Annotated in this window: 55 protein-coding genes; 29 read left to right on the top strand and 26 right to left on the bottom strand. The window is 56.3% G+C overall.

Annotated elements, in window-relative coordinates:
- Positions 1-158: 158 nt before the first annotated feature.
- From pyrR to Y5S_RS14995, 3 genes are all read left to right on the top strand, one after another.
- Positions 159-725, top strand: a complete 567-nt coding sequence (gene pyrR / locus Y5S_RS15005; protein ID WP_081939792.1) for a bifunctional pyr operon transcriptional regulator/uracil phosphoribosyltransferase PyrR — start codon at positions 159-161, stop codon at positions 723-725.
- A gap of 268 nt (positions 726-993) precedes the next feature.
- Positions 994-1,992: an aspartate carbamoyltransferase catalytic subunit gene (locus Y5S_RS15000; protein ID WP_035234106.1), complete on the top strand. Its 999-nt coding sequence runs from the start codon at positions 994-996 to the stop codon at positions 1,990-1,992.
- The gene (locus Y5S_RS14995) at positions 1,982-3,262 is read left to right on the top strand and encodes a dihydroorotase (protein ID WP_052041639.1); all 1,281 of its coding nucleotides are present in this window, start codon (positions 1,982-1,984) and stop codon (positions 3,260-3,262) included. Before Y5S_RS15000 ends, Y5S_RS14995 begins: the two co-directional genes overlap by 11 nt.
- 224 nt (positions 3,263-3,486) lie before the next feature.
- Here Y5S_RS14995 and dsbG read toward each other — a convergent pair whose 3' ends face one another.
- From dsbG to Y5S_RS14975, 4 genes are read right to left on the bottom strand one after another with little or no spacing between them, the layout of a single operon-like run.
- Positions 3,487-4,044 (bottom strand): thiol:disulfide interchange protein DsbG, encoded by a 558-nt coding sequence (gene dsbG / locus Y5S_RS14990; protein WP_231552709.1) that lies wholly within the window; start codon positions 4,042-4,044, stop codon positions 3,487-3,489.
- Positions 4,041-4,850 (bottom strand): TlpA disulfide reductase family protein, encoded by an 810-nt coding sequence (locus Y5S_RS14985; RefSeq protein WP_231552713.1) that lies wholly within the window; start codon positions 4,848-4,850, stop codon positions 4,041-4,043. The genes dsbG and Y5S_RS14985 overlap by 4 nt, the downstream gene beginning before the upstream one ends.
- Before the next feature lie 30 nt (positions 4,851-4,880).
- On the bottom strand, positions 4,881-5,393 hold the full coding sequence (locus tag Y5S_RS14980; protein ID WP_231552708.1) for a DUF4136 domain-containing protein: 513 nt from the start codon (positions 5,391-5,393) through the stop codon (positions 4,881-4,883).
- A 45-nt stretch (positions 5,394-5,438) separates the two neighbouring features.
- On the bottom strand, positions 5,439-6,341 hold the full coding sequence (locus Y5S_RS14975) for a LysR family transcriptional regulator (protein ID WP_035234101.1): 903 nt from the start codon (positions 6,339-6,341) through the stop codon (positions 5,439-5,441).
- Positions 6,342-6,467: 126 nt separating this feature from the next.
- Here Y5S_RS14975 and Y5S_RS14970 point away from each other — a divergent pair, with 126 nt between their 5' ends.
- From Y5S_RS14970 to Y5S_RS14960, 3 genes are all read left to right on the top strand, one after another.
- Positions 6,468-7,058, top strand: coding sequence for an FMN-dependent NADH-azoreductase (locus Y5S_RS14970; RefSeq protein ID WP_035234099.1), 591 nt, complete (start codon positions 6,468-6,470; stop codon positions 7,056-7,058).
- 237 nt (positions 7,059-7,295) lie between these two features.
- Positions 7,296-8,297, top strand: a complete 1,002-nt coding sequence (locus Y5S_RS14965) for a glutathione S-transferase family protein (RefSeq protein ID WP_035234096.1) — start codon at positions 7,296-7,298, stop codon at positions 8,295-8,297.
- A 92-nt stretch (positions 8,298-8,389) separates the two neighbouring features.
- Entirely contained in the window at positions 8,390-9,250 is an 861-nt protein-coding gene (locus Y5S_RS14960; RefSeq protein WP_035234095.1) for a pirin family protein, read from the top strand.
- Positions 9,251-9,286: 36 nt separating this feature from the next.
- On the opposite strand, the gene Y5S_RS19315 is transcribed toward Y5S_RS14960, so the two are convergent.
- A complete protein-coding gene (locus Y5S_RS19315) occupies positions 9,287-9,445 on the bottom strand; it encodes a YqaE/Pmp3 family membrane protein (RefSeq protein WP_035234093.1) in 159 nt (52 codons plus the stop codon).
- 242 nt (positions 9,446-9,687) lie between these two features.
- Here Y5S_RS19315 and Y5S_RS14950 point away from each other — a divergent pair, with 242 nt between their 5' ends.
- Positions 9,688-10,233: an NADPH-dependent FMN reductase gene (locus Y5S_RS14950; protein ID WP_035234092.1), complete on the top strand. Its 546-nt coding sequence runs from the start codon at positions 9,688-9,690 to the stop codon at positions 10,231-10,233.
- Positions 10,234-10,427: 194 nt separating this feature from the next.
- Here the strand turns inward: Y5S_RS14950 and Y5S_RS14945 are convergent, their stop codons facing one another.
- The 5 genes from Y5S_RS14945 to Y5S_RS14925 all read right to left on the bottom strand — a co-directional run bounded on the left by Y5S_RS14945 (position 10,428) and on the right by Y5S_RS14925 (position 15,069).
- Positions 10,428-11,012: an LOG family protein gene (locus Y5S_RS14945; RefSeq protein WP_035234090.1), complete on the bottom strand. Its 585-nt coding sequence runs from the start codon at positions 11,010-11,012 to the stop codon at positions 10,428-10,430.
- A 173-nt stretch (positions 11,013-11,185) separates the two neighbouring features.
- Positions 11,186-12,496, bottom strand: a complete 1,311-nt coding sequence (gene phoR, locus Y5S_RS14940) for a phosphate regulon sensor histidine kinase PhoR (protein WP_035234087.1) — start codon at positions 12,494-12,496, stop codon at positions 11,186-11,188.
- A 71-nt stretch (positions 12,497-12,567) separates the two neighbouring features.
- Complete coding sequence (gene phoB, locus Y5S_RS14935) at positions 12,568-13,272, bottom strand: phosphate regulon transcriptional regulator PhoB (RefSeq protein WP_035234084.1); 705 nt, start codon at positions 13,270-13,272, stop codon at positions 12,568-12,570.
- Positions 13,273-13,474: 202 nt separating this feature from the next.
- Complete coding sequence (gene ubiA, locus Y5S_RS14930) at positions 13,475-14,347, bottom strand: 4-hydroxybenzoate octaprenyltransferase (RefSeq protein WP_035234082.1); 873 nt, start codon at positions 14,345-14,347, stop codon at positions 13,475-13,477.
- Positions 14,348-14,532: 185 nt separating this feature from the next.
- Complete coding sequence (locus tag Y5S_RS14925) at positions 14,533-15,069, bottom strand: chorismate--pyruvate lyase family protein (protein ID WP_035234081.1); 537 nt, start codon at positions 15,067-15,069, stop codon at positions 14,533-14,535.
- Positions 15,070-15,289: 220 nt separating this feature from the next.
- Here Y5S_RS14925 and rd point away from each other — a divergent pair, with 220 nt between their 5' ends.
- The 5 genes from rd to Y5S_RS14900 all read left to right on the top strand — a co-directional run bounded on the left by rd (position 15,290) and on the right by Y5S_RS14900 (position 19,498).
- Positions 15,290-15,454, top strand: a complete 165-nt coding sequence (gene rd, locus Y5S_RS14920) for a rubredoxin (protein ID WP_035234079.1) — start codon at positions 15,290-15,292, stop codon at positions 15,452-15,454.
- 123 nt (positions 15,455-15,577) lie between these two features.
- Entirely contained in the window at positions 15,578-16,726 is a 1,149-nt protein-coding gene (locus Y5S_RS14915; RefSeq protein WP_035234076.1) for an NAD(P)/FAD-dependent oxidoreductase, read from the top strand.
- Between the two features lie 175 nt (positions 16,727-16,901).
- Positions 16,902-17,279: a hypothetical protein gene (locus Y5S_RS14910; RefSeq protein WP_035234074.1), complete on the top strand. Its 378-nt coding sequence runs from the start codon at positions 16,902-16,904 to the stop codon at positions 17,277-17,279.
- A gap of 234 nt (positions 17,280-17,513) precedes the next feature.
- On the top strand, positions 17,514-18,155 hold the full coding sequence (locus tag Y5S_RS14905) for a hypothetical protein (RefSeq protein WP_035234071.1): 642 nt from the start codon (positions 17,514-17,516) through the stop codon (positions 18,153-18,155).
- Positions 18,156-18,436: 281 nt separating this feature from the next.
- The gene (locus Y5S_RS14900) at positions 18,437-19,498 is read left to right on the top strand and encodes a GGDEF domain-containing protein (protein ID WP_035234070.1); all 1,062 of its coding nucleotides are present in this window, start codon (positions 18,437-18,439) and stop codon (positions 19,496-19,498) included.
- Between the two features lie 221 nt (positions 19,499-19,719).
- Here Y5S_RS14900 and Y5S_RS14895 read toward each other — a convergent pair whose 3' ends face one another.
- The 3 genes from Y5S_RS14895 to znuC all read right to left on the bottom strand — a co-directional run bounded on the left by Y5S_RS14895 (position 19,720) and on the right by znuC (position 22,777).
- Entirely contained in the window at positions 19,720-21,027 is a 1,308-nt protein-coding gene (locus tag Y5S_RS14895) for an MATE family efflux transporter (protein WP_035234069.1), read from the bottom strand.
- Positions 21,028-21,231: 204 nt separating this feature from the next.
- Positions 21,232-22,014 (bottom strand): zinc ABC transporter permease subunit ZnuB, encoded by a 783-nt coding sequence (gene znuB, locus Y5S_RS14890; protein WP_035234067.1) that lies wholly within the window; start codon positions 22,012-22,014, stop codon positions 21,232-21,234.
- Entirely contained in the window at positions 22,007-22,777 is a 771-nt protein-coding gene (znuC, locus tag Y5S_RS14885; protein ID WP_035234064.1) for a zinc ABC transporter ATP-binding protein ZnuC, read from the bottom strand. The genes znuB and znuC overlap by 8 nt, the downstream gene beginning before the upstream one ends.
- A 205-nt stretch (positions 22,778-22,982) precedes the next feature.
- Here znuC and Y5S_RS14880 point away from each other — a divergent pair, with 205 nt between their 5' ends.
- Positions 22,983-23,864 carry a metal ABC transporter substrate-binding protein gene (locus tag Y5S_RS14880; protein WP_035234063.1) on the top strand — a complete coding sequence of 294 codons (882 nt, stop codon included), beginning with the start codon at positions 22,983-22,985 and terminating at the stop codon, positions 23,862-23,864.
- A gap of 322 nt (positions 23,865-24,186) precedes the next feature.
- On the opposite strand, the gene Y5S_RS14875 is transcribed toward Y5S_RS14880, so the two are convergent.
- Complete coding sequence (locus Y5S_RS14875) at positions 24,187-24,549, bottom strand: hypothetical protein (RefSeq protein WP_035234062.1); 363 nt, start codon at positions 24,547-24,549, stop codon at positions 24,187-24,189.
- 119 nt (positions 24,550-24,668) lie between these two features.
- Between Y5S_RS14875 and Y5S_RS14870 the strand changes: the two genes are divergently transcribed.
- Positions 24,669-25,793 (top strand): cellulase-like family protein, encoded by a 1,125-nt coding sequence (locus Y5S_RS14870; protein ID WP_052041638.1) that lies wholly within the window; start codon positions 24,669-24,671, stop codon positions 25,791-25,793.
- 263 nt (positions 25,794-26,056) lie between these two features.
- Here the strand turns inward: Y5S_RS14870 and Y5S_RS14865 are convergent, their stop codons facing one another.
- The gene (locus tag Y5S_RS14865) at positions 26,057-26,971 is read right to left on the bottom strand and encodes a homoserine kinase (RefSeq protein WP_035234061.1); all 915 of its coding nucleotides are present in this window, start codon (positions 26,969-26,971) and stop codon (positions 26,057-26,059) included.
- 100 nt (positions 26,972-27,071) lie between these two features.
- Between Y5S_RS14865 and Y5S_RS14860 the strand changes: the two genes are divergently transcribed.
- Together Y5S_RS14860 and Y5S_RS14855 are read left to right on the top strand one after the other, a co-directional pair.
- Positions 27,072-27,695 (top strand): outer membrane beta-barrel protein, encoded by a 624-nt coding sequence (locus tag Y5S_RS14860; RefSeq protein ID WP_035234057.1) that lies wholly within the window; start codon positions 27,072-27,074, stop codon positions 27,693-27,695.
- A gap of 88 nt (positions 27,696-27,783) precedes the next feature.
- Positions 27,784-28,824: an alpha/beta hydrolase gene (locus Y5S_RS14855; RefSeq protein ID WP_052041637.1), complete on the top strand. Its 1,041-nt coding sequence runs from the start codon at positions 27,784-27,786 to the stop codon at positions 28,822-28,824.
- Positions 28,825-29,033: 209 nt separating this feature from the next.
- Here Y5S_RS14855 and Y5S_RS14850 read toward each other — a convergent pair whose 3' ends face one another.
- The gene (locus Y5S_RS14850) at positions 29,034-29,807 is read right to left on the bottom strand and encodes an ATP-binding protein (RefSeq protein ID WP_035234187.1); all 774 of its coding nucleotides are present in this window, start codon (positions 29,805-29,807) and stop codon (positions 29,034-29,036) included.
- Between the two features lie 148 nt (positions 29,808-29,955).
- Here Y5S_RS14850 and Y5S_RS19225 point away from each other — a divergent pair, with 148 nt between their 5' ends.
- The 4 genes from Y5S_RS19225 to Y5S_RS14830 all read left to right on the top strand — a co-directional run bounded on the left by Y5S_RS19225 (position 29,956) and on the right by Y5S_RS14830 (position 34,028).
- Positions 29,956-30,255, top strand: a complete 300-nt coding sequence (locus tag Y5S_RS19225; RefSeq protein ID WP_052041636.1) for a hypothetical protein — start codon at positions 29,956-29,958, stop codon at positions 30,253-30,255.
- Between the two features lie 12 nt (positions 30,256-30,267).
- A complete protein-coding gene (locus Y5S_RS14840) occupies positions 30,268-31,620 on the top strand; it encodes a DUF2868 domain-containing protein (protein ID WP_035234056.1) in 1,353 nt (450 codons plus the stop codon).
- 63 nt (positions 31,621-31,683) lie between these two features.
- Entirely contained in the window at positions 31,684-33,150 is a 1,467-nt protein-coding gene (locus Y5S_RS14835) for a GTPase/DUF3482 domain-containing protein (RefSeq protein ID WP_052041635.1), read from the top strand.
- Positions 33,151-33,299: 149 nt separating this feature from the next.
- Positions 33,300-34,028: a DUF1963 domain-containing protein gene (locus Y5S_RS14830; RefSeq protein ID WP_035234053.1), complete on the top strand. Its 729-nt coding sequence runs from the start codon at positions 33,300-33,302 to the stop codon at positions 34,026-34,028.
- A 323-nt stretch (positions 34,029-34,351) separates the two neighbouring features.
- On the opposite strand, the gene Y5S_RS14825 is transcribed toward Y5S_RS14830, so the two are convergent.
- Positions 34,352-35,260: an AraC family transcriptional regulator gene (locus Y5S_RS14825; protein WP_035234052.1), complete on the bottom strand. Its 909-nt coding sequence runs from the start codon at positions 35,258-35,260 to the stop codon at positions 34,352-34,354.
- A gap of 113 nt (positions 35,261-35,373) precedes the next feature.
- Here Y5S_RS14825 and Y5S_RS14820 point away from each other — a divergent pair, with 113 nt between their 5' ends.
- From Y5S_RS14820 to mmsB, 3 genes are all read left to right on the top strand, one after another.
- Positions 35,374-36,870: a CoA-acylating methylmalonate-semialdehyde dehydrogenase gene (locus Y5S_RS14820; RefSeq protein WP_035234051.1), complete on the top strand. Its 1,497-nt coding sequence runs from the start codon at positions 35,374-35,376 to the stop codon at positions 36,868-36,870.
- A gap of 180 nt (positions 36,871-37,050) precedes the next feature.
- Positions 37,051-38,202: an acyl-CoA dehydrogenase family protein gene (locus Y5S_RS14815; RefSeq protein ID WP_035234049.1), complete on the top strand. Its 1,152-nt coding sequence runs from the start codon at positions 37,051-37,053 to the stop codon at positions 38,200-38,202.
- Positions 38,203-38,361: 159 nt separating this feature from the next.
- Positions 38,362-39,252, top strand: a complete 891-nt coding sequence (mmsB, locus tag Y5S_RS14810; protein WP_035234047.1) for a 3-hydroxyisobutyrate dehydrogenase — start codon at positions 38,362-38,364, stop codon at positions 39,250-39,252.
- Positions 39,253-39,389: 137 nt separating this feature from the next.
- On the opposite strand, the gene Y5S_RS14805 is transcribed toward mmsB, so the two are convergent.
- The 5 genes from Y5S_RS14805 to Y5S_RS14785 form a co-directional block, all read right to left on the bottom strand.
- Complete coding sequence (locus Y5S_RS14805) at positions 39,390-39,845, bottom strand: SRPBCC family protein (RefSeq protein ID WP_035234046.1); 456 nt, start codon at positions 39,843-39,845, stop codon at positions 39,390-39,392.
- 164 nt (positions 39,846-40,009) lie between these two features.
- Positions 40,010-40,453: a DUF3592 domain-containing protein gene (locus Y5S_RS14800; RefSeq protein ID WP_035234045.1), complete on the bottom strand. Its 444-nt coding sequence runs from the start codon at positions 40,451-40,453 to the stop codon at positions 40,010-40,012.
- An 84-nt stretch (positions 40,454-40,537) separates the two neighbouring features.
- Complete coding sequence (locus Y5S_RS14795; RefSeq protein ID WP_156107797.1) at positions 40,538-41,299, bottom strand: hypothetical protein; 762 nt, start codon at positions 41,297-41,299, stop codon at positions 40,538-40,540.
- Positions 41,300-41,385: 86 nt separating this feature from the next.
- A complete protein-coding gene (locus Y5S_RS14790; RefSeq protein ID WP_035234044.1) occupies positions 41,386-42,843 on the bottom strand; it encodes a hypothetical protein in 1,458 nt (485 codons plus the stop codon).
- Positions 42,844-43,167: 324 nt separating this feature from the next.
- On the bottom strand, positions 43,168-44,241 hold the full coding sequence (locus Y5S_RS14785; protein ID WP_035234041.1) for a fatty acid desaturase: 1,074 nt from the start codon (positions 44,239-44,241) through the stop codon (positions 43,168-43,170).
- Between the two features lie 92 nt (positions 44,242-44,333).
- Here Y5S_RS14785 and Y5S_RS14780 point away from each other — a divergent pair, with 92 nt between their 5' ends.
- Positions 44,334-45,326, top strand: a complete 993-nt coding sequence (locus Y5S_RS14780) for an AraC family transcriptional regulator (protein ID WP_035234039.1) — start codon at positions 44,334-44,336, stop codon at positions 45,324-45,326.
- A 302-nt stretch (positions 45,327-45,628) separates the two neighbouring features.
- On the opposite strand, the gene Y5S_RS14775 is transcribed toward Y5S_RS14780, so the two are convergent.
- Complete coding sequence (locus tag Y5S_RS14775) at positions 45,629-46,459, bottom strand: HAD family hydrolase (RefSeq protein WP_035234036.1); 831 nt, start codon at positions 46,457-46,459, stop codon at positions 45,629-45,631.
- A 258-nt stretch (positions 46,460-46,717) separates the two neighbouring features.
- Here Y5S_RS14775 and Y5S_RS14770 point away from each other — a divergent pair, with 258 nt between their 5' ends.
- The 4 genes from Y5S_RS14770 (at position 46,718) to Y5S_RS14755 (ending at position 52,068) form a co-directional block, all read left to right on the top strand.
- Positions 46,718-47,875 carry a DcaP family trimeric outer membrane transporter gene (locus Y5S_RS14770; protein WP_231552707.1) on the top strand — a complete coding sequence of 386 codons (1,158 nt, stop codon included), beginning with the start codon at positions 46,718-46,720 and terminating at the stop codon, positions 47,873-47,875.
- A 35-nt stretch (positions 47,876-47,910) separates the two neighbouring features.
- Positions 47,911-48,963 carry a glutaminase A gene (gene glsA, locus Y5S_RS14765; protein WP_035234034.1) on the top strand — a complete coding sequence of 351 codons (1,053 nt, stop codon included), beginning with the start codon at positions 47,911-47,913 and terminating at the stop codon, positions 48,961-48,963.
- Positions 48,964-49,031: 68 nt separating this feature from the next.
- Positions 49,032-50,132, top strand: coding sequence for a DUF481 domain-containing protein (locus Y5S_RS14760; protein WP_035234180.1), 1,101 nt, complete (start codon positions 49,032-49,034; stop codon positions 50,130-50,132).
- Between the two features lie 277 nt (positions 50,133-50,409).
- On the top strand, positions 50,410-52,068 hold the full coding sequence (locus Y5S_RS14755) for a hypothetical protein (RefSeq protein ID WP_156107795.1): 1,659 nt from the start codon (positions 50,410-50,412) through the stop codon (positions 52,066-52,068).
- Positions 52,069-52,200: 132 nt separating this feature from the next.
- Here Y5S_RS14755 and Y5S_RS14750 read toward each other — a convergent pair whose 3' ends face one another.
- On the bottom strand, positions 52,201-52,674 hold the full coding sequence (locus Y5S_RS14750) for a peroxiredoxin (RefSeq protein ID WP_035234030.1): 474 nt from the start codon (positions 52,672-52,674) through the stop codon (positions 52,201-52,203).
- Positions 52,675-52,783: 109 nt separating this feature from the next.
- Between Y5S_RS14750 and Y5S_RS14745 the strand changes: the two genes are divergently transcribed.
- Complete coding sequence (locus tag Y5S_RS14745; RefSeq protein WP_035234028.1) at positions 52,784-53,449, top strand: SDR family oxidoreductase; 666 nt, start codon at positions 52,784-52,786, stop codon at positions 53,447-53,449.
- A gap of 11 nt (positions 53,450-53,460) precedes the next feature.
- Here Y5S_RS14745 and tmpT read toward each other — a convergent pair whose 3' ends face one another.
- Together tmpT and Y5S_RS14735 are read right to left on the bottom strand one after the other, a co-directional pair.
- The gene (gene tmpT / locus Y5S_RS14740) at positions 53,461-54,114 is read right to left on the bottom strand and encodes a thiopurine S-methyltransferase (protein ID WP_035234027.1); all 654 of its coding nucleotides are present in this window, start codon (positions 54,112-54,114) and stop codon (positions 53,461-53,463) included.
- Positions 54,115-54,142: 28 nt separating this feature from the next.
- Entirely contained in the window at positions 54,143-56,200 is a 2,058-nt protein-coding gene (locus Y5S_RS14735; protein WP_035234025.1) for a VIT and vWA domain-containing protein, read from the bottom strand.
- Positions 56,201-56,519: the final 319 nt, after the last annotated feature.

Here is a 56,519-nt window from a genome sequence, read left to right as displayed (position 1 = left end):
TTTATTGTTGTTCTGCGAGGGGGCATGCTTGATGGAACCGGGGCAAGTTTCAAGTTGCAACGCGGTATAGGCTCTCATGAGCTGAGCCGCTGTCTCCGCGTTCAGGCAGAAGCGCGGGCACAGCCGTGACGAATGTGGAATGTTTCTCGCGTTGAAACTTGCAACTTGAAACTTGCTCCTCTCTACTCCGACTTTGTATTTACCCGATTCTGGAGAGCCCCTTGAGCTGGGATGAACAACAACTGCAAACCCATCTGGATTCCATGGCGGCAGCTATCGATGAACGCCTGGCAGGTAAGCCTGCGGTGCTGGTGGGTATTGAGTCTGGCGGTGCCTGGATCGCCGAGGCGTTGAATCAGAAGCTGGGGACTGCCCTGCCCCTGGGCACCCTGAACCCCGCGTTCTACCGGGATGATTTTGATACCCGTGGGCTTAAAGCCACAGTGACCCCGTCAAAACTGCCTTTCGATATTGATGGGCAGCATATTGTGCTGGTAGATGATGTGCTGATGACCGGGCGCACCATCCGTGCCGCCATGAATGAACTGTTCGATTTTGGCCGCCCTGCCTCCATCACTTTGGTGGTGCTGTTCGACATCGGCCACCGGGAATTGCCGATTCGTGCCGATATTTGTGGGGAAACTTTGGCATTGCCCCCCCATCAACGGGTAGAATTACGCGGGCCCGCCCCCCTTGTGGCGGAGATACGAGACACAATGGCCTAGGCCTGTTATCAGCTTCCTGGGCCGCCGTGTTGCGCCGTAAATAGCGCCAGGCAAGGCGCGAGGAGTGATGTTTGGTTTATCCAAATGAACGACGAGCAACACGGCATGGCGCTATTTACGGCACAACCCGAAGGGCCGGGTCCCTTTTTCCGCAATACGGTGTTGCCGTTCGCTTATGTAGAATAACTACACGGTGCTCACGGCGCCTTGTCTTGCGAAAAAACTGCCACCGGCACGGTGGCCCAGGAAACTGATAACAGGCCTCCGAATGACGCTTGCGCCATCCTCCCGCGTACAACTTACCGAAGACGGTAAGCTTCGCCATTTCCTCACTACTGAGCACCTCCCCCGTTCCCTTCTGGAAGACATACTCGATACCGCCGCCAGCTTTGTGGACGTGGGTGGCCGGTCGATCAAGAAGGTGCCGCTGCTGCGTGGCAAGACGGTGGTGAACCTGTTCTTCGAGTCCAGTACCCGCACCCGCAGTACCTTCGAGCTGGCGGCCCAGCGACTCAGTGCGGATGTGCTCAATCTGGATATCGCCAAATCGGCCACCAGCAAGGGCGAGACCCTGCTGGATACCCTGCGCAACCTGGAAGCCATGGCGGCGGACATGTTCGTGGTGCGCCATCAGGATTCCGGCGCGCCCTTCTTCATCGCCAATGAAGTGACCCCGAATGTGGCGGTGATCAATGCCGGTGACGGCCGGCACGCCCATCCCACTCAGGCCATGCTCGATATGTACACCATCCGCCACTACAAGGGCGGTTTCGAAGGGCTCAAGGTGGCCATCGTCGGTGACATCCTGCATTCGCGGGTGGCCCGCTCCCAGGTCCATGCCCTCAATACACTGGGTGCCGAGGAAGTGCGCCTGATCGGTCCCAAGACTCTGTTGCCGGTAGATGCCGAGGCGCTGGGCGCCACCGTCTTTACCGACATGGCCCACGGCCTGAAAGATGTGGATGTGGTGATCATGCTGCGCCTGCAGAAAGAGCGCATGGATTCCGCCCTGCTGCCCAGCGAAGGCGAGTTCTTCCGCCTCTACGGGCTCAACAACGAGAAACTGCAATACGCCAAAGAGGACGCCATCGTGATGCACCCGGGCCCCATTAACCGCGGTGTGGAAATCGCCTCGGAAGTGGCCGATGGGCCTCGCTCGGTGATTCTCAACCAGGTGACCTTCGGCATCGCTGTGCGTATGGCGGTCATGTCCATGGCTATCAGTGGCCAGGACAGTGCCCCGGCGGGAGGTGCCCATGGCAGCTAAGGCGCACATTCTGATTCGCAAGGGCCGGGTGATTGATCCGGCGACGGGCCGTGATGAAGTCGCTGACCTGCTCATCGAGAATGGCAGATTGACTCGCATTGGTGCCAGCTTGGATGCTCCCGGCGCGGATATCATTGAGGCCGACGGTCACTGGGTATTGCCGGGTCTGGTGGATGCCTGTGTGCACCTTTCTCTGCCCGGCAGTGGCCGTACCGGTGATATTGCCAGCGAAACCCGCGCGGCGGCGGCCGGCGGTATTACTCACATGGCGGCCCAGCCGGATTGCGGCCCGGTGGATTCCACCGCCGTGGTGCGTCTGATTCGTGAGCAGGCCGGGCAAGCCGGCTTTGCACGCATCCTGCCCATCGCCGCCATGACTCAGGGGCTCAAGGGTGAGCAACTGGCAGAAATGGCGACCTTGGCCAAGGCCGGTTGTATTGCTGTGGGCAATGCTGGAGGCAAGGTGGCCGATGCACTGGTGCTCAAGCGCTGCCTGGAATACGCCGCGACCTTTGACATGCCGGTGATGTTCCGCCCCCAGGATGCGGCGCTCAGTGCCGGAGGCTGTGCCCACGAGGGGCCTGTGGCCACTCGCCTCGGTCTGCCCGGTATCCCGGCGCTGGCGGAAAGTGTGGACCTGTCCCGCGACCTGTTGCTGGTAGAGGCCACCGGTGTGCGTGCCCACTTCCAGCAGATCTCCAGCCGCGAATCTCTGCGCCTGTTGCGCGCGGCCAAGAAGCGCGGCCTGCCGGTGACAGCAGACGTGAGTATCCAGCACCTGCTGCTGGATGAGTCCGCACTGGAAGGCTTTAACAGCCATTGTCATGTGATTCCGCCGCTGCGTAGCAGTGAAGATCGTGAGGCTTTGCTGGAAGCGGTGGCCGACGGCACCATCGACGCCATCTGCTCCCAGCACACCCCCATCGGCTCCTCCAGCAAGGCGGCCCCGTTCCCGGCGACCAAGCCTGGCATGGCCGGGGTGGATACCCTGCTGTCACTGGTGCTGGGGCTGGTGGACGAAGGCAAGCTGGATCTGGCGCGGGCGCTGGACGCCATCACTGCTGCCCCGGCCCGTTGCCTGGGCATCCAGGCGGGCCAGCTTGAAACCGGTCGCCCGGCCAGCCTCTGTGTGCTGGATGCGGCTGCCGAGAAAGATTACGGCGAGAACTGGTTGTCCGCAGGAAGCAACTCCCCCTGGCGACGCAGCGTGCTCAAGGGGAGCGTCAAGCTGACCGTGTGCCAGGGCAAGGTGAGTTGGCTAACGGATTAGCAGTGAACAGTTAACAGTGAATAGTGAACAGTGCGCGATAGCGCATTGTGGTGACTGAGCAGTTTGAGGCCGCGCCCGGATGTGGGAGCGGCCTTTTTGTTCCGACCTTTCAATAAGACTGGCAGGATAGAAGAGCGATGGGCGCGGCCACTAACGTTCGTGAAAGTGAAGCCCGCATGTTAAAGCTGTTCACTATTCACTGTTAACTGTTAACTGTTAACTGTTCACTGAAGTTGAAACACCGCCTCCCGCAACGCCTCCTCCCCAAGCACTCCCGGAGCGACTCGCCATTGTCCTTGTGAATCCTGGAATACCAGGGTCGGGGTAGCGCCGAGGCCCAGGCCTATCATCAGGCCGGTGTTGTTATGGATCTGGCTGCGTACGGCGGTGGGAACCGGTTCCAGTGGGGAGATGCCACCTTGTTTGAACAGGCGTTCATGGCGGGCCAGTGCATCGGCGGGATTGGCCGCGGCGAGCACGGCGGCACCTTGAGTGAAGCTGCGTTTGGGGTGGATCAAGCCGACGATGATGTGCCGTACCTGCAGGGTGTTGGCCGGGTCATTCACCATGGGCTGCATGTTTTCCCAGAGCGTGGCGCAGTAGGGGCAGGCCATGTCGGTGAAAACATAGGCTACCCGCTTGGGGTGTTGCGGACCCTCCGCCACCCAGTGGCTGGCTTCCAGCTTGGCCAGCAGGCTTTCCATGGTGGCTTCGTTGGCCTGGGTAGCCAGCGGTAGCAGCAGCGCCAGGAAAAGGGCTGACATCAGGGGCGCGATTTTCATTGGGGGTCTCCCGGCAGATGTGGCTGGAGGAAGTGATGCAGGCTGGCAGCGGAGAGCGGGCCAAAGTGGCGGGCCAGCTCATTGCCTTGTGCATCTACCAGCAGGGTCAGAGGCAAGCCGCTATTACCAGTATGTCTACTCAGTTCGGTGTTCGGGTCGAGCAATGAAAAGTCGAATTGCAGTTCCTGCTCAGTCAGATAACGGCGGACGGAGGCGCTAGTCTCACCCTGGTTGGCGAGCAGGATGCGCAGCGGCGGATAGCGGGATTGCGCGTCCTGCAGCACCGGCATTTCTCGCCGGCAGGGCGGGCACCAGCTGGCCCACAGGTTGATCAGGGTGAGCTGACCAGCACTGACCTGCTGCAGGGGCACCGGTTCACCTTGCAGGGTATAGAGAGCGACATCAGGTAACGGTGTAGTGGGTTGTCGCAGGGCCAGAAGGGTGACAACGGCCAGCCCCGTACAGGCAGCACTGGCACTCAAAGCGACCAGCAGACCTCCCCGCTGGTTTGGGGTGCGCCACAGCAGCAAAACGGCCACTGGTATCGCCAGCAACCCGCCAGGCCACCACCAACCACCATCCCGAATATCCAGCATGGCGGCGAGGCTGGGGTACTGATCCTGATAGCGCCATAGAAAACTGAGTCGGGCGCCGAGCAGGCCGCTCAGGGCAATCAGCCACAGGGCTCTTTCGCTGCGTGCCAGGTGATGCCGCTTTTGCCACCACTGAAGGCTGAACACAGCGGTCAAGAAGGCAATCAAAGTGATAAAGGCGGCAGCGGGCAGGGCCAGGGGCCCAATGATCACAGCGTCCAAAAGGGTTCCTTGGCAGAGCCGTCAGTCAAACCGCTCGAACATCGCTTTCACGGCCTTGTTGATATGGGCTTGGCGCCGTTCGCTGCTCATCTCGTCGTGGAGGCGGTCGCGACTGGTGGCCTGCCACACCACGTTGTTACTGGCTGGATCCACAAACTGGACCACCAGTTTGTACTCTTCCGTCATCTCACCTTCCACAGGTGTGCTGGCCCCCAGGGCCACGTTGTTGAACCCGTAGCCAAAGCCGAATTGCATCACGTCTCCGTCATAGCGTTGCTCGCGCTTGAAGAAGTGACGGACCTGAATGTCGGCCTGATCTGTCTCAACGGGTTTGAGTCCCTTGCTGGCCAGCTCACTTTCCAGTGCCTTGCGGGCGCGTTGGTCGTCCAGCGCCCGCGGCTTGTCCTCCTCCTGTTCGATGAAGGCGTAGCTCTGGTACTGGCTTGGGGAAATGCTGTCTTGCTGGTCGATCACAACCGGGCTGACACAGGCGCTGAGCAGCAGGGTGGCGAAAAAAAGGGTCAGTAGACGCATGCTCTTCTCCATCATGTGGGTCACTCCAGTGTGCGGCTGTTGTGATCAGGAAACCGTGACGCCCGGACAAGGTTGGGCAACAGCCAGACGGATCTGTTCCCCAAGATAGCGCGCGGCCTGGCCAGCGTACTGGCCATCGGCATAGATCAGGTGCAGATCCACAAACCGCTCGAACCCTTCTGCGAGCGGCAACACTTTCAACTCCCCGGTCTCCAGGCTGGTGCCGATGTCGGATTCGGGCATCCAGGCAAAGCCCAGGCCACGGCGGATCGCGGCATTGCGGGTGGAAGAATGGGACACGGTCCAGCGCTGCTCTGCCCCCAACCAGCCCGCATCAATACGCCGGGTGCCGGAATCGCGAATCACGATCTGGCGGTGCTGGCGGAGATCCTCGTGGGTCAGGCTGTCCATCTGGTTGAGTGGATGATCCGCCGCCGCCACCGCCAGAAAGCGCACCCGCATCAGGGGCTCGCCCACAAAACCGGGGGGAATCCGGGCATTTACCACTACATCGGCTTCCTTGCGCAGCAGGGCTTCATCGGTACCTGACAGCACGGTTTCCGTGTATTCGATGCGGGTTAACGGGCTCTGGCGGGCAAACGCATCCAGGGCAGTGAGCATGCAGTGCTGGGGAAACAGGGCATCTGCGGTGACCCGCACCAGTGGCTCCCAGCCCTGGCTCAGCTGGATCGCAGTACTTTCGATGCGCTCTGCCTCTTCCACCAGGATCTTGGCCTGACGATAGAGCATCTGGCCGGTTTCTGTGAGTTTGGCTTTACGGCCTTCCAGCGCAAAGGCGCGGATGCCGAGCTCGGTTTCGATTTTCTGCACCGCATAGCTGATCGCAGACTGGCTCTTGTCCAGCGCTTCTGCCGCGTTGGCATACCCGCCCTCATCCACCACGGCGATGAGCGCCTGCCACTGGTCCAGCGTGATCTTGGCTGACATATCGAATTTCCTGACCTAAACAAGCAAATTTGTTCTGTTTTATATCTATTTAACTGAAATCACAATAGCTACATCGATTAAATACACCAGACCAAGGCGGTCGGTGAGCCAAAGATGGAGCGAGACATGAATATTCTGGTGATCAAAAGCAGCGTTTTCAGCGATGGAGGCAACTCCTCTGCCCTGGTGAATGCCAAAGTAGAGGCGCTTAAGGCCGCGCATCCCCAGGCGACTATCGTGGAGCGTGATCTGGGAGCCAACCCGATTCCGCATCTGGACGGCGAGCGCGTAGGCGCGTTCTTTACTCCGGTGGAGAAGCGGACTGCGGAGCAGCAGCAGGTAGATGATTTCTCCATGGCACTGATCGAGGAGCTGAAAGCGGCAGATCAGGTGGTGGTGGGTGTGCCCATGTACAACTTTGGCATCCCCAGCCAGCTGAAAAGCTGGATTGATCATGTGGCGCGTGCGGGCATCACTTTCCGCTACACCGAGAATGGTCCGCAGGGCCTGATCGCGGACAAACCGGTGACGGTACTGGCTGCCCGTGGCGGACTCTACGCCGGCACCGAAAATGATACGGTGACGCCGTACATCAAGTTGTTCTTCAGCTTCGTAGGTATCACCAGTGTGGAGTTCGTGTTCGCCGAAGGTTTGAACATGGGTGATGAGACCAAGGCGAAAGCCATGGATGAAGCGAAAGCGGCGATTGCGCAGTAAATTATTTCGACGAATGCGTTATCGCCAAGTGCGAGGAGCAAGTTACAAGTTACAAGGCGCGAGAAAGGTAGATGATTATTCGAATGTTACCTCCGCGCCCAAGGGGTTGCGTCGCGGGCATCAGGTCGAGAATCAACGAGGACATGATGGCGCGTTGTAACTTGTAACTTGTAACTTGAAACTTGCTTTGGCTCTTCGAAAAAGTCGAAAACCCGCTGTGAAGCCAAAGGAGACATCATGGGACTGTTAGTCGACGGTAAGTGGCAGGACAAATGGTACGACACCAAGAGCACGGGTGGTCGCTTCAAGCGTTCTGAAAGTCAGTTTCGCAACTGGGTGACCGCCAATGGTGAGGATGGCCCCAGTGGTGAAGGCGGCTTTGCGGCAGAAAGTGATCGCTACCATTTATATGTCTCCTACGCCTGTCCCTGGGCACATCGCACTTTGATTGTGCGGGCACTGAAAGGATTGCAGGATCACATTGGTGTGTCCGTTGTGCACCCACACATGCTGGAAAATGGTTGGGAGCTGAGTGATGACTTTGATGGTGCCACCGGCGATGGTCTCTACCATTTTGAAAAGCTGTATGAGCTTTACCTGAAAGCAGATGAAAATTACACCGGTCGAGTAACGGTGCCGGTGTTGTGGGACAAACAGCAGGAAACCATTGTCAGCAATGAATCTGCTGAAATTATCCGCATGCTCAATACCAGCTTTGATCATTTGGGCGCGACGCCGGGAAACTATTACCCTGATGCGTTGCGAGCAGAAATTGATGCTATTAATGAGGCGGTGTACCACGACGTGAACAATGGCGTGTACAAAAGTGGTTTTGCTACCAGCCAGGATGCCTACGACGAAGCGGTCACCACACTGTTTGACCGGCTGGATGTGCTGGAGCAGCACTTGAGCGAGCAGCGTTATCTGGTTGGTAACACGTTAACGGAAGCGGATATACGGTTGTGGACCACTCTGGTGCGGTTCGATCCGGTGTACGTCACCCACTTCAAATGTGACCGCAAACGGATCAGTGATTACCCGAACCTGCAGGGTTATTTGAAGGATATCTACCAGCTGCCTGATGTGGCAGAAACTGTGAACATGGCACACATTCGCCATCACTATTTCCGCAGTCATCCGACAGTGAATCCCCACGGGATTATTTCTATCGGTCCGCAACTGGATTGGCATACTCCCCACGATCGAGATCGATTGGGGGAAAGAAAGATCAGCTGCTAGCTATGAGCTACTAGCTGCGAGGAAAAGATTTTGATTTTTTCAACTCGAAGCTAGTAGCTGGCAGCTCGTAGCTTTTTTCAAAGGAGGTTCCCATGGAACGTACAATTCTCAATACCATCCGGGCGCTGGATACATCTGACGGTGCTGGCGTACGTCTCAAACGTGCATTGGGTTACAACCCGATGGTGCGGCTGGATCCGTTCCTGATGCTGGATGCCTTCTCCTCGGATAATCCCGACGACTACATTGCCGGTTTCCCGCCGCATCCCCATCGCGGTTTTGAAACCGTGACCTATCTGGTGGAGGGCCACATGCGTCACCGTGATCACCTGGGAAATGAAGGTGATCTCAAGCAGGGTGGCGTGCAATGGATGACAGCTGGCCGTGGCATTATCCATGAAGAAATGCCCCAGCAGCAGGATGGTTTGCTGCGCGGTTTTCAACTCTGGATCAACCTGCCAGCGGCAGAAAAGATGAAGCCGGCGGGGTATCGCGATGTTGCTGATACCGAGATGCCCCGGTTGGATTTATCTACCGGAGGCCAGGTGAAAGCCATTGCCGGTGAAGTCACATTGGAAAACAGTGTGCTGACCGCGCCGGTGAAAGGCGGCACCACTGATCCACTATATCTGGATGTGGTGTTGCGCCCGCAGGAAAGTCTGACGGTGCCGGTAACCCGTGGCTATGGCAGCTTCCTTTACGTATTTGAAGGGGCGCTTGATGTGGCGGGTGAAACGGTGAAAAGCGATCACCTGGCGACGTTGACCGATGGAGATGCCGTTAGTGTGAAGGCCGGAAAGGACGGTGCGCGCTTGTTGGTGCTGGCGGGTAAACCGTTGGGCGAACCCATTGCCCAGTACGGTCCCTTTGTGATGAATACTCAGGATGAGATCAATCAGGCGCTGAGTGATTATCGCGATGGAACCCTCACCGCAGAGCCATCATTGTTCTGAAGCAAACCACGCCCCGGCCAGTCCGGGGCGTTTTTGTTAGCGCGAAGCAATGATCCACACCGCATGCACGATGCCGGGTAGATAACCGAACAGGGTGAGCAGGATGTTAATCCAGAAATGTTTGCCCAGTCCCTCCTGCAGAAACACGCCCAGTGGTGGCAGCAAGATGGCGATCAGTATGCGAAGCAGATCCATGAGGAAAGCCTCCGTTGATTTTGTTTGAGCGGATAGCCCTGTCCGGGCTGTCAGCTGACACTATTAGATAACCATGTAGGGTGCTGTCATGTCAGCGGCAATACGTAAAAATTACAACTGGCTTTGCAAAAAATGACGTAACTTCGCCAGGGAATGACAGGTCGACGACGGGGTGCCACACTGGGCATCAGTGGCAAAAAGCATGCAACAATAAACCTGATGAATAGCGAGAGAGGCAGACAATGAATGTGTTGGCATTTTCCGGATCACTCAGACAGGGATCTTTTAATTCCGGGTTGGTTCGTGCTGCGGTAGAACTCGCGCCTGCGGGTGTTGTTATCGAGCAGGCGGACATTTCGGCGGTGCCGCTCTACAACGGTGATGAAGATGGTGATAGTAAGCCGGCGGCGGTGGATTATCTGGCTCAGCAAGTTATCAAGGCAGATGCCCTGCTCTTCGCAACACCGGAATATAACTATTCCATTCCTGGTGTGTTGAAAAATACCATCGATTGGTTATCCCGTGTGCCTGGCAGCATCTTCGCCGGAAAGCCGGCGGCCATCATGGGGGCGTCCATGGGAGGTATGGGAACCAGCCGTAGTCAGTATCACCTGCGCCAGGTGTTGGTATTTCTTGATGTGCACCCGCTGAACAAGCCAGAGGTGTTCGTGTCGGCCGCGCACCAGAAGTGCGATGCCAATGGTAATCTCACGGATGAGAACAGCCGTGAAATGCTTGCCAAGCAACTTCAGGCCTTGAAGGACTGGCACGATACCCTGAAGGGGTAAGATAAGGCGTGAGTTGCGAGTAACGAGTTTCGAGTTGCGAAAGGAAAAAAGATCAAGAAAACCTTTCGGTTATATCCGGGCCGGGTTTTTCTTTTCGAAACTCGAAACTCGAAACTCGAAACTCGAAACTCGAAACTCGAAACTCGAAACTCGAAACTATTTCGCGAGCTGCATGATTGGTGCAGCGCCTCTTTTTACAACTGCTCTTTACACTCGATCCAGATATCCAGCAGGGGGGCGGGCTCGTTGAGAAAGCTGTCCAGCAGGATGCCCGGGTCTTGTTGAACCCGCAGCAAGTCACGATGTTGCTGGCGCAGTAGTCCCTGTTCTACCGAGTGATCCAGAAACTGGATCAGGTGATGGTAGTAATCATCAATATTCAGCAGGCCAATGGGTTTATTATGAAAACCGAGCTGGCCCCAGGTAAGGATTTCAAACATTTCTTCCAGCGTGCCCATGCCACCGGGCAGGGCGATAAACCCATCAGACTGCTCCGCCATGGCGGCCTTTCGTTCGTGCATGGAACCGACGACTTGCAGTTCGGTGAGATGATCACTGCCGATTTCCCGGCGCATTAGCGCTTCGGGCATGATGCCTACCACTTCGCCGCCGAGTTTCATTACCGCCTGTGCCAGTGCTCCCATCACGCCAATGCTGGCGCCGCCATATACCAGGCCGAGCCCCCGTTCTACCATCGCCTGAGCCAAGGCGTCCGCCGCAGAAAGATAGGCATCACCCTTGCCGGAGCTGGAGCCGCAATACACACAGATTTTTTTCATGAATTTCTCTGATGTTAAAGCGATTAGATAACGTCATAAGCGAGTGACGAGTAGCGAGTTTCGAAAGGCAAACCCGTTTTTGATTTTCGCAACTCGCAACTCGTTGCTTGAAGCCATATTGATCGCGACGATAACACTGCCGCTCGCAGGAGAGACGCATCTGCAGACGGGATTTATCCCGCTACGGCAGTGGGCTTGTTGACCAGTCTTTCCGGCGGGAAGTGGCAGGTGAAGGTGCTGCCTTGTCCCAGCTGGCTCTTGATCTCCAGCCTGCCGCCATGACGGATCATGACATGTTTTACGATGGCCAGACCCAGGCCGGTACCGCCGGTTTGGGTGACACGGCTGTTATCGGGGCGGTAGAAGCGTTCTGTCAGTCGGGGAATATGAGCGGGATCGATGCCCAGGCCGTTGTCCGTGACAGAGAGATGTGCTCCCTTGTCATCTTGCCACCAATGAATACGAATGAGGCCGTTATCCGGGGTGTATTTCACGGCGTTGGTGATCAGGTTGCCGAAAGCGCTTTCCAGCTCGGCGGGATTGGCAACCAGGCGAGCCCCTTCCGGTACATCCAGTTCAATCGTGTGCTGTTTGTCGGTACTGATGGCCTGGGCATTTTCGCGCATTCGGTTGAGCATGCCATGCACGGCCACCGCCTGGCGGTCGTTGTCGGCGTCAGTATTCTCCAGCCGCGATAACAGCAGTAAGTCCGTTACCAGGGCTTCCATGCGATTGGACTGGCTCTCCATCTGGGAAAGCGCCCGGCGCAATCGTGATTGTTCATCGGGAACGGTGTCGAGCAGGGTTTCCAGATATCCCTTCAGAACAGTGAGTGGCGTCTTCAACTCATGGCTGACGTTAGCCACAAAGTCTTTGCGCATTTGTTCAAGGTGATGAAGGCGCGTGACATCCCGTGCCATCAGCAGCTGCTCGCCAACACCGAACTCCGTCACACGAAATTGCAGAATACGGTTGTCATCCACCGGTGAAGGAATTTCCAGTGCTTCGCGGAAATCACCTTCGTGCAGGTAATCGGTAAAGCGGGGATGACGGATCAGATTGGTCAGGGGCTGTCCGAGATCCTGGGCTGCATTGAAACCCATGTAACGTTCGGCGGCGCGGTTCCAGTATTCCAGATAGCCGTGCTGGTCAATCAGGATTACCACGTCTTCCAGTGCATTTACCGATTGCTGGGCACGATGAATAATGCCTTGCAGTGTTTCCTGGGCACGGCGCTCTTTCTGGAAGAGATGTTCAAGACGGGTGTAGAACTCACCCCACAAGCCGATGCTGTCCGGTGGTTCGGTATGGTCATCGCGCACCAGCCAGCTATACAGGGCAAACAGCTGGCGGGTGCTCCAGAAAATATAACCGATCAGCCCCACCAGCAGCGGCCAGATATGGCCGACGGCAAGGGCGGCAAGGGCGGCCAGGGTGACAAGGCCGACAATGCGGTTAACTTCTTTGGCCAGACTGGCTTTCATGTTGTCGTGCTGCCCTTGTCGGGAATCTTCGGGGTACGGCGAACAAGCTGCACCCTATCACATTTTCCGGCTCAGGAGGCCTTGGCTGCCTTGACCGAAAAACGATACCCGGTGCCGCGAACGGTCTGGATAAAACGATCAAATCCAAATGGTGCAAGTGCCTTGCGCAGACGACGGATATGCACATCGATGGTCCGGTCTTCCACGTAGACGTTGGCGCCCCACACCTGATCCAGTAGCTGGGTGCGGGAGTAGGCCCGTTCCTGGTGGCTCATGAAAAATTCCAGCAGCCGATATTCCGTAGGGCCCATGTCCACAGGCTCGTCGTTGGCGCTGATGCGGTGAGACACCGGGTCCAGACACAGCCCTTCTACTTCGATCGCTTTCTCGGCCGCGGCGCTGGAGGCACGGCGCAGCACCGCCTTGATGCGAGAGATCAGCTCACGGGTGGAAAACGGCTTGGTGATGTAGTCGTCCGCACCCACATCCAGGCCTTGCACCTTGTTGTCCTCTTCGCTCTTGGCAGTGAGCATGATGATGGGGATTTCGTTGGTGGTGTCGTCGCGCTTGAGGCGGCGGGCCAGTTCGATACCGGTCACCGACGGCAGCATCCAGTCCAGCAGTACCAGGTCCGGGCGCTCGTCCACGATGATCTCGTGGCCGCGCTGGGCGTTCTCTGCTTCCAGCACGTCAAAATCGGCAAGTTCCAGTGCTACGGCCACCATCTCACGGATAGCTGGCTCGTCATCAACAATCAAAATACGGTTACGGGACATGGCTTCCTTCCTTCGCCTGTCGTTCTAGGTATGGTGACCCATTAGATTGCTCTTTTATGACATGCGTATGACAAGTTGGGCCGGATTTGGGGGAAATGCAAGAGAAGGAAAGTAACGAGAAGCGAGTCTCGAGTGTCGAAACCCCAAGCCCTCGCGATCCAGGGTTTTGCCTTTCGAAACACGTTTACTCGCCACTCGGTTCCTAGAAGTACTGGAAATACAACCCCACAAACACGCACGCCCCGCTCCAGTGATTGTTCAGGAAGGCGTGGAAGCTGGGCCAGCGCTCGCGGTAGCGGATCAGGGTGTGCTGATAGATAAAGGTCACAGACATGGCCGCGATGCCTGCGTACCAGGGCCAGGTGAATTCCAGCCGCTGGCCCACCATGATCAGTGCCAGCAAGGTGAGCCCCTGGAGGATGCCGATCATCAGGCGGTCTGCATCGCCAAACAGAATGGCGGTGCTCTTGATACCCATCTTCAGGTCATCTTCCCGGTCGCACATGGCGTACTGGGTGTCGTAGGCCACCGTCCATACCAGATTGGCCACGTACAGCAGCCAGGCAATTTCTGGAACGCCGCCGGTTTCTGCTGCAAAGGCCATGGGGATGGCCCAGCTAAAGGCGGCTCCCAGAAACAGCTGGGGCATGAAGGTGAAACGCTTGGTGAAAGGATACAGCACCGCCAAGCCCAGGCCGCCGAAAGACAGCCAGAACGTCAGCTCATTCAGAAACAGCACCAGCACAAAAGCCATCAGTCCGAGTCCGGCAAACAATGCCAGGGCCTTCTTGCTGCTGATGACACCGGTGGCCAGCGGCCGCCCCTTGGTGCGCTCGACACCCCCATCAACGTCACGGTCGGCAAAATCATTAATCACGCAGCCGGCAGCTCGCATGATCACCACCCCAAGAAAGAAAATCACGATGGTCTTCAGGCTGGGGGTGCCGTTGCCGGCAATCCACACCGCCCACAATGTTGGCCACAGCAGCAGCAGGGTGCCGATGGGCCGATCAAGACGCATGAGCTGGATATAGGGCCACAGGGCAGGATAGCGGTGTTCAACGAAGGCAAACATGGGACATCCGGTTGTCAGGGCGGGGATAAGTTTCAAGTGACAGGATGCAAGTTGCAAGGAGACAGTATCGAGTTGCGGGAAGCGAGTTTCGAAAATCAAAACCTTGCCCTGATTGTCGGGGTGTTGCCTTTCGCAACTCGAAACGCGTGACTCGCTATCACCGGTTCGCACCTAAAGTGATGCCCCTACAGGTGGAGCGTCTGAGGCGCGCCCACTTTCTCCCACAACGCCGGCAAAAAATACTCCGCCACCAATAATGGTGCGCCGCGCTTGATAAAACGTGACTGCCGGCCCCAGCACAGAGGATGGCCATGGCCGGGGGAGGCGATGCGGGTCCATACCTGGTCACGCTGGCAGAGCGGGCGTTTGTAGAGTTCCAGGCCCAGCGAGCGGCTGCCCATATGTCCCAGCGAGCGGTTCGCGCCGCACAGGCTGGTAACGGGTAGAATGCTGCGTGCCGCCACTACCGGGGTGTTATCCAGCAGCAGGGTGACTTCGCGTACCAGTGCCGCCTGCCGGACGGGTAGTCCCAGCAGTTGTCGCTCCGCCAGGGTGGGAACCGCCATGGCGTGGAAACCGGGAACCACGCGAAACTGACCATGGCGCTTGAGGCGCAGGGTCAGGGAATCTGGGTCCGCCATCCAGTCACGGATCTGCTCAGGCATCACCAGCTGTTCCAGCGGACGCCAGTGGCTGTCAGGATGCAGGGGGGCAGGCAGCATGAATGTCTCTACAAATCGGCCAGGCTCAGGCGGCAGGACTATGGCCCATGGGGGCTCTCAGGGCAAGTTGAAGGCAGGCCAGACGCCGCTGAGACGGAGCATGACAGCGCCCAGTGTCATTGATTTTTAGGGCTGGCACCGATAGGTTAGGCACCCCCGAGAAACACCCTGTATGTGCCGCTTGTAAGTGGGCGCTTACTTTTAATCGATGAGGTTCACCATGAAGAAGTGGGAATGTGTAGTGTGTGGTTTCATTTATGACGAAGCCGAAGGTCTGCCGGAAGAAGGCATTGCTGCAGGTACGGCCTGGGACGACGTGCCGGAAGACTGGGTTTGCCCGGATTGCGGCGTCGGCAAGGAAGACTTCGAAATGGTGGAAATCTGATTTCGGACCTGACCAACCGGAGTCTGCCCCGCAGTGGACGCGGGGCCCCCATCGGCGCCTGAGAATTGCACACAGGCCTGGCTCACACATCCTGCCCATCCATCGCACCGTAAAGGATCACCCATGAACCCAGTAGTCATCATCGGCACCGGCCTGGCCGGTTTCAACACCGTCAAGGAATTCCGCAAGCTGGACAAGGAAACGCCTGTCGTCATGCTCACCGCTGACGACGGACGTAACTACTCCAAGCCCATGCTCTCTGCCGGCTTTACCAAGGAAAAGACCGCTGATGATCTGTGCATGGCGACTCCGGAAAAAGTCGCGGAGCAGTTCAATGTGGAAGTGCGTACCGGTATTCATGTGGCGGGTATCGACACGGCGGCCAAGCGCGTATTGCTGCCGGATGCGCATCTGGATTACAGCAAGCTGGTACTGGCGCTGGGTGCAGATACCTGGACTCCGCCGCTGGAAGGCGATGCGGTGGGCAAGGTGTTCTCCGTTAATGACCTGATGGACTACGCCAAATTCCGTGCCGCTCTGGAAGGCAAGAAGACGGTGACCATCTTGGGTGGTGGCTTGATTGGCTGTGAGTTTGCCAACGACCTTTCCAACGGTGGTTTCGAGGTGACGCTGGTCGAGCCCATGGGCCGTTGCCTGCCGCTGTTATTGCCGGAAGCGGCGTCCGAGGCCGTTGGCCAAGGCCTGGCAGACCTGGGAGTGAAATTTTGCTTTGGCCCGCTGGCCAAGGCTGTGCAGCACGGTGAAGGTGATGCCCTGGTCACCGAGTTGTCCGATGGCAGCGAAATTACCTCTGACGTGGTGTTGTCCGCGATTGGTTTGCGTCCGCGCATCAGCATGGCCCAGGAAGCAGGTCTGGAGACCAACCGTGGCATCATCACCGACAAGACCCTGCGCACCAGCGCGGAAGATGTCTACGCACTGGGTGACTGCGCGGAAGTGGAGGGCCATGTACTCCCTTACGTGCTGCCGTTGATGGCGTCCGCCCGTGCCCTGGCCAAGACACTGGCGGGTGAAACCACCGAAGTGAGCTACGGCGTAATGCCGGTGACGATCAAAACCCCGGCCTGTCCGGTGGTGGTCTGCCCGGCGGCCCACGGTGCTGAGGGTGAGTGGGAAATCGAAGCGGAAGGCAGCAACGTGCAGGCGCTGTTCCGTGGTAAGGATGGTAACCTGCTGGGCTATGCACTCACCGGCGATGCGGTGAAAGAGAAAATGAAGCTCAACAAGGAACTGCCGGCGGTAATGCCATAAAGCAGTTGCAAGTTGAAAGTTGAAAGTTACAAGGCGCAGGGTAGCGGTTAGCCTGATTCCTGTTTCGTTGCCGCGTCCATGACATTGAGACGCTGGCACGGCCTTGAGGATACGAGGGGTCGCCTCGCGTTGTATCTTGCAACTTGGAACTTGTCACTCTGAATAAGGACTTTCCATGAAATTTGCTCTGGTTCTGCTGATCCTCGGCTGGCGTTTGCGCTGGTTGGCATGGCGTAACGAAGGTTTCCGCGCGCAGCTGGAAAACCGCAATGTGGTGATGCAGTGGCGCACCTTTCCGGGCAAGCCGGCGCGCTGGTTTCAGTTCACCCCAGGCAAGGTGGTCGCCAAAGGTGGCTTGCATGAAGCTCCGACCGTGACGCTGAACTTCAAGGATGGCGACTATGCCTTCACCACCCTGAAGAAAGCAGGCAAGAACCAGATGGCGTTCATGGAAGGAATGCAGGCCGGCGATATCAAGATTGAAGGCGATCCTGGCCAGCTGATGTGGTTCATGACGCTAATGAAATTCATCATGCCGGGCGGCAAAAAATAACCCGTCTCGAGATACGAGAAGCGAGTTTCGAAAGGCAAAACCGTTCCTGCAGCAGGTTTTCGCAACCCGAAACTCGTTACTCGCTCCCCTCCACCTGGCAATAGCGACCAGGCATGCGTTTCTGTTGCGACCACTGATATCCCCCATGACGCGGACGCTTTTTCTCTGTGGCCTCTGTGCGTAAAACGTCTTACCCTGTCAGCATACATTCCCTTGTATACCAAAGGACTTTCCATGCAGTTGGTTCAACGTGCCCTTGTTATCTTTGCGGCCCTAGCGCTGGCGGCCTGCGCTACGACGACGGAAACCCATTCCACCTGGCAGACCAAAACCGGCGAACCCCGCCCGGTTTTTGAGCACCTGTTCGTGATTGTGCTGGCAGAATCCTCCGTTACCTCGGCGGTAGTAGAAAAGGAAGTGAGCAAGAGTCTGGCCAAGCGTAATGTCAAAGCCACGCTCGCCTCTGACAGTCTGGGCGGAGAAGACCAGAAAGCGGAGCAGTATCGTGCCCATGTGGAAGCGGCGGTGAAGGAAAGTGGTGCAGATGGCGTCATGGTGGTCAGCCTGCTCAAGGTGGAAGAGCGGGACGAATATGTCCCCCCGCAGGTGGATTACCTGCCGATGACGTCCGCGCCATTGTATCTGGGGTACGGCCCCTATGTGGGCTACAGCTACAGTGCGGTCTATCAGCCTGGGTACTACCAGAACGCCACCGATTATTACCTGCAGACTCAGCTTTACAGCGTGGCTAACCAGAAGCCGGTATGGCAGGCGCAGTCTCGCAGTATGAACCCCTACAGTCTGGATGCGGGCGCGGCAGGATATGCACGCAGTGTGATCAGCCAGCTGGACCAGGACGGTGGCCTGAAGCGCTAGACGGCACGTTCCCAGTGACAAGTTCCAGGGCGCGCAGCATGACCGCGTTGACGTCTGCAGCTTGTCACTGTTTCCCCTCCCTCCTCCCTCTCTTGTTTTCCTCGTGTTGAAGCAATTTCACGCAGGGGAAAAATGTGATTCACGTCACTCTTTTCTCTGAGCGGTATCTCTGGCCGGATATGCGTACTTTCGGGCTATCGTGTTCATTTGCTGGCGGCGTATTATGAAAGAGCATCATCGTTATTGGGCCTGGAAGGCCTGTGGGGGCGAGGGAAGCCGACATGCCAATAATGAAAACCTTGCTGGAACAGCTGCGTGTTACCGACGCGGAAATTCGTGTCCGCAAGCGGTTACTGGACTTAAGTAACGAAGATGCTGAATTGTTGCTGGAGTGCAGTGCGCTGGTGGAGCAGCGTCTGGATACCATCGTCGACACCTTTTATGGCATTCAAACCAGCAATCCGGAAATCGCTGCCCTGATCGGCGATGCAGATACCCTCGACCGCCTTCAATCCGCCCAGCGTCGCTATATCCTTGATTTGTTTACCGGTATTTATGATCTGGAATACGCCAACAACCGGCTGCGTATCGGTCTGGTGCACAAGCGCATCGGTGTTGAACCGAAATACTATTTGTCTGCGGTGTATCTGTTGCGGCGTTTGCTGGAGGAAAATCTGACCGATCTGGTGCCTGAGCCTGAGAAATGGCAGCGAGTGGTCAAGGCACTGGACAAGCTGATCTACTTCGATGTGACCCTGGTCTTCGAAACCTATATCCAGAGCATGGTCTCGGAGATAGAGGCGGTGAAAAACCGCACCGAGCAGTATGCCCGTGCCCTGGAAGAAACCGTGGCCATGCGCACCGGAGAGCTGCGCACGGATTCTCTCACTGGCCTCACCACTCGCCGCTTTTTGCATGAAGCCCTGCAACGCACCCTGAAAGCCGCCCAGCGGCGTGAAGAGCCGGTATCGCTGATTTTTGTGGATGTGGATGACTTCAAGGATCTCAACGATGAGCGCGGTCATGCCTATGGCGATCAGGTTCTGTGCGAGTTGGGCAAGGTGTTGATGGAAGCCGCCCGAGGTGAAGATACCTGTGTTCGTTATGGTGGCGATGAGTTCTGTGTGGTGTTGGCAAACAGCACTGAGGCGCAGGCGGTCAGTACGTATTGTCAGCGGATCAAAAGCCTGCTGGCGGAGCGTTTGCCGAATGTGAGTCTCAGCCTTGGTGTGGTGCAAACCGGCCCTGAGCATTATGAAAAGGCAGAGACATTACTGAAGAATGCAGATCAGCGCATGTATCAGGAAAAAACGATCAAGAAGAACGGATTGGCAAAGCATTGATAGCATGCTGGATGCCAGGACACCGAATACTAGCCCTTCCCCTCTTGCCGATAGCTGCTGTGGGAGCTTGCCTGCAAGCGATCCGAGCCGTGGCGAGGTAAGGATTCCAGAATCGAGTGACGAGGTACGAGTTTCGAAAGACAAAAGATTAAGGAAAAACCTTTCGCTTACGGGCGGGCCGGGTTTTGCTCTTCGAAACTCGAAACTCGTGCAGGCAAGCCCTACGGAGACAGGCGTGTTGTGTCTGGCCTGGACAGTCGCCGCCACAACACCCACCCCATGCACATCCCCCGCGCTGCCATAAAACCGTTCATGGTCAGCCAGAGTCCGTGGTTATCCAAACCTCGGGTCAGTGCCCAGAGCAGAAAAAATATCCCAACCGAGAGCAGCATGGTGTTGCGCATGGCGGAGCCCCAGGTGGCACCGACGAAGATGCCATCCAGCCAGAAGCCGGCGCTGGCCGTTATCGGCAGCAGCAAAACCCACGGCAGATAGTGGGTGGCGGTGTCACGAATGGTCGGCAGGTCAGTGAGCAGACCGATCAGTGGCGCACCTCCCAGCGCGAACAGAGTAATGCCGAGGGCGGCGCAACCCAGCGTCCAGCGCCCGGTGGCGGCGATGGCCTGCTGCAGGCTGCGCTGATCATTGCGACCGCGGGCCTCCCCTACCAGGGCTTCTGCCGCATTGGCAAAACCATCAAGCAGGTTGCTGAGTATCAGCAAAAAGGTAATCAAAACCGCATTGGCGGCCAGTACGGCATCACCAAGGCGGGCCCCTTGGGCGGTGAAGAAAAAGAAGGTACTGAGCAGCGCCAGACTGCGAATAAAAATATCCCGATTGACGCTCATCAGGGCAATAATCGCTGGCAGTTGCCAGACAGGCTCCCGCTGCCGTGGTGGACGCAACGCATGGCGTAGCCAGAACAGACCTCCGGCCAGGCCAATGTATTCGGCGCAGGCACTGGCAGTAGCGACCCCGCGCACATCCCAGTGCCATACCTGCACCAGCAGCACATCCAGTAGCGCATTGCTGCTGTGCATCAGTACGGTCATTTTCAGCGGAACCCGGGTGTTGTGGGTGCCGATGGCAAAACCGATCAGGGCGAAATTGGCCAGCGCTGCCGGGGCGCCGAGAATACGGATGTTGATATAGTCCTTCGCCAGCGCCTGGACCTCGTCACTGCCGCCCAGCAACCAGAGCCCGGTTTCCCGCAGTAGCGGTGAGAGTGCTACCAGTACCAGCCCAAGAACCATGGAAAGCAGCAGGCCGCGAAGCAGTACCACACGGGTATCCCGCTCACCGCCTCTCGCCTGCGAGGCAAAGCCGGTGGTGCCCATGCGCAGGAAGTTGAAAGAGAAGTAGAGGAACATGAAGAAATTGCCACCCAGCGCCACGGCGGCCAGATAGCGCGGGTGATCCAGATGCCCGACCACCGCCGTATCCACCAGCCCCAGCAGCGGTGCGGTCAGGTTCGACAGCAACAGCGGCCAGGCCAGCATCCAGATGCGTTGGTTAAGGGTCAGGCTCATTCACACTCCGGGGAAATCCTCTCTACGAAGCCGCTTTAGGAACACCAGCGAGTAACGAGTAATGAGTTTCGAAAGGCAAAACCCCAAATCTAAACCTTGCCATTCGGGGGAGGATACGGGGTTGAGGTTTTCGAAACTCGTTACTCGCGACTCGAACCTGTTTTTTCGCACCTCAAGCGGTGCTCCTACAAATTAAAAGCGGCGTCAGGAGGGCTTTCTCAACAACGTCAGCACAAACAACCCGCTGGCCGCTACCACGATGGACGGGCCTACCGGGGTATTGGCAAACCAGCTTACCGCCAGGCCGACCAGCACAGACAGGATGCCCAGCAAGCTGGCCACCAGTGCCATTTGCGCGGGGGTGTGCGTCAGTCGTCGGGCGCTGGCGGCGGGGATCACCAGCAGGGAGGTGATCAGCAGCACTCCCACGGTGCGAATGGCACCGGCAATCAGCAGCGCCAGCAACAGCATGAGCAACAGGCGGGTGCGCTGCACCGCCACGCCTTCCACCTGGGCCAGCTCTTCACTAACGGTAATGCTCAACAGCGCACGCCATTGCCACAGCATCAGCACCAGAATCACTACCGCCCCGCCCCACAGGCCGATGACATCGTTCCAGCCTACCGCCAGCAGATCACCGAACAGGTAGGCGAACAAATCCACCTGAATGCCGGTTTGCAGGCTGATGGCAATCACACCCAGGGCTAGCGTGGTATGCGCAACAATGCCCAGCAGGGTGTCTCCCGCCAGTTGCCGCTGGTGCTGCAGGGCGGTCAGGGCAGCGGCCAGGCCCAGGCAGACGGCCACCACTGCCAGGTACAGGTTAACCTCCAGGGCCAGCCCCAGTGCCGCGCCAAGTAGCGCACCATGGGCCAGGGTGTCACCGAAGAACGCCATGCGCCGCCACACCACAAAAGCGCCCATGGGACCGGAGACCAGGGCAACGGCGAGGCCAGCCAGCAACGGCGGTAGCAGCAATTCAATCATGGTTGCAGGGGCCTTCATGGTCGTGGTGATGGGCGTTGCCGTGCAGATCATGGTCGTGGTCATGATCATGGGTATACAACGCCAGATTGGGGGTGCCGGCAGCCGGACCAAACAGTTCGTGGTAGGCCGGGTCGCGGCTGACGGTTTCCGGGTTGCCGGAGCAGCACACATGGCGCTGCAAGCAGATCACCTCGTCGGTGGCGGCCATCACCAGATGCAGATCATGGGAGATCAGCAGAATGGCGCAGCCCAGTTCATCGCGAACATCCTTGAGCAGGCCGTACAGGGCATTCTGGCCGGCTACATCCACTCCCTGAGCGGGCTCATCCAGCACCAGCAGATCAGGTTTACGCAGCAGGGCGCGGGCCAGCAGCACCCGCTGCATCTCGCCACCGGACAATTGCTGGACTGCACGTCGTCGCAACTGGGCGACGCCTGCGCGCTCCAGGGCAGCACGACGGGCAGAGGTGGGGCCAGGTGCCGCCAGCCACAGAAAGCGGTCCACGGTGAGTGGCAGGCTGTCATCCACCTTGATTTGCTGGGGCATGTAGCCGATGCGCAGCCCTTTGCGGCGTTTCACGGAACCGTTGTCCGTCTTCACCAGTCCCAGCACCACCCGCGCCAGGGTGCTTTTTCCCGCACCATTGGGGCCGATCAGGGTGGTGATGCGTCCCGGCGCGAGCGTCAGGCTGACGTCGGACAGCACCGAGGTGCCACCGAGGGTGACCGAGACTGACTCAACCTGAACAAGCGGGTCCGACATGAGAAGGCGTCCGAATAACAAAGGCGCAATGATATACTGCCCGCCTTTCGCCTGCACTGAAGCAGAAACGAGAAGCGAATGACGAGTTTCGAAAAGCGAAGAACCTCCCCTGGTTCAGGCAACCGTTGTTTTGGATCTTCGAAACCCGTGACTCGAAACTCGCCCATCTGTGCCCGGCAACCATGAATCGTTCTGTGAGGCCGCTATGCGCCGTTTCTGGCTGACAACCCTGCTAATGCTTTGCTCGCCCGCCTGGAGCCAGACCATCGTGGCCAGTGTGGAGCCGCTGGCGAAGGTGGTGCGTAGTTTGTATGGCCCTCAGGTGGAAGTGGTCACCCTGCTGCAGGCCAACCAGAACCCCCATCAGCTGGCGTTGTCGCCGCGTCAGGCGTTGCTGGTGCAGCAGGCCGATTTGATGGTGTGGCTGGGCGCTGAGGTAGAAGCCCCTCTGTCACCTCTGGTGGCGCGTCGTGACAAGCGCTCGGTGGCATTGCTGGATGTGCCGGGGGTGGAGCGTCGCGAGAGCGGGACGCATCATGACCATGACGGTCACGAGCATCACGATCATGGCGGAGCCCACGCACAGAACGGAGCTTACCTGGATCCCCACCTGTGGCTGTCAGTGGACAACATGATTCTGCTATCCCGGGCAGTGGTAACGGCCTTGCCGGAAGGGCTGGAGAGCCAGCAGCCCGAGGCCTGGCAGGCCCGAGCGGTTGAGATTCAGTCGCAGTGGCGTTCACGCCTTGCTGTGTTGGCGCAACGCCCCTGGCTGACGTATCACCATCCCTGGGGTTATTTCACTGATGCGCTGGGGTTGGCTGAGCCAGTCGTGGTGAGCCAGCAGCTGGACGCGGGGCCGGGTAGCCGGCGGTTTGTGGTACTGGCGGCAGAGATTCGTGAACGTGATGTGCAGTGCATGATCCGCGAGCCAGAGGCGAGGGAAGCCATGCTAAAACGACTGTGCGCCGATTGTCGCGTGGAAGCCCTCGACCCCCTGGGCCGGGATCAGCCGACACTGAATTATCTGGACTGGCTCGATTATCTGGGCGCAGGATTTGAGCGCTGTCTGAAAGGCGCGAATTAAGTGTAAGTGAGTATCGAGGTTCAAAAAACCGGCCTGCACTGCATTGCCATTCACTAAACGCAGCGAATATGGCTTCTGTCGCGATGCGACGGCATCAGCCTTTTCGCGGTCGAACGCCCGCTCCCACAGGGAGGCGTTCGCGGTGTGGGTACTGTTTTTTGTGGGAGCGGCGGTTCCGCCGCGATGTGCCTTATTTCAGGGTGCTTAATCCGCGTGCAAGCCCCCCCACAGAAACATCGGTATTAAGCGAGCAGCGCTATGCCAGACCCAGGGCAGGGTTTTCGCTTTTCGAAACTCGAAACTCGAAACTCGAAACTCGTTGCTAAAGATCCCGGATAGGCATCAGGGTGGGTGGCGTCGGTGGCGGGGTTTCTTCCGGTGTCCGGATGATTTGTACCGTGTCACGCTGGCGTTGCAGCAATTCCTGCTGCTCATTTTCCAGATAGCGCGATTCCGAACTGACGGCGTTCAAGCCCTGGTTTTCGTCGGTGGTATCCAGTTCCACTGGCGATTGCAGGTAAAGCGCTTCCAGCTCGTGACTGTCCAGTGCCTCGGAGGGCCCTTTTTCACGGCTCTGGGGGGCCTGCTCGTCGGGTGGCGCGGTGTCTGGCAGTTGCTCTGCAGACAGCGCGTTGCCCGAAGTTAGCAGGGTCGCAATGATCAGTGGAATCATGGATTTGTTCATGCCTCTGATCATAGCCCGAGAGACGGTGTAGGGGAATTGTCTGTGCCGCTGAAGTGTCAAGGTGGGTCATTTCACCGATAAGAGCAGCCAGAGCCATTGAGGCAGGTTCGGAAACGGGTATGCTGGTGCGCTTGACCGGAGACGAGACCGATATGCCCCAACCCCTGGCAATAGCTCGCTGGGATTTATCCTGGCTACTGCACCGCGACCTGCGCGACGGTGCCTTTGCCTCGTTGGAACGGGTTCTCGACGACACCCAGCTCCGTGGGTTCAATGCCCTGCGGCTGGATCCCTGCCCCCATCTGATCGCGACGCCGGAAAACGGTATCCATCTGGATCGTTGTGAGCTCATGCCGCCGGGTGGGCGTGCGGTAGAAGTGAAGATCCGTCATGCCTTGCATCAGCTGATGAAGTCCACCCATGAGCGGGGCATGAAGGTGTGGTTCAGCAGCCGCTTTATCAACGACAGCCGGGCGCGGCGTTCGTTTGTGCGTCGCCCTGAAGATTTTGTGTCGGTGTGGAGCGACACCCTGTCTCTGGTGTCTGACTGGGGTTATCTGGACGATGTGGCTGGCCTCGATTTCTGCTACCAGTTCCCCGCGTTGCCGGCGGCCCATGGGGTAGCACGGCGGGTCTTTCAGCGCTCCCCGGATCGTCCGTTACCCAACCACTGGTCTGAGCAGGCCAATCGGCGTCTGGATGATTACCTGATTGAAGTTCCCCGAGCGCTGCATGCCTTGTTTCCGACAGTGCCAGTGGGGCTAAGCACCACCGTGGCCCTGAGTGAGCGGATGCGGCAGCTGGATACCAGTGAGCTGGATTTTCTGGATTTCAGTCTGTGGCTGGACGATGACCCGCGCTATCGCTTCGCCAGCGGCGAGACCATGCCCATGTCAGGGCTGTTCGGCAAGCTGGCGGGGCCGGTCAAGCAGGTGCTGCTGGATGCGGCCGGAAATCACTGGCAGCGGCGTCTGGAAGATCAGTTGAACCGGCGTATGGCGTTCACTCGCCTGCGGCGCTTGCATCCGGTACTCAGCGAAGGGTTCGTCAATCAGCCCCGCCATCTGCGCAAGTTGCCCACCGGTTGGGCGGACCTGCATGAAATGATGGTGGTGAACGCCCTGACCCAGGGCGTGGAGGCTCTGACCCCCAGCTCCCTGGCCTGCCCGGACTACCCCTGGCTTTGGCAGGAACAGGAATACCTGGCGCACCTCAATCACATGATTCTGGCGGGTAGTGCTTGATGAGCGTCGGACACCCGACGCAAGACCCTCATTGTAGCCCACTGTAGGAGCCTGCCTGCAGGCGATCCGAGCCTTGGCGAGGTAAGGATCCCAGAAGCGAGTACCGAGTTTCGAAAACCTGAAACCTGTGGAAAGGAACAAGGTTTGGGGTTTTGCCTTTCGAAACTCGTTACTCGCAACTCGAAACTGATTACCTCGCCAAGACAAGCTGGGCTCTTACAGTAAAACCTGGCCCGGATTTGCGTCAGGCATCCGGCATGAAATCAGATGTCCCTGATCCGCCACCCGTAAATCCTTGCGAACTCCTTCGGGTCCTTGCTGCCCTGCCCTTCGCTGTGTTCTGCCACTGGCCCGGCCAGACGTGACAACCAGAAGCGCAGGGCGGCTACCGCTAATGCCTGCTGCAAACGGTTTCTGTCATAAGCGCCGCCATTGCGCTGGTAAGCCTCCAGCAGGGCCTGCTCACGCTCAGGCAGGGGTTTGCCCGTACGGTCTACACACCAGTCGTTCATGGTCACCGCCAGATCGTATTCTGCGTCATCCAGACAGGCGTTGTAGAAATCCAGCAAGGCGCTGATTCGGCCTTCCTGCCAGAGCAGATTGTCACGGAACAGGTCGCCATGAATCAGGGTTTGGCCGGTAGGGCTGGCCTGCCAGGCATCCAGCAGGGCACGGGCGGGAGATTGCTGATCCTGTGGCAGCTTGCCAAGCTGTGCGGCAAGAGTCTCAAGTCGTTGGCGCTCGTTGGGCAGCGGCAGCAGGGATGCGGGAGAGCATCGATGTAGTCTGGCAAGCAGTTCTCCCACCTGGCCACAGCGGGTCTCGTCGACGGCAAAGTCATGCTCGCCGGGAAGGCGCGGCATCAGCACCGCAGGCTTGCCTGCCACGGTAATCTGCCAGCGCCCCTGAGCGTCGCTGAGCGGGCCGGGAACGGGGAGCAATGGATCGTTGGCTAGCTGGGCAAGCAGGTGAAGATAGGGCTGCAGGGCCTCGCTGCTCAGACTTTCAAATACCGTTAGCACCAGCGCCAAGGGCTTTTCCCGATCGTCACGGGCCTCGATCAGGAAGGTGCTGTTCTCGATGCCATGGCTGGCGCCACGATAATCCACCAGCGTATAACCGAAGGCTGCCAGTACCTGGGTCATCTGTGCGGCGTCGAGCGGGGTGTAGACAGACATGAATGATTTCCTGATTCGGCGGCAGGGCAAAGACTCTGCCTGCTGGCGATGGTATAACAGGCAGCCGTGACTCCAAGAATAACAAAAAGGACGACCTTCCATGCGTTACTGGATGCTAATCGGATTGCTGTTCAGTTCCTCCCTCTGGGCGCAGGACACCGATCAGACCGAAGACAGGAAAGCCGGCGTGGCCCATTTTCAGGATTCCCGTTACGGCTACGCTGCCGCCAACCTCATGCACCTTAATCTGGATTACGATAATCGTGAGCTGACGCCCACGGGCCTGGGTTTGCGCCTGGGCGGGATGGTGGATGAAAACTGGGGGGTGGAGTTGCGTCTCGCGGCGGCCCCGTCCGGGGATACCTTCCGCTCTGATACCAGCCGCAACAAGGTGGATTACACCGTGGATCATGTCGGCGCGCTGCTGGCCACGGGCAAGTGGTCCCTGGATGCTCCGGTGTTGAAGCAGCATCTGGACAGTCTGTTCGTTCAGGGGTTCGCCGGCGTGGCTGATGTAAAAGTGAAAACGGTGGTTCGACGTCGTTGCAATACCGTGTGCGACAGCGATACCCGCCGCAATGACGACACCAGCCTGGCCTTTGGCGCAGCGCTGGGGCTGCGCACCCGCTACAACATCGGCCTGAGCCTGCAGTACATGCAGTATGTGGACAAGGACTACATCACTGTTACTGGCGTTGAGGGCGGCCTTGAGTGGTATTTCTGATACACTCGCGCAGGTTCTGTATCCGGCCTGTCTCTGAGTGATGGGCTGGTGGCGGAACCACTGAGAGATCGCCACCCGAGGAGCCCTGATGACCCCTGTTGCCCTGGAGCGCGCTGCGCTGAAATCCCTCATGTTGCTGCCGCGACCGGTGCTGACTCGCCTGGCAGCCGGCGTGGAAACGCTGGGCCGTGATCACCTTGATCCGCACGTTCGTTTTTTGCTGGCGCTGAGTGGTGCCAAGCCTACCCTTAACAGCGTTTCGGTGCCCCAGGCGCGCCAACTGTATCGTGACATGATTGCCTTGCTGGATGTGGCAGAGCAGCCGCTGCCGGTGGTGGTAGACCATCAGGTGCCGGTTGAGGGTGACACCACGGTGCTGGTGCGTCGTTATCGTCCAGATCATGCCCCTCGACAGGCTCCGGCCATTCTGTTCTTCCATGGCGGTGGCTTTACTGTGGGTGGGGTAGAGGAATACGACCGGCTGTGCCGCTACATTGCCACGCGCACCAATGCTGTGGTGTTAAGTGTGGATTATCGGCTGGCACCGGAGCATCCCTCGCCTACCCCTGCCAATGATTGTCTGGCTGTGTGGCGCTGGTTGTTGGATAACACCGCAGCACTGGGGCTTGATCCCGCACGGTTGGCAGTGATGGGTGACAGCGCTGGCGGCAACCTTAGTGCGGTGGTGTCCCAACAGGCCAAGCTGGCGGGGTTGTCTCTGCCGGCCCTGCAGGTATTGATCTATCCCACCACTGACGGGGCTCTGCAGCACCCCTCCGTACAGAGTCTCGGCCAGGGCTTTGGTCTGGATCTGCCGCTGCTTACCTGGTTCCGTAGCCACTTTATCCCTGATCCTGCCCTGATGGAGGATTACCGGGTGTCGCCTTTGCGTAACCCGGATCTTGCCGGCCAACCGCCAGCTATTCTGATCACAGCGACTGATCCGTTGCGTGATGAAGGTCTGGAATACGGAGAGAAATTGCGAGAAGCGGGCGTGGACGTTGCCAGCCTTGATTTTCCGCAACTGACCCATGGCTTTCTGACCATGGGTGGCGTTATTCCGGCAGCACGGAGGGCGGTGAATGCCATCTGTGATGCGACGGCGAAGCAGCTACTAGCTACCCGCTGATCGCTTCGGGGAAAACCTCGTTTTGAAGGATCCCCGGTTGCCCGGGCAAGTAAATGCCAGAAGCGAGTAACGAGTTTCGAGTTGCGAAAACCGGACATCGCAAGCCTGAAGGTTTGCCTTTCGAAACTCGCTACTCGTAACTCGAAACGCATCTTCGCCCAGACAAGCTGGGCTCCTACAAAGTGGTAGCTCAAAGCTCGCAGTTGCTCTTAAAACTCCCCGACAAACTGATTATAAAACTGCCGTGCTGTACGCCCGGATCGCACGCCTTTTTCAATGGAAAAACGGCGAGCCCGGATGTGCAGGTGCTCGCGGTCTTTTACCTCGCCAAAAAGGTGATCCACGATATCGAAATACTGTGGTTCGCTGATCGGATAAAAGCTGAGCCCAAGGCCAAAACGATCGGCCAGGGAGATTTTTTCTTCCACCGCATCGCCATGGTGAAGTTCTCCATCAACAACCTGTGACTGGGCGTTGTCTTTCATGTACTCAGGCAGCAGATGACGGCGGTTGCTGGTGGCGTAGATGCGAACATTCTCCGGCGGTAATTCCAGAGAACCCTCCAGCACGCTTTTCAGATGCTTGTACTGATTTTCGCCATCTTCGAAAGACAGATCGTCACAGTAAATAATAAAGCGTTGGGCACGATCACGAATGTCATCAACAATCTCGGGAAGATCATGCAAATCGTCCTTGTCGACTTCGATAACACGTAACCCTTTGCTGGCATACCGATTCAACAGAGCTTTCACGATGGAGGACTTGCCTGTGCCGCGACTGCCCCAGAGCAGGACATGGTTGCAGGGCTGCCCGGAAAGAAAACGTTCCGTGTTCTGGATAATTTTCTGTTTTTGGGTGTCGATACCGAGCAGGTCTTCCAGCCGGACTGGATCGGGATGTGGTACCGGTCGCAAGGTGCCGGTGCGGCCACGCCAGATGGCGGCGGGCAGGGTACGCCAGTCGATGGGCTGGGTTGCGGACATGGAGGCCTCGCTGCTGTTGTTGTGTAAGCAGTGCATGAACAGCGGATTTTAGCATTGAGTCCTGGCGCCACAATGCCAGATGCGTGATACGTGATGCGTAGGTATGCTTGCAGCAGGACAAGAATTGATTCTTTCAGGAGAAAACCGGATGAAAGCTGCGTACCTGGCCTTGCCAGCACTGGTACTGATGTTTGCGGGTTGCACCTACAAGTACGATACCGACTATCCCATGGGGCTGCCGGAAGATACCGAGAGTTGCCCGGAAGATCCACCGGAGATGTGCACCCAGGATTACCGTCCGGTGTTTGGTTACGCAGAAGAGGGCGGCATTCTGGGTGAATTTGGTAATGCCTGTTCGGCCTGTGCCCAAGAGGGTGTGATGTACACCTCGCCGAAGAAAGAGGCCTTGCCTGCGCCAGCAGCTGCACCGGAAGCCGCCACCGAATAAGCGAGTGCTGCGTTGACGCAATCCCTGACCCGGTTACTGGATTTTGATGACCAGTACCGCCGTGACAGTCAGCAGAGTCAGGCGTTTCTGCACCGCCGTGACCGCCGTTTTGCCCAGCATCAACAGGCGCACCGTCAGCCACTGACGGTGCCACTGTGGCTGGCCCATCTACATGCGTTGAATGATCAGCGCCAGAACACTGGCCGTGATCCCCGGCTGCGTCGCTGGCGTCAGGCGCGCTGGTTGTTTGCGGTGCTGGGCGCGGTGCTCGGTGCGGCCTTTATGGCTGGCCTGCTGGTGTATGACGGCAGTCGGCAGATTAATCTGCTGGTGCTGTTGGTGTTGATAGCCATGCAGTTAGTGCTGGCGTTGCTGACCAGCTTGCAGGCATGGCTGGGATGGCAGCCCTGGGGCAGTGTGCTGGCAGGGCTGAGTGACGATACCCATCCGCTGCAATCCCTGCGCCCTGCCCTGTCTGCCCGTATTGCCCATACCGGGGGGCTGCTATTTGCCATCAGCGGGCTGCTGACACTGCTGGCCATGGTGGTGGTGCAGGATCTGGCCTTTGGCTGGAGTACAACCTTGCAGGCTTCCTCGGAGAGTGTGCACAGGCTGGTGAGTCTGCTTGCTCTGCCCTGGCAATCGCTCTGGCCCGACGCGGTACCCAGCGCCGAACTGGTAGCGGCCTCCCAGTATTACCGGTTGAGTGACAGTGCGGTCAGCGATCCGGCATTGCTGGGCACTTGGTGGCCTTTTTTGTTGATGGCATGGCTGACCTATGTGTTGTTGCCGCGGTTGGTGTTGTTACTGCTGGCCACCTTGCAGGTGCGCTGGCAGGCCAATGCCGCGCTGCGCCGGCACCCGGGCTACCCGGCGTTGTTATATCGTTTTGACGCCCCCTGGGTGGAAACCCGGGGCGAGGAGGAAGCTCCGGCCCAGCCGGTGCAGGTGGAGGTGAGTCTGTCGCCGTTACCCGAGAGCGCCACGGTGATCCACTGGGCGGGTGCGGCGCAGGAAAGCCGCGAGCTGATGGAGCGTCTGAGCCGCCAGCCATCTCCCTTGCAGTTACGGGCAGGGGGCAATAGCAGTCTGGAAGATGATGTTGCCACCCTGACTCAGGCTGGCGAGCGCCGTCAGCCGGTGATTCTGGTGGCAAGAGGCTGGGAGCCGCCTACCGGTGAATTGAGCGATTTTGTCCACGATGCCCTCGAACAGTGGCCAAAAGGGACCTTGTTGGCACTGGTGCCGCTGGCGGATGAACAGGGGGAAGCGCTCACCGATCCCGGCTTGCTGGCACAGTGGCAGCGGTTTGTGGAGCGTCAGCAGGATACCAGCCTGCTGCTGTGCGCTCCGGGCCCCGCGTAGGGCGGAAATTGGCGAAGGCCAATCTCCGCCAGTGGCGATATACCTGACGTAGTGACGAACAGCATGGATAACACTGTCAACACAGCTCCCCATGATGAGCGGCAGAGCGAAGGCGCCCTGCCCCGCTTTGCCGTGGTGGGTCATCCCAACAAGGGTAAATCCAGCGTGGTGGCAACCCTGGCGCAGAACGATTCCATTGCCATCGCCATGGAGCCTGGCACCACTCGGGACAGCCATCGCTACCCCATGAAAGTGGATGACGTGACGCTTTATGAGCTGATCGACACTCCCGGTTTTCAGCGTCCCCGCAAGGTGCTGGCCTGGCTGCAGGGTCATAGCCTGTCGGCGTCTGATCGGCCGGAAACGGTGGCGGCCTTTGTCACCCAGCATCACGACGATCCCCGCTACCATGATGAGTGCGAATTGCTGCGGCCGATTGTCGATGGCGCCGGCATTATCTACGTGGTGGATGGCTCGGTGCCTTACAACCGCGAGCATGAGGCGGAAATGAATATCCTGCGCTGGACTGGACGACCCAGTCTGGCGCTGATCAACCAGATTGGCAGTGATGACTACAGTGCCGATTGGGAAGCGGCCCTGGGCCAGTATTTCCAGATTGTCCGTCGCTTTGATGCGGTACGGGCACCATTCGAGAAACATCTGGAATTGTTGCGTAGTTTCGGCGAACTTGCGCCTAACTGGCGCGAACCTCTCGATGCGGCCCTGGAATACCTGCAGGCCATGAAGTTTGGCCGGGATCACCAGGCCCTGGAGCGTATCGCGGATGCCCTGATCGACATGCTGGGTCATCAGGAAACCGCACGGTTGGGTGAGTTCGAGCCTGCCGAGCCGCTGCAGCCCAAGCTGCGCCAACGCTGGCAGGCCTGGCAGCGCGAGCGGGAACAGCGCCTGCGCCACAGCGTGGAAGACCTTTACCAGCATCGCCGCCTGCAGCGGCAGGAATCGGATCTGTCCTTGCCGGACGGTGATGATCTGTTTGGCGAACGTACCCGGCAGCTGTGGGGAATCAGCAAAGGGCAGCTGGCAGCGGCGGGGTTTGGGGCTGGCGCGGTCGGAGGTGCCGGTCTCGATGCGGTGACCCTCGGGCATTCGCTGGGTACCGGGGCGCTGATTGGGGGTTTGCTGGGGGCGGCGGGTAGCTATTACTACAGTGACAAGCTCACCCGGGTAAAACTGGGGCCGCTCAGCGGCGGGTTTCGGGAAGCTATTTACGGCCCGCTCCGTGACCCACAGTTCGGTTATGTGGTGTTGGGCCGGGCGCTGGTGCACTGGTATCAGATCAGCCAGCGCAATCATGCGGGCCGTGACGTGCTGGTAGTCACCGACGCCGATGGGCACTGGCTGGAAGAGTTGTCACGGGCCGATCGCAATGGCCTGCAGAAATCCTTGCAAGCCTTGGCCCGCCGCCGATTTGAGCCCAGCAAACGCCAGCGCCTGATCGAACAGCTGGAACTGGCACAGCAGGCATTTGGCCAGTGGCAGCTGGCCAAATTTTCATCAGCACCATAGTGCAACTTTAATCACAGAGCCCGCGCGAACTGGTTCACAAGTACAAAATTTGCACGCCGCTCAGTCATAAAAACGGCCCTGGCAGCGGTTTGTGAAGGTTACGCGAAGGTATTGCTGGCATGGTGAAATCGTAAAAACGAGGACACCTGATGCTACCCGAAGAAATCAAACTGAGACTGGCTTCCTTCTCTCGCCCCGCCTGGCGTCCCCAGGTGGGTCCGGCGGTGCCGGGTGCCATGTCCAAGTTTGGTGGCTTGCCGTTACTGAAACCGGATGAATCCTGGCCCTGCTGTGGCCATTGCCACCAGCCGATGCAGTTGTTCTGCCAGATTGAATCCCGCGATCTACCTCGTAATATGCGCTCACCGTTCGGGGATGGTGTCTTGCAGGTGTTCTATTGCACCAATGGCGATGAAGACTGTGAAGTGCTGGGTCAGTCCCACCTGCCCTTCTCGGAGGCTTCCCTGGTGCGAGTGATTCCCCGTGAGCAGGCCAATGGCTTTGATGCCCTGCCAATACGGTTACCCGATGCGCTCCCGGAGAAATCGCTTACCGGCTGGATTCCCCTGGCCGATTACCCGGATCGCAAGGAGACAGCGGCCATCAATGATGACGATCGCGATGGTACCCTTGCCCTCCTCCATGCCCACCGTCCGGCTCCGCGCCCCGGAGACAAGTTCATGGGCTGGCCGCACTGGACGGCGGAAGTGTCCTACCCGACCTGCCCCTGCTGCCAGGAACCCATGTCGTTTCTGATGCAACTGGATTCCGTCGATACCCTGCCATTCCGTTTTGGTCACTACGGTTGCGCGCACATCTTCCAGTGCGACACTCACCGCGACGTCATGACCCTCACCTGGCAAAGCCGACCGGTTTAAGAGACGCATCAAGCAACACGCTAAAACCCACCTTGTTATTCACTGTGGGAGCCTATGCCTGCATGACGAATCAATCACCGGCTGATCAGGATTAGGCGGGCACCGGGCGGAAATTAGTTGAAAGTTTAAAGTTCAAAGTTGAAAAGGCGCGAGAGGGTTTTTGCGGTTTGGGGCTGCTGTGCCCGCGCCTTACCGGTGAGCGCGGGCAGGGCATTGCAAACCCCGCTGGTCTGATCCGTGTTTCAACTTTGAACTTTAAACTTTCAACTGCTTCAAGACTTCTACACCCGTTACCGCAAAACTTCTCCCGCTTCCAGCTCGCCCTACTGCCCCCGCTCCTGCCGATACCGCTGCGGCGACACCCCCATCACCTTCTTGAACAACCGGGAAAAATAATAGGGGTCGTCATAGCCCAGCGTTAAAGCAATGTGCACCACGCTGTCATCGGAAATATCCAGCAGGTAGCAGGCATGGCTGACCTTGATACGCTGGAAGGCCTGCATGGGGGTTTGTCCGGTCTGGCGTTTGTACTCACGAATAAAGTGATAACGCGACAGATCACTGGTGGCCTCCGCCAGCTCGTCCAGCGACAAGCGCCGATGCAGGGCGGTCTGCAGGTAACCATTCACCCGGTTCACATCCAGAGTGGCATGGCGCACGTCATGCTGGTGGCGCATCAGCGCCGCAAAGGCCAGCAGGCTTCGTAATAGATTGGCCGCATAGACCAGATGTTCCGGTTGCACCCGGGTGGCGGCGGCGAGCAGTGCCTGAAATTCTTCTGCCAGTCGTGAATGCACCCCGACCCGCACGGTTCTACCGCGGGCGTGCCCGGCAATTTCGTCAAAAAATCGCGGCACCTCGTGACCACCCAGATGCACCCAGTAAATGCTCCAGGGGTCGCGACTATCGGCCTGATAACGGTGGGCGAGGGCAGTGGGAAGCAGCACCAGATCGCCATCGGTCACGGTATAAGTCTGGCCGTCAACGCGAAGCTCTCCGCGCCCGCTGACACAGTAGATGAGCAGATAATCAGCGGGGTTGTCTCGCATCATCCGGTGACCGCGGGCCTGGGGGTAGAAGCCCACACCGTGGGGCATGCAGCCCGCACAAAGAGGATGATCAGCAATGCTGTCCAGCACCGCTGGCGGAATGATGGTGCGCTGGCCGGTAACCGGTAGAGGCCAGCTGGAGGGCTCAGCAGGGGCGTGAGCGGGAGGCGGAGAGTGATTCATAGGCAGCAATATAATCCATTATTGGCAAAAGACGCTATCGGCCAGTGCGCTACCCTGTGCTACAACATGGGCATACCGAGAATGAACCTTCGTAACCTGTTCTGGAGAGCCCTATGAGCCGCCGCCTGCCCCTGCTGATTAATGGTGAATTTGTTGCCAGTACCACCGACCAGTGGATTCCGGTGACTAACCCCGCCACGCAGGAGGTCCTCTGCGAAGCGCCGGCGGCAACGCCTGCTGAAATGGAACAGGCCATTGCTTCTGCCAAGGCTGCGTTTGAAAGCTGGAAGGAAGTGCCGGTGTCAGAGCGGGCCCGTTTGATGTTGCGCTATCAGGCACTGCTGAAAGAGCACCAGGAAGAGATTGCTGAAATCCTCAGCCAGGAAACCGGCAAGACCTTTGAGGATGCCAAAGGCGACGTGTGGCGCGGTATTGAAGTAGCGGAGCAGGCGGCCAACATCGCTTCCCTGATGATGGGTGAAACCGTCGAGAACGTGGCGCGCAGCATCGACACTCATTCCTGGACTCAGCCGCTGGGCGTGTGTGCCGGCATTACCCCGTTCAACTTCCCGGCCATGATTCCCCTGTGGATGTTCCCGTTGGCGATCGCTGCCGGCAACACCTTCGTGCTCAAGCCCTCAGAGCAGGACCCCATGACCCCGAACCGGCTGGTGGAGCTGTTCCTGGAAGCGGGTGCGCCTCCGGGCGTGCTGCAGTTGGTTCACGGCGGCAAGGAGCAGGTGGACACTCTGCTGACGCACCCGGATATCAAGGCGGTGTCGTTCGTAGGCTCCGTGCCGGTGGGCCAGCACGTTTACCGCACCGCCACCGATCACATGAAGCGTGCCCAGTGTTTTGCCGGTGCCAAGAACCACATGGTGATCATGCCGGATGCCAATAAGGATCAAGTCATCAACAGTCTGGTAGGTGCGTCTTGCGGTGCCGCCGGCCAGCGTTGCATGGCCATCAGCGTGGCAGTGTTTGTGGGGGATTCGAAAGCGTGGATTGATGAACTGAAAGAAGAGTTCGCCAACATTCGTCCGGGGGCCTGGAATGATCCGCAAGCGGCTTACGGCCCGCAGATCAGCCCTCAAGCCAAACAGCGTGTACTGACCCTGATCAAACAGGGCAAGGAAGAGGGCGCAACCTGTTTACTGGATGGCTCAGACTGCACCGTGGACGCCCTGCCGGATGGCAACTGGGTCGGCCCGACGCTGTTCACGGATGTAACGCCAGAGATGTCAATCTACAAGGAAGAAATCTTCGGCCCGGTATTGTGCTGCGTCAGCGTGGATTCTTTGGAAGATGCATTGCAGCTGGTAAACAACAGCCCTTATGGCAACGGCACTTCCATCTTCACTGCCAGTGGCGCTGCCGCGCGTAAATATCAGCACGAAGTGGAAGTAGGGCAGGTGGGTATCAATGTACCGATCCCGGTGCCGCTGCCGTTCTTCAGCTTCACCGGCTGGAAAGGATCTTTCTACGGTGATCAGCATGCCTACGGCAAACAGGCGGTGCGTTTCTATACCGAAACCAAGACCGTCACCAGTCGCTGGTTCGAAGACGATATTCCGGCGTCAGGACCGAACATGAGCATTCATTTGAAATGATTTTTACCACAGAGGTCACAGAGTCCACAGAGGAAAAAAGAAATCGAAGCGAGAGATGATCTTTGAAAGGTTTGAATAGAAAAAATCAAACTTCAGGAAAGATTCATCAAAAATCGGAAATTTCTTTTCTCTGTGTACTCCGTGATCTCTGTGGTTAAACAGCTTTAAAGAGACACAAAAGTGGACTTTTCTTTTACAGAAGAACAGCAAGCTTTCCGCGAAACGGCACGACAGTTTTCTGAAAAAGAACTGGCGCCGTTTGCTGCTGAATGGGATGCAAAAAGTATTTTCCCCAAAGAGGCGATTCGCAAGGCCGGCGAGCTGGGTTTCTGTTCCCTGTATTGCGATGAAGAGCACGGTGGCATGGGGTTGTCACGGCTGGATGCGGCGCTGATCTTTGAGCAGCTGTCGCAAGGTTGCACCTCCACCACTGCGTTCATCACGATTCACAACATGGCCACCTGGATGCTCACCCGTTTCGGCAATGATGCCACCCGAGCGCGTTGGGCCGATGACTTGATGAGTGGAAAAAAGCTGGCGTCGTACTGCCTGACGGAACCCAATGCCGGTTCCGATGCGGCGTCACTGGCAACCACGGCGAAACGGGATGGCGACAGCTATGTGCTCAACGGTGCCAAGGCATTTATCTCCGGCGCGGGCGATACCGATGTGCTGGTGCTAATGGCCCGCACTGGTGAAGCGGGTGCGGGAGGCATTTCCTGTTTTGCTGTACCGGCGAACACGCCGGGCATTTCCTATGGGCGTAATGAAGACAAGATGGGCTGGAAAAGCCAGCCCACCCGCGCGGTGATCATGGAAGATGCGCGCATTCCTGCCGATTGCCTGATAGGGCAAGAAGGAGAGGGTTTCAAAATAGCCATGGGTGGCCTGGATGGCGGCCGTATCAATATTGCCAGCTGCTCACTGGGGGCTGCCCAGGCAGCGTTGAAACAGGCTCAGCAATACGTACAGGAACGCAAACAGTTTGGCCAGGCCATCGGTGATTTTCAGACCGTGCAATTCACACTGGCCGACATGGCTACGGAACTGGTGGCGGCACAACAGATGGTGCGTCTGGCTGCCTGGAAGCTGGATCAGAATCACAGTGACAAGAGCATGCTCTGCGCCATGGCCAAGCGCATGGCGACGGACCTGTGCTTCAACGTCTGCAACCAGGCGCTGCAACTTCACGGCGGCTATGGCTACATTCGCGAGTATCCGTTGGAGCGCTACCTGCGTGATGCTCGCGTGCACCAGATTCTGGAAGGCACCAACGAAATCATGCGCGTCATCATCGCGCGTAATGTGCTAAAGGATTTGTCTTTTTTGTAAAGAAAAAGTCGGACGTCGAAGGTCGGACGTCGGACGCAAATCAAAACATCGCCGTAGGAGCGGCGCTTGAGCCGCGAAGGTTCTGGCGAGGTTAACCAATATGCGATTCGCGGCTCAAGCGCCGCTCCTACGCCAAGAAAACATGAGGGAGAGAGAATAATGAAAATCGGATTCTTCGGCGTCGGTCACATGGGTGGGCCCATGGCGGCCAATCTGGTCAAGGCCGGTCATGACGTTACCGTATTTGATCTGGTGCCCGCGTTGTTGGCAGCGGCAGTGAATGATGGCGTCAAGGCTGCCGAGAGTGCGGCTGATGCCGTAAGGGGCGCGGAGGTAGTGATCAGCATGCTGCCTTCCGCCGCTGCGGTGCGCGGTCTCTATGTGGGTGAGGCTGGCGTACTGCCGCACATTGATAAGAATGCCCTGATCATCGATTGCTCCACTATTGATGCTGATACCGCCCGTGAGGTGGCAGGAGTCGCCAAACAGCAGGGCAGGGTAATGATCGATGCGCCAGTGTCAGGCGGCGTTGGCGGGGCCAAAGCCGGCACGCTGACGTTTATCTGTGGCGGCCCGGAAGCGGCCATTGAGCGCGCCCGCCCGGTGCTGGACTGCATGGGCGCTCAGGTGTTTCGTGCCGGTGACAGTGGGGCTGGGCAGCTGGCCAAAATTTGCAACAACATGCTGCTGGCCATTCACATGATCGGTACCGCAGAGGCGCTACAGATGGGCGTGGACCATGGTCTGGACCCAGCGGTGTTATCCGACATCATGAAAGCCAGTTCCGGTGATAACTGGTCCCTGGATAAATACAATCCCTGGCCGGGTGTCATGGAAAACGTGCCTGCCTCCAAAGAATACGAAGGCGGCTTTGCCGTCAAACTGATGAACAAGGACCTGGGGCTGGCTCTACAGGCTGCACTCAGTACCCAGTCTGCAACCCCAATGGGTAATCTGGCTAAATCTCTATACGCTGCACATGGTAATCATGGTTATGCGGAGAAAGATTTTTCCAGTATTCAGAAATTTTTCAGGCACAAAAAAACCTGAAATATTGATTTCGGTTAACGAGGCAGTGTTGCAAATTCGCGATGCTCTCTCAAAGCCTGAAAATATCGCGGAATTGGTAAGGCCTTGCCACTGATAGACAGAGGCAAGGCAAGAGAGGTTTGTACCTTGATGACCGGTTATTCAGCAGGAATGTCCGGTTCCACTAACTTGGCAAGTTGTTCCAGTGATTCCTGCCAGCCCAGATAACACATTTCTTCTGGAATGACGGCGGGAATGCCTTCCTGGACAATGCTCAGCTCGGTACCGCAGGAAACCTCTCTGAGATCAATGGTCACCGTCATCTCGCCCGGTAGTCCCTCGCTGTCGAAACGGTCGGTATGGCGAATACGCTTTCCCGGTTCCAGCTCAAGATACTCAACCGTAAACGCGTGACTGCCGCCGCCGCTGAAATTGGTAAACGACATCCGGTAGCCGCCCCCGACACGCACATCGATTTCATGAACCGTGCCGGTAAAACCATAGGGCGGTAGCCAGTATTCCAGTGCACCCTTGTCGGTGAAGGCGCGATAGACGCGATCGCTGGGGGCACGCAGTACCCGGTGAAGTCTAACGGTGCCTGTGTTATCAGCCATTTCGTTCTCCCTGTGATAGTAAGGTAACGTGCATACTTCAACATATCGTCGAATGCCGTTGGGGGAAATCGACAGGGGTGAAATGAAAGCTGAAATTTTTTTGGCCGCAGAGCGGTATGCTGAGTGGCGGGAACGGCTTGTGAAAAGCGGGAAGGTGCTGGCAGCTATCGTTTTTTGCGGTCGCGATATTTCTTGATATAGCCGATTACAATTGCTGAGTACCAGATAAGGCATATCACCCCGATCAGGATGGGCAAAAACCACATCTCGATAAAGGTGTTCAGCTTGGCCTTGTCGGGATGGTTAATGTCATAAACCACCTCAACGGAAGTGCCGATCTGGTCATCACATTCCCAGAAATAACGGATTTCATCCACGGAGCCAGAAAGTGTTTTCCCGGACGGCCGCAGAACAACCGGTACGCGCACATAACGAGAGTTTTGACCGCCGCTTCGTATGGATCTGCAGTCAATGATTTCAGCCTGTTCGACACCGTCATAATGTAATGCAGCAAAAGTATCTTTCGAGACCAGATACCAGCCGGTACCTGGGCCCAGAAATACAAGTATCAGCAATGCGCCGCCAATCAGGTAACCGATGATCTTCACCTTCTCTCCGTGGAAATTGCTGCATTATTTGCTTGGTAAAGCTGCGGACAGGCTCTTGTCGCGTACTCCGTCTTGTTGAGCGTTCTACGGGATAAGGTGATTTTCACGGCCTGATTCCCTTGCAAATGCCTTCGAGTAGTCAAGAAAAGCCTTAAATAGGCTTTCATCGCCAAAAGCCTTCGCGGCAAATGCAAACGACAAAATTCCACGATAGAAGTAGTTAAGCATGTCATCAACGTGATCTTGATATAGCGGAGAGGAATGCGCGCTTCCAGCTAGGTGAAATCTAGGCGGGCTGCCGTAGTAAAGTTCCATCACATGAGGTGCTGCTGCGTGAATGTACCCAGAGTATCCCTTGGACAATGTCCTGGAAGCCTCTTTCCCGCGTGCTGCATCACCTTGCCCTATATCCTTGTTGATATATGAATGTATGTGCTTCCTAAGAACCATCGGGCGTTTTTGCTTTGACTCTAGTGCACTTCGCCCTTCATCAAATTCATCTTGGAAGAACGCACTCAGGAATTCGTCATGTTTTTCTGTTCGATCATTAAATATTATCGAGTTGCAGAGAAATAAAACGTCCTCACTCAGCTCATCTAAAATTCGTTGTATTGCAGCCTGCTCCTGCAAGAGCCCCGCCTCGTTTAAGATGTGAATGGCATGCAAGCCGGTTATGGTCCTCGCCAGCTTTAGCAAGATAGCAGCATAAATATCTTGGGATTTGTACCTATATACATATCCATTGTTGAACTTAACCTTTACCGGCGCATCGAGATGACCCTCCAGTATCTCAAACGAGTTATTCATGTTCTTCAGCGCGATGTCGTATAGGTCATTCATAATCACTTAACGCTCACATAAACGGCGTGAGCTTGCGAGCGTCCGGCGACCGTAGGGAGCGAATTTAATGTGCTTGTTATACCGAACCATGACTATGAATCTATAGCCTTTATAGTACTGGCAAAAGCCTGTATTTGATCTTTGTCATCAAGAAATGATGAATCCTTTATAACTACCGTCCTTTCCTCCTGAAGCAAATTATTGATTTCATTTTCAATGCTATCAAGAACAGGCTGTATCACTTCCATATCTTTTGTGAATACCGCTTTTGCATCTTCAATACTATTTAACCCAATATGCATATGAGAAAAAAATCGAATCTTGAATTCAATATCTTCAGGGCTGCCGACTAGTTGACTGTAGTCCTTTGCCATAACTCTTTCGCTACTCTCATATAGAGTTTCAGCTATGTCTGAAACAAGCTCCTCTTTAGTCATTGAAAACTGTGGATAATATTTTGTAAGCATCGCTTCTGGCATTGACTTAGCCAGCAGAGTCATGGACAACCTCTTTAATAGGTAAGGCGCTGCAATGCCTATACTAAAGGTATGTATTTTCCCTCTATTGAGTAGGCCTTCCGTGATATAGAGCAGGACCAGCTCATGTATTTTGGAGTTTATAAAATCCAGTAAATATTTATCTAGAAGCGAATTTACACCCACCACCGATTGCAGTACTTCTTTAAATGGATCACCTTTTAGGAATTTAAAGAATTCTTTGTTGTATCCAAAAAAGTCTACGAACCCTAAATTAATTCTGTTCTCTTCTTTGGTATTTCCGATCCTGTCTTGTAACTTTTTTAGATCTTCATCAGTAAGGTATTTAAGCCCATAATCATCTAGAGCATTTCTGATTAGATTGTCCGCCCCCTCCAAGTCTACAATCGTCTTTACATTGAAAAATAAGGAGAGCAACTTGTCATTGCTATAAGTCCTTGCGGACAATTCAGTAGCATTAGAATATGAGACCTTTATTTTCTTCAGCTGGGACTTAATCGTATCCGATGGGGCATTTTCTTTAAAAGCTGCAAAGGACTCGTACTCATGAATGATCTCTTGGATATATTGATCGATTGTACCATTTGTAATTTCGTCAGAAACTTTAGCGGCGTATTCATTAATAAGAGTTATAGCGGGCTCTGTAAGGTCATTGGATACATAAAGCTTATACTCAAAGTTATCAGGATTAGGCAATAAAGAGTTGTCCAGATTTGCAAATAGTAGAAACTTAATTATCTCTTTTAGGGCTTGGGGTTTAGTTAGACGGCCAGTGTATTTTTTGCACTGTATTAACCCAACTACTTTACCCTGATTATATAAAACACAATCTCGGCCTCGTTCAGACACTCCTTGCATTAGAGAAATATTGTCTAAATTGGCATGCTTAGACTCATTAATCTCATCTTGCACTAGAAGATATGACAGCAGTTCAAATTCACGATCACCTAGCTCCGAGAATGGAAGTAACGTTATGCCAGACTCAATAGTAAGTGGCTTAAACCCTGCTTCAGATTCAATCTTTATTTGTTCATTGCTAATTTCTTTACGCATATATCTGAACTTACCTATTTAGGTATAACAGCGAATTAATTAGAACGTTCCGTATAACTCGGTTCTATATAACCCCGGAACCGCAGTCGCTCCCCGTCCGATAAAACCCTGCCATATCAACAAGCTATGACGTAATGGCAAATCTCCTACACGGAGTTATATAGAGGCTTCCTTATAACTCCTGGCGGGTATTGCCGGATTCGATGAAAGCAAAGTGCTTGATTATCAAGAGAATTGCAAAGGGTGGTTGTATCCGGAGGAAGGCGTTCCGTTGAAAACAGAAAAGCCCGCTCAGGTGCGGGCTTCGAGTAGGTGAGTGTTTGCTTACAGGGCGGCTTGCGGTTTTTCGTGCATGCGGTTGGCGCGGCGGAAGGTGCCGAGATCGTTGAAGCGCACGCCGTTTTCCTTCAATACCCTATGGGCGCGCTTGGCGGTCATCTGGCGGATGTAGAAGGGGTCGCGGACCACGAAGTGGTGGATGGCGTGGGTGCTGCCGAAGTTGAAGCAGAACGCCTGCAGGGGCCACAGCCACCATACGTTGAGTACCTGGCACTGTTCGGTGATCTTGCCTGGTTCGTTATCACCGTAGTAATGCATATTCGACGAGATGAAGTGCAGGCAGAAGGTACGCAGCATGTTGGGGGCGATCAGTATCACCACCAGCGGAGTAATCCAGCTCAACTGTGCCGTCATCACTTCCGGCCAGGCGATGCTGGTACCGGCTAGCCAGGCAATGCCGTTGAGCAGGTGATAGAGCACAAAGCCATGCCAGATGGCGTGGACGATGACGCCCAACGGGTTGTAGCTCACCAGGCCGATCAGGCGGAAGTTACGAATGTCCTTGCGGGTAATGATGCCACGTCGGTAGAGCCTCACCGGCTCAGTCAGGTATTTGATGGCGCGCAGGTACACGGCGAGCATGTTGTCGCCCACCATGATCAGACGCTTGAGTCCCCACTTTTCCCCGTTGGTGATGCCGCGCTCTTCCAGGTCGGTTTCACTGCCAGAGTGTTTGTGGTGATGGAAGTGCAGGTGGCGGCGAACCCAGGGGTTGATGGTGGTGGGGCGCCACAGGTACACGCCGAGCATCATCAGGTGATGAACCAGCTTGTTATTCTTGAAATACATCCAGTGGATCAGGTCGTGTTCCAGTTCGTGGAGCAGCGAGGTCCAGAAGGCGGTGAGCAGAATCACCGCCCAGGCGGGCATGAGGCCCTGAAGGTAGAGCACGGCGTTGAGGGTGCAGCCGGCAATGGCTATGGCAAAAATGCCGAAGCCGATGGCGTTCTGGTGCTTGAGCCAGCCGTGGCGTTGCCGTATATCATCACTGATGGCAAGGATTTCACGCTGGATGGTTTTATCTGTAGCGGACTTGCCGCGGGCAGGTGCAGTTGCCATGGGAAATCTCCATTTCTCGATGGGGATTACTCTAGGTGGCACGGGGAAGGAAAACTCGGCTTTGCCCGCCAACCGTTTGACCGGGGACGCCAATGTCAGAAAAAAAACAGGCGGCAGCGCTATTGATGGGGCCGTTATTGCATTTGTTGCACGAGCGGGGGCTGGATGGGGATGCCATCCTGCGCCGCAACGGCATCGATCCGCAGATGGTGCGTGACCCAGAGGCCAGGCTAGATGCTGATGTTTCGACTGCACTGCTGGATGATTGTCTGCAGGAATTGAACGACCCGGGCATGGCGATTGAGGTGGCGCGGCATTCGCAATACAACACTTTCGGGGCGCTTGGGCTGGCCGTGGCCGCAGGCGGGGATTTGTATAGCGTTCTGAACCGGATTACCCGTTTTCATCGCCTGATCAGTGATTTGGTGTCCACGGAACTGATTGCCGATGATGAGAGTGTTGCGCTGCGCTTCACATCCAATACCGATCATCAGCCACACCCTCAGGCGATTGTGTTTGTGATGTCTACCATTGTGCGCTTGCTGCGCATTCGAATTGACCGGGAACACAATCCGGTAGCCGTTTCAGCACCCGACTGGATCGACCCCGGCCTGCGCCAGGCCATGGCGCGTTACTTCCGTTGTGAGGTAACCGGGGCGGACCATTACAGCCTGGCGTTCGACAAGGCCAACGCACAGCAGATGTTGGCGGCCAGCGATATACAGCTGGCAGCCATGCTGGATGCAACCTTGGCACAGCGATTGGCGGCATCAGAGGAGGCTTCACTGGCCAGCCGGTTGACCCTGTGGATCGAGCAGCGTTTGCCCGATGGTGAGCCGGCCCAGGCAGAAGCGGCGGAAGAATGTTGTCTGAGTACCCGTAGCTTGCAGCGTCGTCTCAATGATGAGGGGCTGACCTGGAAGCAACTGGTAGAAGACACCCGCAAGACGCTGGTGGAGCGCCATCTGCGCACCCCGGGTATGACGGTGACGCAGATGGCGTTTCTGTTGGGCTTTTCAGAAGTGAGCGCGTTCTCACGCGCCTTCAAGAAGTGGTACGGGGTGTCGCCTAGTCAATTCCGGTAACGGCAAAAGCGGTTTTGCCACAGCGGTCACAGAGATCACTGAGGTAAACCCTGTTGGAACAAACCTGCGCTCGGGAGTTTGCTTGGGGGTGGAAAGGAAGTTTCGAGTTTCGAGGAGCGAGTTTCGAAAAGCAGAAAAAAACCTTTTTGCTGTCAGGATTTTGTCTTTGACTTTCGCAACTCGCAACTCGCAACTCGCAACTCGCAACTCGCAACTCGTCCATTTGCCCGGCAAGCGCGCCCCTGGCTCCGCACCGATTTTCCTCAGTGATCTCTGTGAACTCTGTGGTAAAACATTGCCTTTCAGGTTCTGGCCCGCTCCACTCGCTTGTGTTGAGCCAGTAAGTGGCGGGCCAGACTGGTGAGGTCTGCGATGCTGCCGACCACGGCATCAGGTCGATGGGGGTGTTTGATAGTGTCGGGGAAAATCTTGTCCAGCCAGCTTTGTGGCCAGCCCGCGCCGTTGTAGAAAATGGAGGTGATTCCGGCTTCCTTGGCGGCGATCACATCAGTAGTGCTGTCGCCGATATACCAGCAGTGTTCCGAAGGAGGAAGGTGCAGACGTTTGAGGGCCTCCAGCAGCATGTCCGGAGCGGGTTTGCGTCTTTCCACATCGCTGCCGCAAACCACCACATCAAACAGATCCTCCCAGCCACGGCCATCTACCAGGGCCAGTTCGTGCTCAAGAAAGTCCCGTTTGCGGTTGGAGATCAGGCCGGTCTTGATGCCGATGGAGCGTATGTGTTCCAGCTGCTCGCGAATGTCCGCCTCCAGGGGGAAGACATCTTCCACATATTTTTTGTAGGCCTGATCGAAGGCCTGGTGGGCGCGAGCTTTGGCATCCTGATCACTGCCGAACAGAACTTCAAAAATGTCAGTACGCGAAATTTTACGCTGTGCGACGATTTTGGGATGAAGGCGATGATGATCTTTCACATAAATGAGCAGTTTGGCATCTTCAATGGTTTTCGAATCTTCAGGTGTCAGTAGCTGGTCCCAAAGATCGAGTTCCTTGAGGTGGGGCAGTACATCATCCACGGCGTGATACATGGCATCGTGGGTATCAACCAAAGTGGCATGCCAGTCCAGCAGAATGACATCAGGATGGGCATTGGGCAGCTGCAAAATACTCATGGTCGGGTTCCTGTCACCGATCAGAAGTGGGCGCGTGCAATTATTATTGTGCCCTCAGTGAAGCCTGAGTGAGGCGTCACGTCAATGGAGTGTGATCAGGTTATCAGTACGCCCTGTCACGACGATGACATGAACGTGACTCACTCTTAAAAATATGTTCCTATCTTCAGGCGAGGCGTGATTTCCGTTAAGTCTGTGGTCACTGCGTTCCGGCACCATGGAAGGGTGGCTATAACAACGATCAGGGATGCACATATCATGAATATTCGTTTTCCTCTGCGTGGCCTGGGGGCCGCCGCATTGCTTGCTCCAATGGCCTGTCTGGCCGATTCCTCCTTTGAAGTGTATGGCTTTGGCATGGTCGACTATGTGCAAGGCTTCGACCGTGTCACTCCGGAATGGGAAGACACCTTGCGTCCGGGGCGCATTCCTTACGATCAGGATTCCGTGGGTAGTGATGGCCAGGCGGTGTTAAGTGTCCGTCAGAGTCGTCTTGGTGTGAATGCCAGCACCATGGCCGGTGACAGCGAACTGGTTACCAAGTTTGAATTCGATATGTTTGGTGTTGGCGCAGATGAAGGCCAGACCACCATTCGCCTGCGTCATGCCTATGGGGAATGGAAATCCATTCTTGCGGGGCAGACCAACAGTGTCTTTATGGACGGCGATGTCTTCCCCAATGTGATCGACTACTGGGGACCTTCCGGCATGGTCTTCCTGCGCAATCCACAAATTCGCTGGACGCCCATTCAGGGGGATTCCACTTTTGCCATGGCCATCGAAAACCCGGGCAGCGGGGTGGATAGCGGACAAGACCCGGGAACTGCCGGCGATGATGAATACCCCGATCTGACTGCGCACTTCCGTCAGGTGGGGGACTGGGGGCATTTCCAGGTGGCCGGTATTCTTCGCCAGGTGGGTTACGACACCCCCAATGCTCCAGATGGCAGCCCGGACGATAGCGAACTCGGCTGGGGTGTGAACCTGACCGGCACCATCAATATGTTTGAGAAAGACCGCATCATTCTGGGCGTTGTCCACGGTGATGGTATTTCCAACTATATGAATGACGGTGGCGTTGATATGGCACCGGATGGTGATGCGGCAGATCCGGACTACAAGGTGGTACCGCTCACTGGCCTGATCGCTTACTACGATCATTACTGGAATGATCACTACAGTTCTTCCATTGGCTATAGCTCAACAGAAATCGACAACATGGATTTCCAGACGGCGGACGCTTTTGAAAAGGGTGAATATGCTTCTGTGAACTTGCTGCATACTCCCAACGACAAGGTGTTGATGGGTGTCGAATACCTGTTTGGCAAGCGCACGGCAAATGATGGCACCACTGGATATGACCGTCGGGTGCAGTTCAGCGTGAAATACAACTTTTCCAGCGGAAACCTGCTGTAACCGGCAGGGTGGCTCATTCAGAGGGAGCGAGAACAATGCAATATTCACGTAAGTTTTTCAGTTTGATGTTTGCCGGCATGCTGGCCATGGCCAGTGCCAGTTGTTCGGCTGAGCCGGGCGCGGCAGCCCCCATGGACAGCAAACTGACCGAGAAGAATATCAATGATGCGCTGAAGAAAGCCTACGACAAGTACAAGGGTCTCAAGGAAGGTGCCAATGCGGATTACATTCCGGCCCTGGCCAAGGTAGATTCCAACATCTTTGGCATTGTGCTGGTCACCGTGGACGGCAAAGTGTACAGCGTGGGCGACATTGAATCCGAGGTGTCCATCCAGTCCATCTCCAAAGTGTTCACCATGGCCAAGGTGACAGAGGAAAAAGGGATTGATGCGCTGCCCAAGAATGTGGGGGTTGATGCCACCGGCCAGGTGTTCAACTCTATCTACGCCATTGAGCAGCATCAGGGGCATGAAATGAACCCGTTGGTGAATGCCGGCGCGATCACCACCACCAGCATGGTGGCAGGCAAGAGCTACAACGAAATCTGGAACAAGATCCTGGGTTATTACAGCGATTTCGCCGGCCGCGAACTCACCGTGCTGGAAGATATCTACAAGTCTGAGGCGGCCACCAACCAGCGTAACCAGGCCATTGCCCATCTGATGTATGCCTACGGGCACATTGAGGGTGATCCGCTGCAGGCCACGGATATTTATACCCGCCAATGTTCTGTGGGTGTGAATGCGAAAGACCTGGCAATGATGGCATCCACCCTGGCGAACGCGGGCACCAACCCGGTAACGGGTAAGGATTTGGTGAAAGCTGAGGATATCCCGGAAATTCTGGCCGTGATGGCGACGGCGGGTCTGTATGATGACGCAGGCAAGTGGCTCTATAAAACGGGTCTTCCCGCCAAGAGCGGTGTAGGTGGTGGTATTATTGCCATCTCCCCCGGCAAGTTTGGCATCGCGGCTATTTCTCCGCCTCTGGATGCTGCCGGGAACAGCGTGCGTGCCCAGAAAGCGATTGCGGATATTTCTGCGACCCTGGGTGGTAATCCCTATGAGGTTCAACCTTACGGTAAATAATGACTGATCGAGTCTTTGCTGGGCCGGCGTTGTCGGCCCCGATGCTGTTGTCCTGGACACCTGCAGGCATGACAAAAAAGGCAGCCTTCATGGCTGCCTCTTTCGTTGTGCTCGGGTTGCCTGTTTGTGCATACGCAGAACAAACCTTTGATAGTGCCGCCAAGCCACCGGAGGTCTGGCAGCCGCCGCTGTTTGATGTGCAGCAGTGGGACTGGATTCAGCTGGATACCGGTGAATGGGTAAAGGGGCGGCTAAAGGTGCTCCATGACGAATCCATTGAAATCGACAGTGATCATTTCGACCTGATTTCCATTGACTGGGAAGATGTGGCCTACATTCGCACCGGGCGCGTCATGTCGGTGTTGCTTGAGGGCGGTGATGTCATTCTTGGCAGACTCACCACGGAAAACGGCAAGCTGTTGATTGGCGGGGAGCCGGCGGCGTTTACGGACGTGGTTGGCATTGCGACAGCATCGCCGCGAGAATTTGATCTCTGGTCTGCGGATATCGCGGTTGGCCTTAATTTCCGAAGCGGTAACGTTGAACAGAAAGATCTCAACAGCAAGGTGGTGCTAAAGCGCCGCACCGTCAAGAACAATACCCGCATGAGCTACACCGGTAACTATTCGGAATCTTCCTCCGAGCAAATTGCCAATAACCATACTGCGGAAATGAGCCACGATTATCGCGTCAGTAATCGTTGGTTTTTTCGGCCGGTGCAGGCCCAATATTACCGTGATCCTTTTCAGAACCGAGCGGCAGAGTGGACCCTCGGCTTTGGTGCAGGCTACCAGATTTTTGATACACCCAAACTGGACTGGAGCATTGCTGCCGGGCCTGGTTATCAGCGTACCGAATATGTGGATGTGGCTCCGGGTGAAGACAGAACGGTTTCCACGCCGGCATTCCTGATTGGTAGTTTCTATGATCATGAGATCACCGATAACATCGATTTTCAGGCGGATTATCAGGTAACACTGACCGAGCCAAAAGGCGGCAGAGCCAAGCATGATTTCTACATGGCATTGGATGTGGATTTGACCAGCCGTCTTGATCTGCGTCTTGCCGGCACCTGGAAGCGTATTGAAAGCCCTCAGCCCGACAGTAATGGCATCACACCTGAGAAAGATGATTTCACGGCCACGCTGGGGCTGTCTCTGGAAATCTGAATAGCACCGTGCATGACGGAAGGCTTTGTTGAGAAGACTCATCGGAGACTTTCCGTGCCCTTTTGGAAGTCAAAAGTGACAGGGATGAATTGCTACCCAGGCATGTAGCAGGCATTTGTTTTTCTATCCTCTTGGCTAGGCTCATTTAAATTCCAAACTACCCTTCAAGTTAGAATGTGTATCCAAACAGTGACCCGGGTCGCTATTTGATGGATGCGTTGCCAGGCGGCTCCTATGCTGGTGATACATCCATGACGCCATATTGGGAGGCGTTGCCATGAAGCGGCTTGTCATTAAGGAGATCCGGTTTTCAGCTGGGCTTTCGCTCTTGATGCTGTGCGGAAATCTGCTGGCGGCAGAGGACTTTCAAATCCGGATTCATGCCGTTGGTGAGGGTAATGTGGTCCCTCCTCAAACGGCTTTCCAGATCAACTATGCGGTAACGGGTAGCAGTAGCTCTGACCACTACTACTATGTGGATGGTTCTCTGAAAAAAACGCGCAGCAATAGCAGCACCGGTTCCCTGCCTGGCGAATTTTCTGTGACTTATCCGGGTGGTTTTTCTGATGGTGACAGGAAGAGTATTGCTGTGTGCCTGCAGCACGAAGGAGACCTGGTGTGCGATGACATCAGTATTCGTGCCGGTCAGGTTCTGCAGTTGGATCAAGCGGTAGAAGTCCACACCGTGGGCATTAACAACCATGTGCCAGCGGGGCAGCCCTTTGATATCTATTACGATGTGCTCAAGCCCAGTAGCTCCAGCCACTATTACTATGTGAACGGTAGTCTGGCAGCAACTCAAAGCAAGGGGAGTAATGACGGTAAAGAATTTTCGATTACTTACCCTTGGGCATTGTCGATAGGCGAAACAACACATGTGCGTATTTGTGTGGACACGAATACGGGGCAGGCGTGTGGTGCCAAGCTGATCACCGGTGGTCCGGCACCGGCGGGAGCCGATGCGCCAGATTCCTTTGACAGTGATGTGATGGGCAATCACTTTGTGACCTATGGCAGCTGCGATCCTGTCTGTGGTTACTACGAGAATATTTATTACGGCGACAGTTCGGTGAGTTGGATGCCCATAGTTGGGCCGGATAGTGAACCCAACGGGTTGCGCATCGATGTGTATTACCCCACCCCGGATGGCAGGGTGCATAGCGGTAGTGAAACCAACACGCTGGTGATCTATGCCCATTCGGCAAACCACAACAAGGAAACCATGCTTGGGCCGAAAAAGGGCACGCTGGCTTCGTATCTTGGTATCGAGGGCGGAGGGGCTGGTGGTGTGACCGTGGCGGCACTGGATTTTCGTCATCCCGCCAAGGACCTTGATGAGAACGGTTACCCGATTTCAAAAGATGACATGAGTCATGCGATTCAGTTCTTCCGCTATTATGCGGATGTATTCAAGATCAACCCGGACGATATTTTTATTACCGGTTCATCACTGGGTGCGGGTGCCGGTATTCATGCTGCCGTGAAAGAGATTGCCAACCCGGATGACCCTTCACCGGTGCGCCGGGTTTCCTCTGGTATTCGCGGTGCATTCCTTGCCACCGGGCAAAGCTCCTTTGCGCCGCAATGGTTTCGAAGCAATTTCCTGGAAGAAGAAGTCTGGCCTTATTACCAGCCTGATTTCCATGATGATGAAGAGCGTTCCATCTATGGCCATGCGGTGGCTAACGTAGATGAAAATTCGCCGATCCTTGAGCTTGGCTATGAGGCGGACTTCATCGACCACAAAGTCACTGCCAGTGAAAAAACCAACAAGGAAGTGGATACCACCCATCTGCCGAATTACGGCCTGACCATACAGAACCAGTACAAGTTGCATGGTATTGGTGACAGGATCATGGTGCGGGAAAGCTATGGCGGTTCTTTCGGCGGAGATTCTACCCGGTTCATCAAGCGGAACCGCATATCGGGGGATTGAAAGAAGGGGCGAGTCACGAGTCACGAGTTTCGAAAATCAAAACCTGCATGGGGAGAAATGTTCTCCGAACTTGAATTTCGCAACGCGAAACTCGCGACTCGCTTCTTTGGATTTTCAGACGTCAGGCAGTCATTACAACTGCGCCAGCACCGTCTCCGCGCTGCTCTTGTCCACGCCTTTATCATCAACACCGATGTATTCCACCACACCATCATTAACGATCATGGCGAAGCGTTTGCTGCGCGGGCCCATACCAAAGCCGCTGGCATCCAGTTCCAGACCAAGTGCCTTGGTAAAGTCGGCATTGCCGTCGGCAAGCATGGTGATGTGCTCCGCATTCTGGTCTTTTTGCCAGGCATCCATGACAAAGGCATCGTTGACCGCCATGCAGGCAATGGCATCCACCTTTTCAAGAATCGCATCGGCGTTAACTACGAAGCCGGGCATGTGGGTATTGGAGCAGCCGGGGGTAAACGCGCCGGGTACGGCGAAAAGAACGACTCTGCGGCCACTGAAAAACGTGCCGGTATTCAGATCTTCAGGGCCATTCGGGCCGTTGGTCTTGATGGTGATGGCGGGAAGGGTGTCGCCAGTGGAAATACTCATGATCGCTCCTTGCAAATTGCCGGAAATGACATTGAAAAACCGAGGTGTAATGGTTTCACTGTGGGTCTGCCGAAGCGTAAATTCAAGTCCATCAGGGAGGAGGTAAAAAATGAGTAACACTATTGTGATTACGGGTGCCAATCGGGGTATCGGTCTGGCCATGGCCAAACTCTGGAAAGCGCGTGGAGAAAGGGTCATTGCCACCTGCCGTGAACCCTCACGAGTACTGCAGGAACTGGGTGTGGAGGTGATAGACGGGATTGATGTGAGTCGTGAGGACGGCGTCATCAATCTGCGTAGTGGTTTGGGTAACACCAAGGTCGATATGCTGTTCAATAATGCCGGCATGATGCAGAACGAGACAGTGGAACAGATGGATTACAACCAGATTCGTGAACAGTTCGAGGTGAATACCCTCGGGCCGTTACGGGTGACGCTGGGGTTGCTGGATCACCTGCATGACGGCAGCAAAGTGGGCCTGATGACATCGCGGATGGGATCAATAGCCGATAATACATCCGGTGGGCGCTATGGTTACCGGATCAGCAAGGCCGGCTTGAATGCCGCGGGCAAGTCTCTGGCCCATGACCTTAAGCCCAAGGGGATAGCGGTTGCCATCCTTCACCCCGGCTGGGTGCAGACGGATATGACGGGCAATAGTGGCAATCTGACGGCAGAGCAGGCAGCAGCTAATCTGATTGAGCGCATGGATGAACTCAGCCTGGATAACACGGGTACCTTCTGGCATAGCGACGGTTCTGTTCTGCCCTGGTAGTCCTGCCCGCCTCAGCGGGGTGTCAGCAGGCAGCATTGTTCATGTAGTGCGGTGAGCCCACGTTCCGCAAATCGTGGTTCGTGGGTAATGATGTTTTTATCGCTTAGCGCGGAGATGGCATAGGTCTGACCATACAGTGAAGATACCAGCTGGGGGCCTACCGAGAAGGGCGGGCCATCCATTTGCTGTTGCTGGTAGCTGAGCGTAATGAGCAGCTGTGCGGCTCGATCAGTCAGAGCGACTAAATGCTCAGCGTAGCGTTGCCGCAGGCTATCGGGCAGCGCAATCAAGGCAGCGCGGTCATAAATGGCATCCACCTGGCCCAGAGTGGACGAATCCAAGGCAAAGATGTCGCCCTGGAACACCCTCAAGCTGCCATGCTGGTAGCATTTGCCTGCCGCCCACTCCTCTACCTCGGGTTCCATCCCAAGCTGTTCAAACAGGGCAATGATGGCTTTGTCCGAGAGCTCCGCGCCGACCACTTCCAGTCCCTGATCAAGCAGGTATCCTAGGTCCAGGCTTTTGCCGCACAAAGGCACAAAGATGCGCTGACCCGGGGAAAGATGAAGGGCTGGCAGGAACCGTTTCAGCAAGGGGTGTACCTGGCTCAGATGAAAGCCGATTTCCCCTTTCTCCCACTTGTCATGCCAGAACCCTGCATCCATCCTGCTGTCTCCTGTTAAAGGCCCTCACTTATGGGCGGCGACGTCGTTGACCTGCCACCAAGAGTATCAGGAAGGGCAGTAGTGCGCCGAGGCTGAATGCGCCGCCTCCGCCTCCGCCGCCAGTGAAGGATGGGCGTGAAGAGGTGTACATGGGCTGCGAGGTGTCGGCGCGATTACTGGTGGGCGGGACACTTTGCCGCTGTGCCTGTGCCAGTTTCTCCAGTTCACGACGCTTGGCGTTGCGGCGATCAATCCCGTATTGGGCAAACATCTCATCGCGCAGTACCACCATGGAGGTATAGTTGGTGACCAGCCCGTATTCGATGCCCAGATCCACAATGCCGTTTTGCAGGTCTTTTTCTTCACCGAAGTTATCGATCTCTCGCTGCATTTGCTGGATGGTCGCGTAGGCCCACAGGCGCTCCAGCTCGGGGTTCGCGCCTCCCTGTTTGGGGAAGTCAAAACGGGTGCGATAGGTTTTATCCTGGCCAGCTACGTTGGCCTTTAGCGTGACATTGGCCGGTCCGTCTCCCCAGTAGTGGCCCATCAGAACAATCTGGCGGCCGCGATACACGGTACCGATACGCTGGGGCTGAAGGTCGGCGGTACGGATGCCGTCAATCTCAATGTGCACATCATTCATTGCCTGGTGAGTCAATTTGCTCGTGGCGGTGAGAATCTGACCGACAATGTCGTCGCTGTTGGAAACGCTAATGGCGAAGCCATTACTGGCATCGGTCATGGCGGTAAGCAGTGGCCGGTTGGCGCTATTGCCCATGACAAAGGTGAACAGGCGAACGTCATGTTTCTCCAGCAGTTCAAGAAAATCTTTTTGCTGGGTTTTCCCCACATTGGCCACACCGTCAGTGACCAGCACAATGCCGGTGGGACGATCAGCATCCAGCGGGTTAAGCGCCAGGCTGAGGCCGCCAAACAGGTTGGTGCCGCCACGGGTTTGTAGTTGAGACAGCTTGCCGATATAGCGCTGTACCGACTCCGGTGTGGCAGTGACAAAACCGGAGGTCATCTCCTCAGCACGATCGTCAAACAAGACGATGCGGAAGCGATCCTCTGGCCGCATCTTGCCCAGTGCTTTACTGACACCATCGGCCAATGTGGCCAGCTTGCCTTGCATGGAGCCGGAAATATCCAGCACAAAAATCCAGTCGCTGCCATTGCGGATTGGCGGCAAGTCGTCGCCGGGGGTGAGTGTCATCATGAAGGTACCACGATCCTTGCCGGGAGCCTTGTAGGCCACGAGATCCACAGAACCGGGTAAACCTGCCTTGTGGCGCCAGTACACCACGATATCCTGGTCCAGGCGGAATGCGGGTGCGGAGGCAGCGTTTTGTACCTGACCTTCCTGGTGATTCACCGACTGGTTATCCATTTTGACAGTCCACTGCCGCGGGCCGCTTTGTGTGATGAATGCCTGGGGGTGTGCTGGAAGTCGCACGGCATCCACCGGGTAGCTGCTACGCAAATTCAGGGTAAAGGTGAAGTGTTCGGATACCGTTTCGTTGGCGGTCCAGAATGAGAGGGTTTCTTCATCCACGCCTCCCTCTTCCAGAGGGTAGACGTAGCGGCCAACACTAGTGTCGATAAATGCTGGCTGCAGGTAGACCAGTTTTACTCGGGTATCCTGGCCGGCACGTACCGGGCTGACGAGTACGTCAAAGGCCTTGTAACTGTCCTTCTCGGTAAGCCCGGCATCACGCCCTGCTGCCTTCTCCTGTTGGTAAACCTCGCGGGCCTTTTGCTTTTCCAATACTTCACCAGTTACCGGCTTGCCATCTATCCAGACAGTGAATTCGGCCACTGTCCCTTTTTCGGGAACGGGAAAGCGGTAGTAGGCTTCCTGGTCTTGTTGATGGGGATTGTGGAAGACCTGCTCCACCTCAGTGATGGCATAACCGTCTTCCACATCCACGGTGACATGTTGCTCGCGGATTTGAAGGGGCGGCAATGTCTGATTTGTCGGCTGCATCAGGCCGGCAGCATGCAGATTCTGTGTGAGTGAAAGAGTGAGGCCCAGCAGTAATGCCAACCCTGAAATAATGCGTCTTGTTTGATGTTGAAAAGCCATGACCCGGCTCCCTGTTGTTGTCATAGGGACGTTGTAGACCGATGTCAGTGATTTGTTAAACGGTGTTCATTAACAGGATTTTACCCGAGGTGTTCAATAGAAATTGTTACATCTCATCGCGGGAAGGAAATTGCTATTCAAATGGCCGCGCAAGGAGGCGCAATACTGCATATTGTTTTGCGGGCGTTTCATTATTGATTGCTGCGTGGTTTAGCAAATTGTTGTGATTATGAAAAAAGCTAGTGCCAGTTCACAAAAATGAGCGCTTAATGCTTGGCAGGCTGTTGAAAAGCCCTTTGCGTACTCAGTCTTTCAGGCT

This window comes from Alcanivorax nanhaiticus, assembly GCF_000756665.1.
Taxonomy (GTDB): domain Bacteria; phylum Pseudomonadota; class Gammaproteobacteria; order Pseudomonadales; family Alcanivoracaceae; genus Alcanivorax; species Alcanivorax nanhaiticus.
Note: the sequence above shows the minus strand (reverse complement) of the source record. Positions and strands in the feature narration are given on the sequence as shown.

Bases quoted from the DNA above. Each gene is read 5' to 3' on its own strand.
- Y5S_RS15000 (WP_035234106.1), top strand. From the start codon at position 994: ATGACGCTTGCGCCATCCTCCCGCGTACAACTTACCGAAGACGGTAAG.
- Y5S_RS14995 (WP_052041639.1), top strand. From the start codon at position 1,982: ATGGCAGCTAAGGCGCACATTCTGATTCGCAAGGGCCGGGTGATTGAT.
- dsbG (WP_231552709.1), bottom strand. From the start codon at position 4,044: ATGAAAATCGCGCCCCTGATGTCAGCCCTTTTCCTGGCGCTGCTGCTA.
- Y5S_RS14980 (WP_231552708.1), bottom strand. From the start codon at position 5,393: ATGCGTCTACTGACCCTTTTTTTCGCCACCCTGCTGCTCAGCGCCTGT.
- Y5S_RS14975 (WP_035234101.1), bottom strand. From the start codon at position 6,341: ATGTCAGCCAAGATCACGCTGGACCAGTGGCAGGCGCTCATCGCCGTG.
- Y5S_RS14970 (WP_035234099.1), top strand. From the start codon at position 6,468: ATGAATATTCTGGTGATCAAAAGCAGCGTTTTCAGCGATGGAGGCAAC.
- Y5S_RS14965 (WP_035234096.1), top strand. From the start codon at position 7,296: ATGGGACTGTTAGTCGACGGTAAGTGGCAGGACAAATGGTACGACACC.
- Y5S_RS14960 (WP_035234095.1), top strand. From the start codon at position 8,390: ATGGAACGTACAATTCTCAATACCATCCGGGCGCTGGATACATCTGAC.
- Y5S_RS19315 (WP_035234093.1), bottom strand. From the start codon at position 9,445: ATGGATCTGCTTCGCATACTGATCGCCATCTTGCTGCCACCACTGGGC.
- Y5S_RS14950 (WP_035234092.1), top strand. From the start codon at position 9,688: ATGAATGTGTTGGCATTTTCCGGATCACTCAGACAGGGATCTTTTAAT.
- Y5S_RS14945 (WP_035234090.1), bottom strand. From the start codon at position 11,012: ATGAAAAAAATCTGTGTGTATTGCGGCTCCAGCTCCGGCAAGGGTGAT.
- phoR (WP_035234087.1), bottom strand. From the start codon at position 12,496: ATGAAAGCCAGTCTGGCCAAAGAAGTTAACCGCATTGTCGGCCTTGTC.
- phoB (WP_035234084.1), bottom strand. From the start codon at position 13,272: ATGTCCCGTAACCGTATTTTGATTGTTGATGACGAGCCAGCTATCCGT.
- ubiA (WP_035234082.1), bottom strand. From the start codon at position 14,347: ATGTTTGCCTTCGTTGAACACCGCTATCCTGCCCTGTGGCCCTATATC.
- Y5S_RS14925 (WP_035234081.1), bottom strand. From the start codon at position 15,069: ATGCTGCCTGCCCCCCTGCATCCTGACAGCCACTGGCGTCCGCTGGAA.
- rd (WP_035234079.1), top strand. From the start codon at position 15,290: ATGAAGAAGTGGGAATGTGTAGTGTGTGGTTTCATTTATGACGAAGCC.
- Y5S_RS14915 (WP_035234076.1), top strand. From the start codon at position 15,578: ATGAACCCAGTAGTCATCATCGGCACCGGCCTGGCCGGTTTCAACACC.
- Y5S_RS14910 (WP_035234074.1), top strand. From the start codon at position 16,902: ATGAAATTTGCTCTGGTTCTGCTGATCCTCGGCTGGCGTTTGCGCTGG.
- Y5S_RS14905 (WP_035234071.1), top strand. From the start codon at position 17,514: ATGCAGTTGGTTCAACGTGCCCTTGTTATCTTTGCGGCCCTAGCGCTG.
- Y5S_RS14900 (WP_035234070.1), top strand. From the start codon at position 18,437: ATGCCAATAATGAAAACCTTGCTGGAACAGCTGCGTGTTACCGACGCG.
- Y5S_RS14895 (WP_035234069.1), bottom strand. From the start codon at position 21,027: ATGAGCCTGACCCTTAACCAACGCATCTGGATGCTGGCCTGGCCGCTG.
- znuB (WP_035234067.1), bottom strand. From the start codon at position 22,014: ATGATTGAATTGCTGCTACCGCCGTTGCTGGCTGGCCTCGCCGTTGCC.
- znuC (WP_035234064.1), bottom strand. From the start codon at position 22,777: ATGTCGGACCCGCTTGTTCAGGTTGAGTCAGTCTCGGTCACCCTCGGT.
- Y5S_RS14880 (WP_035234063.1), top strand. From the start codon at position 22,983: ATGCGCCGTTTCTGGCTGACAACCCTGCTAATGCTTTGCTCGCCCGCC.
- Y5S_RS14875 (WP_035234062.1), bottom strand. From the start codon at position 24,549: ATGAACAAATCCATGATTCCACTGATCATTGCGACCCTGCTAACTTCG.
- Y5S_RS14870 (WP_052041638.1), top strand. From the start codon at position 24,669: ATGCTGGTGCGCTTGACCGGAGACGAGACCGATATGCCCCAACCCCTG.
- Y5S_RS14865 (WP_035234061.1), bottom strand. From the start codon at position 26,971: ATGTCTGTCTACACCCCGCTCGACGCCGCACAGATGACCCAGGTACTG.
- Y5S_RS14860 (WP_035234057.1), top strand. From the start codon at position 27,072: ATGCGTTACTGGATGCTAATCGGATTGCTGTTCAGTTCCTCCCTCTGG.
- Y5S_RS14855 (WP_052041637.1), top strand. From the start codon at position 27,784: ATGACCCCTGTTGCCCTGGAGCGCGCTGCGCTGAAATCCCTCATGTTG.
- Y5S_RS14850 (WP_035234187.1), bottom strand. From the start codon at position 29,807: ATGTCCGCAACCCAGCCCATCGACTGGCGTACCCTGCCCGCCGCCATC.
- Y5S_RS19225 (WP_052041636.1), top strand. From the start codon at position 29,956: ATGAAAGCTGCGTACCTGGCCTTGCCAGCACTGGTACTGATGTTTGCG.
- Y5S_RS14835 (WP_052041635.1), top strand. From the start codon at position 31,684: ATGGATAACACTGTCAACACAGCTCCCCATGATGAGCGGCAGAGCGAA.
- Y5S_RS14830 (WP_035234053.1), top strand. From the start codon at position 33,300: ATGCTACCCGAAGAAATCAAACTGAGACTGGCTTCCTTCTCTCGCCCC.
- Y5S_RS14825 (WP_035234052.1), bottom strand. From the start codon at position 35,260: ATGAATCACTCTCCGCCTCCCGCTCACGCCCCTGCTGAGCCCTCCAGC.
- Y5S_RS14820 (WP_035234051.1), top strand. From the start codon at position 35,374: ATGAGCCGCCGCCTGCCCCTGCTGATTAATGGTGAATTTGTTGCCAGT.
- mmsB (WP_035234047.1), top strand. From the start codon at position 38,362: ATGAAAATCGGATTCTTCGGCGTCGGTCACATGGGTGGGCCCATGGCG.
- Y5S_RS14805 (WP_035234046.1), bottom strand. From the start codon at position 39,845: ATGGCTGATAACACAGGCACCGTTAGACTTCACCGGGTACTGCGTGCC.
- Y5S_RS14790 (WP_035234044.1), bottom strand. From the start codon at position 42,843: ATGCGTAAAGAAATTAGCAATGAACAAATAAAGATTGAATCTGAAGCA.
- Y5S_RS14785 (WP_035234041.1), bottom strand. From the start codon at position 44,241: ATGGCAACTGCACCTGCCCGCGGCAAGTCCGCTACAGATAAAACCATC.
- Y5S_RS14780 (WP_035234039.1), top strand. From the start codon at position 44,334: ATGTCAGAAAAAAAACAGGCGGCAGCGCTATTGATGGGGCCGTTATTG.
- Y5S_RS14775 (WP_035234036.1), bottom strand. From the start codon at position 46,459: ATGAGTATTTTGCAGCTGCCCAATGCCCATCCTGATGTCATTCTGCTG.
- Y5S_RS14770 (WP_231552707.1), top strand. From the start codon at position 46,718: ATGAATATTCGTTTTCCTCTGCGTGGCCTGGGGGCCGCCGCATTGCTT.
- glsA (WP_035234034.1), top strand. From the start codon at position 47,911: ATGCAATATTCACGTAAGTTTTTCAGTTTGATGTTTGCCGGCATGCTG.
- Y5S_RS14760 (WP_035234180.1), top strand. From the start codon at position 49,032: ATGACAAAAAAGGCAGCCTTCATGGCTGCCTCTTTCGTTGTGCTCGGG.
- Y5S_RS14755 (WP_156107795.1), top strand. From the start codon at position 50,410: ATGAAGCGGCTTGTCATTAAGGAGATCCGGTTTTCAGCTGGGCTTTCG.
- Y5S_RS14750 (WP_035234030.1), bottom strand. From the start codon at position 52,674: ATGAGTATTTCCACTGGCGACACCCTTCCCGCCATCACCATCAAGACC.
- Y5S_RS14745 (WP_035234028.1), top strand. From the start codon at position 52,784: ATGAGTAACACTATTGTGATTACGGGTGCCAATCGGGGTATCGGTCTG.
- tmpT (WP_035234027.1), bottom strand. From the start codon at position 54,114: ATGGATGCAGGGTTCTGGCATGACAAGTGGGAGAAAGGGGAAATCGGC.
- Y5S_RS14735 (WP_035234025.1), bottom strand. From the start codon at position 56,200: ATGGCTTTTCAACATCAAACAAGACGCATTATTTCAGGGTTGGCATTA.